At 75.6% G+C, this 57671-nt stretch carries 48 protein-coding genes and 2 pseudogenes (2 of these 50 only partly in view); 31 read left to right on the forward strand and 19 right to left on the reverse strand.

Annotated features, from left to right (window positions below):
- On the forward strand, nt 1-51 hold the 3' end of the coding sequence (locus ACL02T_RS05860; RefSeq protein ID WP_412829626.1) for a RecB family exonuclease. The gene continues 867 nt to the left of window position 1, outside the view; the window shows 51 of its 918 coding nt (coding positions 868-918); its start codon lies off the left edge, out of view; the stop codon is at nt 49-51.
- Entirely contained in the window at nt 48-353 is a 306-nt protein-coding gene (locus ACL02T_RS05865; RefSeq protein ID WP_412829627.1) for a hypothetical protein, read from the forward strand. The genes ACL02T_RS05860 and ACL02T_RS05865 overlap by 4 nt, the downstream gene beginning before the upstream one ends.
- Nucleotides 354-421: 68 nt before the next feature.
- On the opposite strand, the gene ACL02T_RS05870 is transcribed toward ACL02T_RS05865, so the two are convergent.
- Both ACL02T_RS05870 and ACL02T_RS05875 read right to left on the reverse strand, forming a co-directional pair.
- Entirely contained in the window at nt 422-1660 is a 1239-nt protein-coding gene (locus ACL02T_RS05870) for an Rv3212 family protein (RefSeq protein WP_503129081.1), read from the reverse strand.
- A gap of 21 nt (nt 1661-1681) precedes the next feature.
- Nucleotides 1682-3460, reverse strand: coding sequence for a DEAD/DEAH box helicase (locus ACL02T_RS05875; protein ID WP_412829629.1), 1779 nt, complete (start codon nt 3458-3460; stop codon nt 1682-1684).
- Between the two features lie 282 nt (nt 3461-3742).
- Between ACL02T_RS05875 and ACL02T_RS05880 the strand changes: the two genes are divergently transcribed.
- Together ACL02T_RS05880 and ACL02T_RS05885 are read left to right on the forward strand one after the other, a co-directional pair.
- Nucleotides 3743-4483 carry a ferritin-like fold-containing protein gene (locus ACL02T_RS05880; protein ID WP_412829630.1) on the forward strand — a complete coding sequence of 247 codons (741 nt, stop codon included), beginning with the start codon at nt 3743-3745 and terminating at the stop codon, nt 4481-4483.
- 136 nt (nt 4484-4619) lie between these two features.
- Nucleotides 4620-4844: a DUF3107 domain-containing protein gene (locus tag ACL02T_RS05885; RefSeq protein WP_345380907.1), complete on the forward strand. Its 225-nt coding sequence runs from the start codon at nt 4620-4622 to the stop codon at nt 4842-4844.
- Between the two features lie 60 nt (nt 4845-4904).
- On the opposite strand, the gene ACL02T_RS05890 is transcribed toward ACL02T_RS05885, so the two are convergent.
- A complete protein-coding gene (locus tag ACL02T_RS05890; protein WP_412829631.1) occupies nt 4905-5276 on the reverse strand; it encodes a DUF4873 domain-containing protein in 372 nt (123 codons plus the stop codon).
- Nucleotides 5266-5955, reverse strand: a complete 690-nt coding sequence (locus ACL02T_RS05895) for a TetR family transcriptional regulator (RefSeq protein WP_412829632.1) — start codon at nt 5953-5955, stop codon at nt 5266-5268. The genes ACL02T_RS05890 and ACL02T_RS05895 overlap by 11 nt, the downstream gene beginning before the upstream one ends.
- A 62-nt stretch (nt 5956-6017) precedes the next feature.
- Between ACL02T_RS05895 and ACL02T_RS05900 the strand changes: the two genes are divergently transcribed.
- The 3 genes from ACL02T_RS05900 to ACL02T_RS05910 are packed head-to-tail and all read left to right on the forward strand — an operon-like array spanning nt 6018 to nt 8775.
- Entirely contained in the window at nt 6018-6986 is a 969-nt protein-coding gene (locus ACL02T_RS05900; RefSeq protein ID WP_412829633.1) for an SDR family NAD(P)-dependent oxidoreductase, read from the forward strand.
- The gene (locus tag ACL02T_RS05905; protein ID WP_412829634.1) at nt 6983-7888 is read left to right on the forward strand and encodes an AurF N-oxygenase family protein; all 906 of its coding nucleotides are present in this window, start codon (nt 6983-6985) and stop codon (nt 7886-7888) included. The genes ACL02T_RS05900 and ACL02T_RS05905 overlap by 4 nt, the downstream gene beginning before the upstream one ends.
- Nucleotides 7885-8775 (forward strand): alpha/beta fold hydrolase, encoded by an 891-nt coding sequence (locus ACL02T_RS05910; RefSeq protein ID WP_412829635.1) that lies wholly within the window; start codon nt 7885-7887, stop codon nt 8773-8775. The genes ACL02T_RS05905 and ACL02T_RS05910 overlap by 4 nt, the downstream gene beginning before the upstream one ends.
- 105 nt (nt 8776-8880) lie before the next feature.
- On the opposite strand, the gene ACL02T_RS05915 is transcribed toward ACL02T_RS05910, so the two are convergent.
- From ACL02T_RS05915 to ACL02T_RS05925, 3 genes are all read right to left on the reverse strand, one after another.
- A complete protein-coding gene (locus ACL02T_RS05915) occupies nt 8881-9552 on the reverse strand; it encodes a TetR/AcrR family transcriptional regulator (protein WP_412829636.1) in 672 nt (223 codons plus the stop codon).
- Nucleotides 9553-9646: 94 nt separating this feature from the next.
- Nucleotides 9647-11506 carry a heavy metal translocating P-type ATPase gene (locus tag ACL02T_RS05920; RefSeq protein WP_412829769.1) on the reverse strand — a complete coding sequence of 620 codons (1860 nt, stop codon included), beginning with the start codon at nt 11504-11506 and terminating at the stop codon, nt 9647-9649.
- 38 nt (nt 11507-11544) lie between these two features.
- Nucleotides 11545-12483: a DUF8832 domain-containing protein gene (locus ACL02T_RS05925; RefSeq protein WP_412829637.1), complete on the reverse strand. Its 939-nt coding sequence runs from the start codon at nt 12481-12483 to the stop codon at nt 11545-11547.
- 233 nt (nt 12484-12716) lie between these two features.
- Between ACL02T_RS05925 and ACL02T_RS05930 the strand changes: the two genes are divergently transcribed.
- The 9 genes from ACL02T_RS05930 (at nt 12717) to ACL02T_RS05970 (ending at nt 25625) form a co-directional block, all read left to right on the forward strand.
- Nucleotides 12717-13682 carry an alpha/beta fold hydrolase gene (locus ACL02T_RS05930; protein WP_412829638.1) on the forward strand — a complete coding sequence of 322 codons (966 nt, stop codon included), beginning with the start codon at nt 12717-12719 and terminating at the stop codon, nt 13680-13682.
- A 23-nt stretch (nt 13683-13705) separates the two neighbouring features.
- Nucleotides 13706-14878, forward strand: coding sequence for an adenylyltransferase/sulfurtransferase MoeZ (gene moeZ, locus ACL02T_RS05935; protein WP_412829639.1), 1173 nt, complete (start codon nt 13706-13708; stop codon nt 14876-14878).
- A 327-nt stretch (nt 14879-15205) separates the two neighbouring features.
- Nucleotides 15206-17914, forward strand: a complete 2709-nt coding sequence (locus ACL02T_RS05940) for a hypothetical protein (RefSeq protein ID WP_412829640.1) — start codon at nt 15206-15208, stop codon at nt 17912-17914.
- A gap of 330 nt (nt 17915-18244) precedes the next feature.
- Entirely contained in the window at nt 18245-19060 is an 816-nt protein-coding gene (locus ACL02T_RS05945; RefSeq protein ID WP_412829641.1) for a TIGR02569 family protein, read from the forward strand.
- A 217-nt stretch (nt 19061-19277) separates the two neighbouring features.
- A complete protein-coding gene (locus tag ACL02T_RS05950; protein ID WP_412829642.1) occupies nt 19278-20636 on the forward strand; it encodes an MFS transporter in 1359 nt (452 codons plus the stop codon).
- 67 nt (nt 20637-20703) lie between these two features.
- Complete coding sequence (gene nirB / locus ACL02T_RS05955) at nt 20704-23259, forward strand: nitrite reductase large subunit NirB (protein ID WP_412829643.1); 2556 nt, start codon at nt 20704-20706, stop codon at nt 23257-23259.
- The gene (nirD, locus tag ACL02T_RS05960; protein ID WP_412829644.1) at nt 23259-23621 is read left to right on the forward strand and encodes a nitrite reductase small subunit NirD; all 363 of its coding nucleotides are present in this window, start codon (nt 23259-23261) and stop codon (nt 23619-23621) included. The genes nirB and nirD overlap by 1 nt, the downstream gene beginning before the upstream one ends.
- A gap of 47 nt (nt 23622-23668) precedes the next feature.
- Nucleotides 23669-24847, forward strand: a complete 1179-nt coding sequence (locus ACL02T_RS05965) for a uroporphyrinogen-III synthase (protein ID WP_412829645.1) — start codon at nt 23669-23671, stop codon at nt 24845-24847.
- Nucleotides 24848-24860: 13 nt separating this feature from the next.
- A complete protein-coding gene (locus ACL02T_RS05970) occupies nt 24861-25625 on the forward strand; it encodes a sirohydrochlorin chelatase (RefSeq protein ID WP_412829646.1) in 765 nt (254 codons plus the stop codon).
- A gap of 651 nt (nt 25626-26276) precedes the next feature.
- Here ACL02T_RS05970 and ACL02T_RS05975 read toward each other — a convergent pair.
- Nucleotides 26277-26555, reverse strand: coding sequence for an MGMT family protein (locus ACL02T_RS05975; protein ID WP_412829647.1), 279 nt, complete (start codon nt 26553-26555; stop codon nt 26277-26279).
- A gap of 84 nt (nt 26556-26639) precedes the next feature.
- Nucleotides 26640-27413 carry an alpha/beta fold hydrolase gene (locus ACL02T_RS05980; RefSeq protein ID WP_412829648.1) on the reverse strand — a complete coding sequence of 258 codons (774 nt, stop codon included), beginning with the start codon at nt 27411-27413 and terminating at the stop codon, nt 26640-26642.
- 315 nt (nt 27414-27728) lie between these two features.
- Here ACL02T_RS05980 and ACL02T_RS05985 point away from each other — a divergent pair, with 315 nt between their 5' ends.
- From ACL02T_RS05985 to ACL02T_RS05995, 3 genes are all read left to right on the forward strand, one after another.
- Nucleotides 27729-31166, forward strand: a complete 3438-nt coding sequence (locus ACL02T_RS05985; RefSeq protein ID WP_412829649.1) for an ATP-dependent helicase — start codon at nt 27729-27731, stop codon at nt 31164-31166.
- A 201-nt stretch (nt 31167-31367) separates the two neighbouring features.
- Nucleotides 31368-32315, forward strand: coding sequence for a glycoside hydrolase family 16 protein (locus ACL02T_RS05990; RefSeq protein WP_412829650.1), 948 nt, complete (start codon nt 31368-31370; stop codon nt 32313-32315).
- A 76-nt stretch (nt 32316-32391) separates the two neighbouring features.
- Nucleotides 32392-35724: an ATP-dependent helicase gene (locus tag ACL02T_RS05995; protein WP_412829651.1), complete on the forward strand. Its 3333-nt coding sequence runs from the start codon at nt 32392-32394 to the stop codon at nt 35722-35724.
- Nucleotides 35725-35811: 87 nt separating this feature from the next.
- On the opposite strand, the gene ACL02T_RS06000 is transcribed toward ACL02T_RS05995, so the two are convergent.
- From ACL02T_RS06000 to ACL02T_RS06035, 8 genes and pseudogenes are all read right to left on the reverse strand, one after another.
- Complete coding sequence (locus ACL02T_RS06000) at nt 35812-37455, reverse strand: monocarboxylic acid transporter (protein ID WP_412829652.1); 1644 nt, start codon at nt 37453-37455, stop codon at nt 35812-35814.
- Nucleotides 37452-37820, reverse strand: coding sequence for a DUF485 domain-containing protein (locus ACL02T_RS06005; RefSeq protein WP_412829653.1), 369 nt, complete (start codon nt 37818-37820; stop codon nt 37452-37454). The genes ACL02T_RS06000 and ACL02T_RS06005 overlap by 4 nt, the downstream gene beginning before the upstream one ends.
- 172 nt (nt 37821-37992) lie before the next feature.
- Nucleotides 37993-39650, reverse strand: a pseudogene (locus ACL02T_RS06010) (sodium/solute symporter).
- Nucleotides 39647-40195 carry a hypothetical protein gene (locus ACL02T_RS06015; RefSeq protein WP_412829776.1) on the reverse strand — a complete coding sequence of 183 codons (549 nt, stop codon included), beginning with the start codon at nt 40193-40195 and terminating at the stop codon, nt 39647-39649. The pseudogene ACL02T_RS06010 and the gene ACL02T_RS06015 overlap by 4 nt, the downstream one beginning before the upstream one ends.
- On the reverse strand, nt 40192-40356 hold the full coding sequence (locus ACL02T_RS06020) for a pentapeptide repeat-containing protein (protein WP_412829770.1): 165 nt from the start codon (nt 40354-40356) through the stop codon (nt 40192-40194). The genes ACL02T_RS06015 and ACL02T_RS06020 overlap by 4 nt, the downstream gene beginning before the upstream one ends.
- Nucleotides 40307-40465 (reverse strand): annotated as a pseudogene (locus tag ACL02T_RS06025) (hypothetical protein); the annotation flags it as partial. The pseudogene ACL02T_RS06025 and the gene ACL02T_RS06020, both read right to left, overlap by 50 nt.
- On the reverse strand, nt 40398-41198 hold the full coding sequence (locus ACL02T_RS06030) for a LytR/AlgR family response regulator transcription factor (protein WP_412829654.1): 801 nt from the start codon (nt 41196-41198) through the stop codon (nt 40398-40400). The pseudogene ACL02T_RS06025 and the gene ACL02T_RS06030, both read right to left, overlap by 68 nt.
- Complete coding sequence (locus ACL02T_RS06035) at nt 41195-42289, reverse strand: sensor histidine kinase (protein WP_412829771.1); 1095 nt, start codon at nt 42287-42289, stop codon at nt 41195-41197. Before ACL02T_RS06035 ends, ACL02T_RS06030 begins: the two co-directional genes overlap by 4 nt.
- Nucleotides 42290-42389: 100 nt before the next feature.
- Here ACL02T_RS06035 and ACL02T_RS06040 point away from each other — a divergent pair, with 100 nt between their 5' ends.
- Complete coding sequence (locus ACL02T_RS06040; protein ID WP_412829655.1) at nt 42390-43463, forward strand: saccharopine dehydrogenase family protein; 1074 nt, start codon at nt 42390-42392, stop codon at nt 43461-43463.
- Between the two features lie 3 nt (nt 43464-43466).
- On the opposite strand, the gene ACL02T_RS06045 is transcribed toward ACL02T_RS06040, so the two are convergent.
- Entirely contained in the window at nt 43467-43823 is a 357-nt protein-coding gene (locus ACL02T_RS06045) for a DoxX-related protein (RefSeq protein WP_412829656.1), read from the reverse strand.
- A gap of 75 nt (nt 43824-43898) precedes the next feature.
- Here ACL02T_RS06045 and ACL02T_RS06050 point away from each other — a divergent pair, with 75 nt between their 5' ends.
- From ACL02T_RS06050 to nudC, 9 genes are all read left to right on the forward strand, one after another.
- Nucleotides 43899-44954 (forward strand): potassium channel family protein, encoded by a 1056-nt coding sequence (locus ACL02T_RS06050; protein ID WP_412829657.1) that lies wholly within the window; start codon nt 43899-43901, stop codon nt 44952-44954.
- 55 nt (nt 44955-45009) lie between these two features.
- Entirely contained in the window at nt 45010-45861 is an 852-nt protein-coding gene (locus ACL02T_RS06055) for an exodeoxyribonuclease III (RefSeq protein ID WP_412829658.1), read from the forward strand.
- Between the two features lie 339 nt (nt 45862-46200).
- Nucleotides 46201-47580 carry an aldehyde dehydrogenase family protein gene (locus ACL02T_RS06060; RefSeq protein ID WP_412829659.1) on the forward strand — a complete coding sequence of 460 codons (1380 nt, stop codon included), beginning with the start codon at nt 46201-46203 and terminating at the stop codon, nt 47578-47580.
- A gap of 109 nt (nt 47581-47689) precedes the next feature.
- Nucleotides 47690-48469 (forward strand): DUF4142 domain-containing protein, encoded by a 780-nt coding sequence (locus tag ACL02T_RS06065; protein ID WP_412829660.1) that lies wholly within the window; start codon nt 47690-47692, stop codon nt 48467-48469.
- Nucleotides 48470-48527: 58 nt separating this feature from the next.
- On the forward strand, nt 48528-49193 hold the full coding sequence (locus ACL02T_RS06070; protein ID WP_412829661.1) for a class F sortase: 666 nt from the start codon (nt 48528-48530) through the stop codon (nt 49191-49193).
- A gap of 130 nt (nt 49194-49323) precedes the next feature.
- Nucleotides 49324-50574 carry an aldehyde dehydrogenase family protein gene (locus ACL02T_RS06075; RefSeq protein ID WP_412829662.1) on the forward strand — a complete coding sequence of 417 codons (1251 nt, stop codon included), beginning with the start codon at nt 49324-49326 and terminating at the stop codon, nt 50572-50574.
- Between the two features lie 107 nt (nt 50575-50681).
- Entirely contained in the window at nt 50682-52028 is a 1347-nt protein-coding gene (locus ACL02T_RS06080) for a M16 family metallopeptidase (protein WP_412829663.1), read from the forward strand.
- Entirely contained in the window at nt 52025-53404 is a 1380-nt protein-coding gene (locus ACL02T_RS06085; protein WP_412829664.1) for a M16 family metallopeptidase, read from the forward strand. The genes ACL02T_RS06080 and ACL02T_RS06085 overlap by 4 nt, the downstream gene beginning before the upstream one ends.
- On the forward strand, nt 53401-54396 hold the full coding sequence (nudC, locus tag ACL02T_RS06090; RefSeq protein ID WP_412829665.1) for an NAD(+) diphosphatase: 996 nt from the start codon (nt 53401-53403) through the stop codon (nt 54394-54396). The genes ACL02T_RS06085 and nudC overlap by 4 nt, the downstream gene beginning before the upstream one ends.
- A 61-nt stretch (nt 54397-54457) precedes the next feature.
- Here nudC and ACL02T_RS06095 read toward each other — a convergent pair whose 3' ends face one another.
- Complete coding sequence (locus ACL02T_RS06095) at nt 54458-54700, reverse strand: mycoredoxin (protein WP_412829666.1); 243 nt, start codon at nt 54698-54700, stop codon at nt 54458-54460.
- Between the two features lie 108 nt (nt 54701-54808).
- Here ACL02T_RS06095 and ACL02T_RS06100 point away from each other — a divergent pair, with 108 nt between their 5' ends.
- Nucleotides 54809-56884 carry an ATP-dependent DNA helicase UvrD2 gene (locus tag ACL02T_RS06100; RefSeq protein WP_412829667.1) on the forward strand — a complete coding sequence of 692 codons (2076 nt, stop codon included), beginning with the start codon at nt 54809-54811 and terminating at the stop codon, nt 56882-56884.
- 579 nt (nt 56885-57463) lie between these two features.
- Nucleotides 57464-57671, forward strand: partial view of a WhiB family transcriptional regulator gene (locus ACL02T_RS06105; RefSeq protein ID WP_412829668.1) — the 5' end (the start) only. It continues 221 nt past the right edge of the window; the window shows 208 of its 429 coding nt (coding positions 1-208); the start codon lies at nt 57464-57466; its stop codon lies off the right edge, out of view.

Raw genomic sequence — 57671 nt, forward strand, 5'->3', positions numbered from 1 at the left:
GGGCAGGCGGTGGGGCCGCCCGCGGCGCCCTGGGACGACCTGGTCCCGTGAGGGCGTCGCGGGCCCGCCGGGGGCGGGGCCTGGCCGGGCGGGGGCTGCGCGGGACGTCGGGGGTCATGGCCGCCGGCCTCGTGGGGCTGTTCGTGGTGCTGCTCGGGGGCTGGGTTTTCACCACCCGCACGGGGTCGGCGGGACCGGGGACGGGGATGCTCGTGGGTCACGGCCTGGCCGCGGCCGCCGCCGTCGTCGCACAGGTCGTCGCGGACCGGCGGGACGGACGCGGGGGTGCGCTCGCCGCCTGGCTGGTGCTCGCGATCGCCGTCGCCGTGCTCGCGGGTTACTGGTTGTTCTGACGCGGGAGCCGTTCCGCCGACCAGGACCCGGAGACCGACGGGGAGTTCCGAGCGGGACCCCGGGGCCGCTACATCGGCCGCAGCGCCACGAGCTCGGCGCCGCGCTGCTCGTAGAGCATCCCACCCTGCGCCGCGAGGAGGACCTTCCCGGTGTACCCGCCGCGGTCCACCGGGATCGTCCGCTCGACCGTGCCCCGCAGCGGGTCGACGACCGCGATCCCCGCCTCGACCGGGACCACCCAGCCGCCCGCGTAGGCGGTGCCCGGGCCCAGCGTGCCGCCCAGCGTCCAGACGGGGGCGAGGCCGGTCCGGTCCAGCGCGATCGTGCGCGAGCCGCTCCACCAGTAGGTGCGGGCGCCGTCGGCCGCCGTGGCCCCGACCCGGTCGGCGGGCGGGGCGACCTCGGACTCGGGCACGTCGAGCCCGATCAACCCCACCTGGTTGCCGCTGCGGTCGAGGATCTGCAGTTCCGGCGGGCCGGGGAGCAGGACGGCCTCGCGGTCGGCCGAGACCGCCAGCAGTTGCACGCCGCGGGCGGAGAGCTGGGTGGAGAGCTCGACGTTCGGGGTGTCGGCGTCCCCGGAGCCGTCCGGGCGCAGCACGGTGAGGCGGTCCCCGGTGTCCGGGGCGCAGTTCTCGATCACCCCGAGCCGCCCGCCGCCCAGCGCGAGCGAGGTGTAGCTGCACCCGGGGCGGGGCTGGCGGCCCGGCTGGGCGGGCGCGACGACGTCGCCGTACTGCGCGGTCGTCACCAGGTCCGACCGCATCGTCTCCAGGTACCGGTCGCCGGCGGCGGCCACCACACCGCCGGCGGCGAGCAACCGCGCCCCGGGCCGGACGTCGAGGTTCGCGGTCGGTCCGCGGGTGCCGAGGTCCGGATCGAGCGCGGTCAGCTCGCTGCACCACTCGCCGGATCCGTCCTGGTAGAGGGCGAGTGCCCGGCCGAAGCCCTCGGCGACCGTGCACAGGGGGCGGTCCCGGGAGTACCGCCAGCGCTCGGCCCCCGTGATCGCGTCCCGGCCGACGACGGTGCGGCCGTCGGCCGTCACGACCCCCGGACCGGCGACGACGGGGACGGGTGCGGCGCCGCTGGGGGCGCGCCACGCCTCCGCGAACGCGGCGGGCGCGGCGGCCGCCGGGGCGGGGGCCGTCCCCGGTGACGTGGCCGGCACGGACTCGGTCTCGGCCGCGGGGCTGCGCACGCCGTAGACGACGGCCACCGCGACCAGCGCCAGGACGAGGAACGCCGCCGCCACGAGATCCCCGCGACGGCGGCGTACCGGAACGTCTCGTCGGGCGCGCAGCACCCGACCGAACCTACCGGCGGTTCAGCTGGCCGCGGCGTCCGGTTCGGCGCGCTCGGCGCCGGCCTCGGTGGTGGTGCCGCCCTCACCGCCCGAGCGGCGCCGGCCGCCGCGACGACGGCGGCGGCGCGGCTTGGCCGGGCCCTCGCCGTCCGTGCCCGCGGCCGCCTCGGTGACCTCGGCGGCTGCGTCGTCGGGCTCGGCGCCCTCCCCGGCCGCCGGGCGGGCCCCGGCGGGACCCGCGACCGGGACGCCGTTGCGCCGCCGGGTGCGCTGGCGCTCGCGGCGCGGCTTCGCGGTCCGCTCCTCGCGGCCCTTGCGCTTGCGGGCGCCGTGGTCGCCCTCGGTGTCGACGTACTCCGCGTCGAGGCCCGCCCGGGTGCGCTTGCTCAGCGGCAGCCGGCCGGTCACGCCCGTCGGGACGTCGAGGTCGGAGTAGAGGTGGTCCGAGGTGGAGTAGGTCTCGACCGGCTCGTCGATCCCCAGGCTCAGCTCCTCGGAGACGAGCTTCCAGCGCGGGATCTCGTCCCAGTCGACGAGGGTGACCGCCACGCCCTCCTTGCCGGCGCGGCCGGTGCGGCCGATCCGGTGGACGTAGGTCTTGGTGTCCTCGGGGCACTGGTAGTTGATGACGTGGGTGACGTCGGTCACGTCGATGCCGCGGGCGGCGACGTCCGTGGCGACCAGCACGTCCACCTTGCCGGAGCGGAACGCGCGCAGCGCCTGCTCGCGGGCGCCCTGGCCCAGGTCGCCGTGCACGGCAGCGGCGGCGAACCCGCGCTCGGCCAGGTCGTCGGCGACGCGCTGCACGGTGCGCTTGGTCCGGGCGAAGATCATCGTGAGGCCGCGCTCGCGGGCCTGCAGCACCCGGGTGACCAGCTCGACCTTGTCCATCGCGTGCGCGCGGTAGACGAACTGCTTCGTGCGCTCGTGGACCGAGCCCTGGTCCGCCTCCTCCGCGCGGATGTGCGTGGGGCGGGTGAGGAACGTGCGGGACAGCTGGATGATCGGGCCCGGCATGGTGGCCGAGAAGAGCATCGTGTGCCGCTCGTCCGGCAGCATCCGCATGATCCGCTCGACGTCGGGCAGGAAGCCCAGGTCGAGCATCTCGTCGGCCTCGTCGAGGACCAGCGCCTTGACCCGGCCGAGCACGAGGTGGCGCTGCTCGGCGAGGTCGAGCAGCCGGCCGGGTGTGCCGACGACCACGTCGACGCCCTTGCGCAGGGCGGCGAGCTGCGGCTCGTAGGCCCGCCCGCCGTAGATGGCGGTGACCCGGATGCCGAGGTGCTTGCCGGCGTCGGCCAGGTCCTGCGCGACCTGCACGCACAGCTCACGCGTCGGGACGACGACGAGGGCCTGCGGGACGTCCTTCTCCCGGTCCGCGGCCTCGCCCTCGGCGGTGGCGGCGGGCTGCTCGGACGGCGGCGTGACGCGCTGCAGCAGGGGGACGCCGAAGCCCAGCGTCTTGCCCATGCCGGTGCGGGCCTGGCCGATCACGTCCTCGCCGGCGAGCGCCAGCGGGAGGGTGAGCTCCTGGATCGCGAAGGTGCGCTCGATGCCGGCCTCGGCGAGCGCCCGCACGATCTCGGGCCGGACACCCAGCTCGGCGAAGGTGGGGGCCTCGGGTTTGACCGGGGCGCCCGCCTGCAGCGGGTGCGCCTCGTCGGTGGCGGCGGGGTCGGCCGTCTCGGCCGGCCCGCCGGGCGCGTGGGTCGGTTCGGTGTTCTCGGGGGTCTCGTTCTGGACGGACAGGGAAATCGCCTCTCTCCGCGTACAGGAGCCCTGCACCGGCTCGTCGACCACGCGCTCGGGGAGCGGCGTGGGAGAGCCGTCGAGGCGCTGTACGCACCAGGTCGTGTTGCGCGCCGGTGAGTCGGGCGCCCGGTGGCGCCGACCCGTTACCCGGCGGGTGTCGCAGTCGGTCCGCGCCGCGCATCGACCGCTTCTGGACGCGGGTCGATCTGCTGCGCGCACGTGCAGCATACCCCGGGCAGGGCTTCCGGGGCAGCGTCGGCGCCGTCACGCCGGGGTGATGTGCACCGCCGGCGGGCGGGCGGCCCGTCCGGCCGACTAGGCTCGACGACCATGACGGGCGATGCCGCGGAGGGCACCGGGAGCACGGTCGGGACCGGTGGGGCCACCGCGGACACCGCCGGTGTCGACGCAGGTCACACGCGTCTCGACGGGGCCTCGCACGCGGCCGTCGTCGACCTGCTGGGCGCGCTGGCCTACGGCGAGCTCTCCGCCTTCGACCGGCTCGCCGAGGACGCCCGCAGCGCCCCCACGCTCACCGGGCGCGCCGCGCTCTCGGCGATGGCGGCGGCCGAGATGGGCCACTTCCGTCTGCTGGAGGACCACCTGCGCGGGCTGGGCACGGCCGTCGAGGAGGCGATGGCGCCGTTCGTCGCGGGGGTCGACGCCTACCACGCCACCACCCGCCCGCGGACCTGGCTGGAGTCCCTGGTCAAGGCCTACGTGGGCGACGGGCTGGCGGCGGACTTCTACCGGGAGGTCGCCGGCTGGGTCGACCCGGCGACCTCGGAGCTGGTGCGCACCGTGCTCGCCGACACCGGGCACAGCGCCTTCGCCGAGCGCGAGGTGCACGCCGCCTGCGCGGCGAACCGGCAGGTCCGCGACCGGCTGGCGCTGTGGGGCCGGCGGCTGCTCGGCGAGGCGGTCACCCAGGCCCAGCACATCGTGGCCGAGCGGGACGAGCTGGCGGACTTCATCGTGCGCGGGTCCGGCGACATCGCGGGCATCGGGGCGCTGATCAAGCGGCTGCAGAGCAACCACGGCAAGCGGATGTCGGCCCTCGGGCTGTCGTGACGGGCGTTCGCCCCTGGCGGACTCGGCCGAGCCGGCGCGCGCCGCTCGACTAGCCTGGGCCGCGCCGGTGGGTTCGACGCCCGCCGGGAAGGCAGAGAGTGCCCATCCACCCCCGTACGTCACCTGGAGGTCCCCGGTGGAGGTCAAGATCGGCATCGCGGAGAGCCCGCGGGAGCTCGTGGTGTCCAGCGACCAGACGTCGGACGAGGTCGAGAAGCTCGTCGGCGAGGCGCTCAAGTCCGGCGACGGCACGCTGACGCTCGTCGACGACAAGGGGCGCAAGTACGTGGTCCCCTCCGCCCGGATCTCCTACGTCGAGATCGCCCCGTCCTCGGCGACCAGGGTCGGCTTCGGCGCCTGATCCGCGCCCGTCGGACGGCACTCCCGCGCCGCCGGGGGTGCCGTTCGTGCGTCCGGGGGGTCAGTCCGCGTCCGCCGTGGGCGGCTCGTCGAGCGGGAAGGGCGGGGGGCCGACCCCGGTGAGCCGGTAGCGGTCCCAGAGGTCGACGTCGCCGGCCCGGCCCGCCGCCCACCCCCGCGGGGTGCGGACGCCGACGTCGGCGGCCTTCCCGCCCAGCAGGGCCGAGAGCTCCTCGTTCCGGTCGACGCGCCCGAACCAGTGCACCCGCCCGTCGTGCGGCTCGGTGTGCGCGAGGAGCCGGACCCGGACCTCGACGGAGGCGCCGCCGACGGTCAGCGTGGCGGGGCCGGTGTAGCCCTCCTGGTCCTGGTCCTGGTCCTGGTCCTGGTCGTCGGGCCCGGCCGTGGGGCGGAGCTGCTGCTCAGGCGCCATCGCCGGCCTCCCTCGGAACCATCTGCAGCACGGGCGCGGTCTCGTCGGGGGTCTCCTGCGGGGCGTCGCCGAGGACCCCGGCGGCCCCGTCCCAGATCAGCGCGGTGAGGTAGCGCGTGAGGTCCTCGCGGCTCATCGTGCGGCGCTCGAGCCACCAGTCGCCGGCGCTCTGCACCATGCCGACCAGGCCGAACGCCCACGCCTCCGCGGCCCCGGAGTCGCGCCCGGCCTCCCGCAGCCGCGCGCCGACGAGCTGGGCCAGCAGCCGCGCGATCTGCTCGCGGACGTCCTCGACGATCTCCGTGCCCGCCTGCCGTTCGGCGGGGTTGTGCACCACGAACCGCCAGAGCTCGGGTTCCTCCTCGATACCGGCGAGGAAGGCGTCGATGATCGCCGCGATCTGGCGCTGCGGCCCGGTGTCCGCGGCGAGCGCGGGCGCCATCCGCTCCATCAGCCACTCCGCCCCGCGCAGCCCGACGGCGCGTTGCAGGTCGGCGCGGTCGTCGAAGTAGCGGTAGAGCACCGGTTTGGTGATCCCGGCGCTCGCGGCCATCTCCGCCACCGACACGGCCGCGCCGTGCTCGCGGACCGCCGCGATGGCCGCCTCGACCATCGCGGCGCGGCGTTCGGCGCGGCGCTCCCGGGCGTTCCTCTTGACAGGTCCGTCGTTCTGCGGCACGTTACCAGTGGTAACAGTTACCGGCGGTAACAGCAAGCGTCTCGACGGAGAGGAGCGGACGGGTGTCGCTCAGGAGGACCCGGGGCACGGTCCCGGCGGGGACCCGGGTGCTGGTCACCGGTGCCGCGGGCGGGTTCGGCGCCCCGACGGTCGCGCGACTACGGGAGCAGGGCGCGCGGGTGGTCGGCCTCGACCGGCGGGCGGGCGGGGACGACCCGACGGGCCTGCTCGCCTGCGACATCACCGACCCGCAGTCGGTGGAGCGGACCGTGGCGGAGGCGGTCCGCACCCTCGGCGGCCTCGACGCCGTCGTCCACTACGCGGGCATCGGCATCCCGAACGACGCCGGCGGCCCCCTCGAGCCCGACGCGCTGAAGGTCATCGACACGAACCTGCTCGGCGCGTGGCGGGTCACCGCCGCGGCTCTGCCCGCGCTGCTCGACGGGCCGGGCACGGGCCGGGTGGTGTTCGTGGCCAGCGAGCTCGCCTACGTCACGCTGCCCTTCCTCTCGGCCTACAGCGTCGCGAAGCGCGGGATGTCCGCCTACGCCGACGCGCTGCGACTCGAGTACGGCACCGCCGTCGACGGCACGGGTCTGCACGTCACGACCGTCTACCCCGGCTACGTGCGCACCCCGATCCATAAGGCGGGGGCCGAGGTCGGGCTCTCGCTCGAGGGTCAGGTCCGCCGCGAGGAGGTCGAGGACGTCGTGCGCACGGTCGTCGGGGCGATCGCCGCGCCGCGCCCACCGCGCGACACCGCCGGCACCCTCGCCGGCCAGTCCGAGCTGTGGGTCGCCCGGCACGCGCCCGGCCTGCTGGGCCGCGGCGTCGTCCGTCGGATCCGGCAGCAGGCCGCCGCCGGACGCTTCGACTCCTCGCCGGTCGCTGCCGGTCTGGTCCGCCGGTTCACCGGCCGGGCCGTCCCCGCTGCCGTCCCCGCTGCCGTCCCCGCTGCCGTCCCCGCTGCCGTCCCCGCTGCCGTTCCCGCGCCGACCACCGACCCCGCCCACGAGAGGAGCGCGTCATGACCGCCCCGGCCGCGCGAAAGCCGGTGCAGGACCGCGAGGCCACGGCCGAGCGGCTGCTGAGGTCCTCGGTGGAGAAGTCCTACGAGCCACACCTGGACATCGACTGGGAGGCCCCGCTGGTCGACGGGCTGTGGGGCATCCCGCCGCACCGGTCGTCGCTCTACGGCACCGCGCTGTGGGACGGGCTGACCGAGGAACACCGCCGCACGCTGACGATCCACGAGGTCTGCAGCGTGGCGCGCATCGGGCTGTGGTTCGAGATCATCCTGATGCAGATGCTGCTGCGCTACGCCTACGACCGCGACCCGCGCCGCGCGCACATCCAGTACGCGCTCACCGAGATCGCCGACGAGTGCCGGCACTCGATCATGTTCGCGAAGATGACCGAGCGGTACGGCGTGCCGGACTACGCGCCGTCGGGGCTCACCCACAATCTCGGCCGCCTCTTCAAGACGGTCGGTCAGGGCCCGGCGATGTTCGGCGGCACCCTGTTCGTCGAGGAGATCCTGGACCGCTTCCAGCGCGAGTCCATGCGCGACGAGACGGTGCAGCCGCTGACCCGGATGGTCAACCGGATCCACGTGACCGAGGAGGCCCGGCACGTCCGCTACGCCCGCGAGGAGCTGCAGCGGATCATGCCGAGGACGACCCGGACGCAGCGCGGGATCGGGCGCTACCTGCTGGCCCGCATCGCGTTCGTCGTGGCGCGGAACCTGATCCACCCGGACGTCTACGCGTCCGTCGGGATCGACCCCGAGGTGGGCCGGAAGGCCGCGCTCGCGAACCCGCACTGGCAGGAGTCGCTGCGCTGGTCGGCGGCCAAGTGCGTGGAGTTCCTGCGCGAGCAGGGCCTGATCGGCGGCCCGACGGAGCTGCTGTGGAAGAAGGCGCATCTCGTATGACGACCGCTCAGGGCGCCGACGGCACGCCGCTGCACGTCGTCGAGTCCGGCCGGGCCGACGCCCCGGTGACGGTGGTGCTCGCGCACGGCTGGACGCTCGACGAGCGCTGCTGGGCACCCGTTGCGGAGTTGCTGGCGGCCGGCGACGTCCGCGTCGTCCGCTACGACCACCGCGGGCACGGGCGCTCCGGCGCCGTGGACCCCGCGACGATGACGCTCGACCAGCTGGCCGACGACCTGGCCGCGTTGATCTGGCAGGTCGCGCCGCGGGGACCGCTGGTGCTCGCCGGGCACTCGATGGGCGGGATGACCACGATGGCACTCGCCGAGCGACATCCCGACCTGGCGCGGGGGCGAGTGGCGGCACTGGCGCTGGTCGCGACGGCCAGCGGCGGGCTCGGCGGGCAGACCTTCGGGCTGCCGTCGCCGGCGTTCGAGCTGGTGCGCGCGGCGGAGAAGAAGCTCTACGCCTCGAAGGGCTGGTCCACCCGGCGCGCACTGAGCCGGCACCCGACACTGCTCTCGCCGGCCATGCGCTGGCTGCTCCTCGGGCCCGCCGCCGGGAAGCAGGCGCTGCGGATCACCACCGCCTCGGTGTCGCAGTGCCGGCCGCTGACCGTGTCCGGCTTCCGGCCGACGCTGGAAGCGCACGAGCGCGACGCCGCCCTGGCCCTGTACTCGCAGGTCCCGACCCACATCATGGTCGGGACCCGGGACCGGCTCACCCCGCCGCGCTACTCGCGACGGATCCGGGAGGGGCTGCCCTCGGCCCAGCTGACGGTGTTCCCCGATGCCGGGCACATGCTGCCGGTCGAGCGCACCGCGGGCGTGGCCGGCCGGATCGCGGCCCTGGCGCGCACCGCGGCCGGGACCAGGGCCGGAACCTGACCCCGGGCGGAGCCGCCCAGGACCCTCGCCGGCGTCCGGTGCTGGCTGCCGGGGCGGCCTGCACCGGCTGATCTGCCACCGGCTGATCAGCCACCGGGCGATCTGCTACCGGGTGGCCTGCTCCTGAGCGGCCGGTTCGTGGATCAGCGGGAAGCCGGCGAGGCCCTTCCACGCGAGGGCGGACATCAGCGCGACCGCCTCGTCCCGCGGGATCGTCTGCTCCGAGTCCAGCCAGTACTGGGCGGTGACCTGGCTCAGCCCGACGAGGCCGACGGCCAGCAGCCGGGCCCGCTCGCCCTCGAGCCCCGCGTCCTCGGTCACCACCGCGGCGACGGCGTCGATGCACCTGGTCAGCGCGCCGTCGACCAGCGCGGCCGCCTCGGGCTCGCCGCGCAGGTCCGACTCGAACACCAGCCGGTAGGCGTGGCCCTCGCCGGCCACGAAGTCGAAGTAGGCCGCGACCGCGGCGTGCACGCGTTCGCGGTTCTCCTGGGTGTGGTCGATGGCCTCGCGCACCCGGTCGACCAGCTCGTCCGCGTAGGTGGTGAGCAGCGCCCGGTACAGCTCCAGCTTCCCGGGGAAGTGCTGGTAGAGGACCGGCTTGCTCACCCCGGCCTTCTCGGCGATGTCGTCCATCGCCGCCGCGTGGTAGCCCTGGGCCGCGAACACGTCCCGCGCGGCCACGAGGAGCTGGGCCCGGCGGGCGCTCCGCGAGAGCCGGGTTCCGCGCGCAGGCATGTGGGTCGGTCCGGACGCCGCCGTTGCCGCCTCGCTCATCGTGCTCCCCTTCGGTACCGCTGTCGTGCCCGGTCACCTTACCCGTGGGTAGCCCCGAACGGTGGATGGCGCGACACGCGCGGCGGGCGTGGCGTCATCGCCGGACGGAGACCTCACGTGGTGCGTGCCCGGGGTGGACGCCGCGGAAACGGCGCAGCCGGAGACCGTTCAGCACCACGAACACCGAGCTGGACGCCGTGGTGACGCCCACGACCATCGGGTTCAGCAGGCCGAGCGCGGCCGGCGGCAGGGCGGCGACGGTGAAGGCGAACGCCCAGAACAGGTTGCCGCGGAGGATCCCGCGGGTGCGCCGGGCCAGCCGGATCGCGTCGACGGCCGTGAGCAGGTCGCCGCGGCCCAGGGTCAGGTGCCTCGCCCCCACGGCCACGTCCGTCCCGGTCCCCCTGACCAGCCCGAGATCGGCGGCGGCGAGCGCGGCGTCGTCGCGGCCGTCGCCGACCACCGCGACGGTGCGGCCGTCCGCCCGCAGCCGGCGCACGGCCGCCACCTCGTCCTCGGGCAGCACCTCGGCGATCACGTCGGCCGGATCGATGCCCGCCTCGGCGGCGACGGCACGGGCCGTGGCCGCGTCGTCCCCGCTCAGCAGGACCGGGGTGAGCCCGAGCTCGCGCAGCCGGCGCACGGCCTCGGCGCCGGCCGGGGTGAGCGAGTCGGCCACGACGAGCACCCCGCGCGCCCGGCCGTCCCAGCTCACGCAGACCGCGGTCCGCCCGGCCGCCTCGGCCCGCTCGCGGACCTCGGCCAGCTCGGCGGGCAGCTCGATGTCGTACTCGGCGAGCAGCGCGGGCCGCCCGACCACGACGGCGTGCGCGACGATCCGGCCGGTGCCGCCGGCCGGGGTGATCGGCGAGGTGCCGGTGGCGGCGCGGACCGGGGCCGGAAGGCCGGGCAGCTGGGCGAGCTCCGCGACCACGCCCTGCACCCCCAGTCCGGGCCGGTGCTCGAAGTCGGAGACGCCGGGGAGAGCGCCGAACCGCTCCCGGCCGGCCGCCGCGACCGCCCGGGCGAGGGGGTGTTCCGAGCCGTTCTCGACCGCCGCTGCGAGGCGCAGCACGTCGTCGGCGGGCTCCCGGCCGGTGGTGTGCACCTCGAGCAGGCGCATCCTCCCGCTGGTCAGCGTGCCGGTCCTGCCCAGCACGACCGTGTCGACGCGGTGGGCGGCGTCCAGGGCCTCGGGCCCCGCGAGGAGCACGCCGAGCTCGGCGCCCCGCCGCGTGCCGACCAGCAGGGCGGTCGGCGTGGCCAGGCCGACCGCGCACGGACAGGCGACGATCAGCACGGTGACCGCCGCGGTGACCGCGACCGCCGCGCCGGCGCCGCTGCCCAGCCGGAATCCGAGGGTCCCGACGGCCAGGGCGATCACGATCGGCACGAACACCCCCGAGATCCGGTCGGCGGGCCGCTGCCCGGCCGCCTCGCCGCGCTGTGTCCCCGCGCCGGACGCGGCCCCGGCCGTCCGCCGTGCCCGGGCCGCGACGTACCGGCCGGCGAGGAGGACCGTGGTGAGGCCGGCGGCGGCCCCGAGGGGGAGCGTGTCCGTGGCGCCGTCGCCGGTGGTCGTCAGCGCGAAGGGGTGGCGCGTGCCCGGCACGCCCGCGCCGTCCCACAGCAGTGCGTACAGCGACCAGGCCAGTGCGGCGAGCGTGCCCAGCGAGACCAGGGTGTCGATGGTCGCGGCCCCGTGCCGCAGGTTCCGCCAGGCCGCGCGGTGGAAGGGCAGCGCCCCCCAGCCGACGACGGGCGCGGCGAGGGTCAGCGAGATCCACTGCCAGTAGGTGAACTGCAGCGCGGGGACGACGGTCAGCACGATCACCGGCACGGCGAGCACCGCGCCGACCAGCAGCCGGTCCCGCAGGTCGCGGTCGTGCCGGTCGCCGGGGTCCACCCGCTCCTGGCGGTCCTGGTCCGAGGCGGGCGGCGCCGCCGGCTCGATCCGCCGGACGGTCCCGGTTCCCGACCTCGCCGGGGCGCTCACCGCGGACCCCCGACCGGGGCGACGCCGGTCGTCGGGACGGTGAAGTCCACCGTGTGGATCGCGCCGGCGTGCCGGAACCGCAGGAAGAGACGGTAGGTGCCCTCCGTGGGCACGGTGGCGGCGAAGGCGATGCCCGGGCCGGCCCGCTCCCCGGGCTGCGCGTGGACCTGGGCCCGCACCGCGGCGTAGGCCAGGTCGCCTGCGCGCAGCGCGACGAGGTCGCCGAACGCGCCGCGCTCGGGAACGAGGTCGGTGACGGCCCGGCCGCCCAGACTGACCGTCGCGAAGATCGCGGACTCGGTGCCCGCGTGCAGGTCGCCGTCGATCCGGACCTGGTAGTCGCCCAGCCGGGCGGCCCGGGCGGTGGGGAACTGCAGCGGTGCGAACTCGCCGGGCGCGAAGACGTCCGTCCCCAGCACGGTGGGTCCGTCCCCGGCCGGGGTGAACTCGGCGAGGACCCGCCAGGTCCCGGCGGTGGGCAGCCGTAGCGGGGCGCGCCAGGTGCCGTCGACGGCCATCTGCGGGTGGACGACCTGCAGGCCCGCACCGTCCCGGCGGACGACGAGCAGGCGCAGCGCCGAGCCGTCCGCGCAGGGGGTGAAGGCGGTGACCGCCCGGCCGTCCGGTCCGGTGACGACGAACGTGAACTCCGTGGCGCGCCCGGCGGTCAGGGCCCTGGTGGCCGGGGCCAGCGTGTAGCCGTTCGCCGTGGTGGCGAGGCCGTCCGTGCCCGCCCGGTCGACGGCCGCTTCGGACGCCGCCGGATTCGTCCCGGCGTGCGGGTGAGCAGGGGCCTCGACGGCGGAGGTCGCCGCGGGCGGGGCCGGGGTGGCGGGGGCGAGCGCCGGCCGGGCGAGTGCGCCCGCACCCCACGCCGCGCCGAAGACCACGCCGAGGACCCCGACGTAGGCGCCGAGACGTACCGCCGTGAGCATTCCCGCTTCCTCCCGCCGACCCCGTGCCGGCGGGCCGAACATACCAACGGGGGGTATCCGTCCACGGAGCCGGGTGCGGGCGCGGGTGGTGAGGCGGCCCGGCTGACCAGCGGCGACGGGCGCTGCGGCAGCCGGAGTGGCCGGACGGGAGCCGTTCTTGCCATCCTCGAACCGTCGTCTCTCTCTCGCTGCCGCTCGTTCATCCGCGGTTCGCCCCGTCGCCGCCCGCGCCGGTGGGGGACCCGGGCGACCTCGGCGCGCTGCCGCCGTTGCCCGAGCACCAGCCGGCCTGGCCGGGCCGGCACGTCCGGGCCGGCGGCGTGACGCTGCACGTCCGCGAGACCGAGGGACCCGACGTCGAGGCGGTCTACGTGCACGGGCTGTCGGGCTCCGCCACGAACTGGACCGACCTGGCCGGTCTGCTGGCGCCCCGGGCGTCGGGCACCGCCGTCGACCTGCCCGGCTTCGGCCACACCGAGCCCCTGCCGGCCTGCGACTACACGCCCGCGGCGCACGCAGATGCGCTGCTGTGCTGGTTGGCGGGGCGGGGGCGGCCGGTGCACCTGCTCGGCAACTCGCTCGGCGGCATCGTCGCGATGCTGGTCGCCGCCCGCCGACCGGAGCTGGTGCGCACCCTCACCCTCGTCTCGCCCGCCATGCCCGACCGGCGTCCCGACCCCCGGCGGATGTCGGACCCGCGGATGGCGCTGGCGTGGATCCCCGGCCTGGGCAGCCGGGCCCGCGCGCAGCTGGCCGCCATGACGCCGCGGGCGCGCGCCGAGGCGACGATGAGGCTGTGCTTCGGCGATCCGGCCCGGGCCACGGACCTCCGGCTGGACGAGACCGCTCAGGAGATCGCCGCCCGGGGCCGGCAGCCGTGGGCGGGGCAGGCGATCGACCGGTCGGCGTTCGGGATGTTCCGCAGCTGGATGGGACCCGGCCTCTGGCGCGTCGCCGCCCGCGTCCCCGTCCCCACACTGGTCGTGTGGGGCGACCGGGACCGCCTGGTCAACCCGCGGTTGGCCGCCCGCACCGCCCGCGCCTTCCCCGACGGGCGCCTCGTGATGCTCGACGGCGTGGGGCACATCGCGCAGATCGAGACACCGGACCGGGTCGCCGCCGCCGTCGGGGCGTTCTGGGACGCCGCGGCGGATGGGAACATGTCCGGTGACGAACGTGTTGCGGCAAGGGACCGCTGAAGACGCGCAGGGAGTTGTGGGACATGGCGCTACCGCCGCTCGTGGAGCCGGCCGCCGAACTGACCAAGGACGAGGTGGAGCGGTACAGCCGCCACCTGATCATCCCGGACGTCGGGATGGAGGGCCAGAAGCGGCTGAAGAACGCGAAGGTGCTGGTCGTGGGTGCCGGCGGGCTCGGGTCGCCCGCGCTGCTGTACCTCGCCGCCGCGGGCGTGGGCACGCTCGGCATCGTCGAGTTCGACGAGGTCGACGCGTCGAACCTGCAGCGGCAGATCATCCACGGCCAGTCGGACGTCGGGCGCCCGAAGGCCGAGTCGGCGCGGGACTCCGTCAAGGAGGTCAACCCCTACGTCGAGGTGCGGCTGCACCAGACGCGGCTGGACTCGTCCAACGTGCTGGACATCTTCGCCGACTACGACCTGATCCTGGACGGCACGGACAACTTCGCCACGCGGTACCTGGTGAACGACGCCGCGGTGCTGTCCGGCAAGCCGTACGTGTGGGGTTCGATCTTCCGGTTCGAGGGTCAGGCCTCGGTGTTCTGGGAGGACGCCCCGAACGGGCAGGGCCTCAACTACCGCGACCTCTACCCCGAGCCGCCGCCGCCCGGCATGGTGCCGTCGTGCGCCGAGGGCGGCGTGCTGGGCGTGCTGTGCGCGTCGATCGGCTCGATCATGGTCAACGAGGCCATCAAGCTGATCACGGGCATCGGTGAGCCGATCCTCGGCCGGCTGGTCATCTACGACGCCCTGGAGATGACCTACCGCCAGGTCAAGGTGCGCAAGGACCCGGACACCCCGAAGATCACCGAGCTGATCGACTACGAGGCGTTCTGCGGGACCGTGTCCGACGACGCGCAGCAGGCCGCGGCCGGCAACACGATCACCGCGCTCGAGCTCAAGGAGATGATGGACGCGGGCAAGGACTTCGCGCTCGTCGACGTCCGCGAGCAGAACGAGTGGGACATCGTCAACATCCCGGGTGCATCGCTGATCCCGAAGGGCCGGATCATCTCCGGTGAGGCGCTGTCCGAGCTGCCGCAGGACAAGCCGATCGTGCTGCACTGCAAGTCGGGGGCCCGGTCGGCCGAGGCGCTCGCCGTCCTGCACAAGGCCGGGTTCGCCGACGCCGTGCACGTCGGCGGCGGGGTGCTGGCCTGGGTGAAGCAGGTCGAGCCGGACAAGCCGACCTACTGACCCGTCCTTCGCATACGTCCCGCACCGCCCGGCCCGGTTTTCACCGGACCGGGCGGTGTGGTGTGTCCCGGGCTCTCCGGTGCGTCCGCGGGCGTCGCGGACCGTGATCGACTGGTGGCGACCGGGTGCCGGTGGCGAGCGGAACGGAGCAGCGCCGCGGCCGCATGGCTGACCGGCCGTGAGCAGCTGCGCTCCGATGAGGACGGTCGTCGGACCCGGCGCCGTAGCATCTCGTTCCCCGGCGGCGGATGATCATCCGCCGGGGCGAGGGGGTGCCGGGTGGTGGGTCCGGGGGCGGACGGTGACGCAGGTCGACACCCGTCCGATGTGGTCTGCGCGCTGCCCGGCTGCGGGGCGGCGATCGAACCCGTCGTCGGCCGGCCGGACCGCAGGTACTGCTCGACCGCGCACCGGGCGGCGATGCGCCGGCTGCGCCGCGCGGCCGCCCACGCCGCGCAGGACCCGCGGGTGGTGGAGACCCTGCCGTGGTTGCGCGAACCGGAGTCGCCGTCCCCGCAGGTGTCGTTGCCGCGGGAGGCCGCGGCGGGGGTGCGTCGGCGCCCCGGGCCCGGCACGCCGTCCGGCCGCTCCGGGTGGGCGCGGTCCGTGACCCACCGGCGTGCGGTGGCGGTGCTCGGCGCCACCGCGGTCCTCCTCGGCGCGTACGTGCTGAGCGTCGCCTCCGCGCCGGTGCCCGCGCCGCGCGGGGTCGTGGCGGGGCCGACGTCGACCGAGCAGTGGGCGAGCCGCGCCGAGCTGCTGCTGGTCGGGGTGAACCGGCAGCTCGACGTCCTGGCGCGGGCCGAGCAGACGTGGAACGCCAGTGAGGCGGCACGCACCGGCACCCCGCCCTCCGCGGTGCGGCGCCTGCAGCAGCGCCGCCAGCTCCTCGAACGGCAACGCGCCACGCTGCAGGACCAGCTCGAGAGCTACCGCGAGCTCGAACGCAGCGCCGACGAGCTCGAGCGCGCCGAGGCCCGGCTCGCGGCGATCGAGAAGCTGCTGGCCGAGGACCCGGCCGGCGACCGGGCCTGGTCCGCGGCACTCGCGGTGCAGCGGGACCTGCGGATCCGGCACCGCGACGGGCTCCGGCGGCAGGTGCAGGCGCTGCGCACCGGCGTCGACGCCGCGTCCCGCACCCCGTTGCCCGACCCGGCGGTCGAGGACGCGCGGACGGCGCGCGTCTCTGCCGAGGTGCTCGACACCGCCGCGGGGCGGCCCGTGGCGCCGCCGCCGTCGCGGCTGCACACCTCGCCCCCGATCGCCCAGGTCCGGGACGAGGAGGAGGACCGGCCGGCCGTCGTCGTCGGGACGAGCGGGCCGCCCGACCCGCGGGGGCCGATCGACGAGACCGCCGAGCGGGACCGCGACGGGCGGCGTGCCGGAGGCGCCGTGCGCGCCGCCGGTCGGGAGGGCGGGCGGGCCGTCGGGTCGGGTGGGCGCGCCGCCGGTCGGGCCGTCGGCGCGGCCGGGCGCGGAGCCGGTGACGGTGTCGGCCGGGTCGGCGAGGACGCCGGCCGGACCGTGGGTGCGGTGGGCCGGGCCGCCGGCGCCGGGCCTGCGGGGGAGGGTGCCGGGCGGGCCGTGGGATCCGGTGCGCGCGGTGCCGGTGAGGCCGTCGGCGCGGTCGGGGAGGGCGGTGGTGAGGCGGTCGGCTCCACCGCGGAGGGGGTCGGTCGCGCGACCACCGCGACCACCACGGCTGCCGGGACCGCGCTCGACGAGGCCGGGCAGGGCCGGGTCGGCGCTGCCGTCGGCGCGCTGTCGGAGGGGGTCGGTGACGGTGTCGGCCCGGTGGCCTCCGGGGCCGCGGGCGGGGTCGCCGCGCTCGGGGCGGCCGCGGGTCGCGGTGGGGGAGCGCTGGGCGGTGCCGGCAGCGACGTGGTCCGCGAACTCGGGGGAGTCGCGGGCGTGGGGACACGGTCCGCCGCAGGTGGGGCCGCGCCCGGGCCGGGTGCTCCGGACGAGGTCGCCCCTGCGTCGTCCGGTGGCGGCACCCCCGCGGGGGTGGAGGGCAGCCCGGATGCGGTCCCGGTCGTGGCGGTGCCCGCTGCGGCCGCTGCGGTCGGCGGTGGGGTGGGGGGAGCGCTCGGGCGAGCGGCGGCGGTCGAGGCGTCCGCGACCGGGGTGCCGGCTCGCGCGGCAGTTGATCCGACCGCGGCCGCCGTGCAGGCGATGGCCGCCTCGGCCGCACCGACGAGCCGGTCGGCCCCCGCCGGTCTCCCCGACCCCGCCGCGGCAGGGGTGCACGCCCGGTCGCGGTCGGCGGCCGACGGGCCGGCGTCTGCCCGCCGCGCTGCCGAAGCCCTGGTCACGGAACGGGTGGAACGGGTGTCGCAGCAGGCCGGCGGGTCGGCGGCGGCGATGCGCGAGGCCGTCGCCCGGGAGATCGCGGGTGATCGGGGAGGGGAGGCCTCGGACCCCCACTTCCCCCGCGCCGACCGGCAGAGCGACTCGGACGGCCCCCACGCCTCGGGCGGCACCGGCAGTGCGGTCCGGAGCGGCTCCTCCCGGCCGGACCGCGACGACGCGGCCGGCCTGGCCCGCGCCGCGTGGGACCGGGCGACCGCGGCTGCCGGGTCGTACCGCTCCGGCTCGTACCGCTCCGACCCCGACCGCTCGGATCTCGTCCGCTCGGACCGCGACCGCTGGGACCGCGACCGCTCGGACCGCGACCGCTCGGACCGCGACCGCTCGGATCACGACCGCAGGGATCGCGACCGCTCGGATCACGACCGCTCGGATCGCGACCGCTCGGATCACGACCGCAGGGATCGCGACCGCTCGGATCACGACCGCTGGGACCGCGACCGCTCGGACTACGACGGCTCGGAGCGCCGCGGTGGGGACCGGCACCGTTCCAGCTACGGCGGGTCGGATCGTGAGCGCTCCGGAGGGGACCGCTCCGACCGCCACGGGCCCGCCGGGAGCTCCGGGGACGCCGATCCGGAGAGCGGATCGAACCGGCACTCGCACCACGCCGACCGGCGCTCGCACGAGCGCCATCACCACGGTGATCACGGCGACGGCACGTGACCGGCGCACGCCCGGCGACACGTGACCCGCGCACGCCCGCGACCCGCGCACGCCAGGCGACACGCCCGGTGACCCGCGAGCGCCGGCGACAGGTCACCCGCGCACGTCCCCGCGACAGGTGACCCGCGCCCACGACCGGCCGCCCCCTCGACCCATCGACGATCACCAGCTGTGGACGCCCACGGACGGATTTCGACACTCCACGTCCAGGACCGACGATCACGACCGCCGCGGAGGGTGCGCGCCCGCGCCGCGACGCGGGCCCGACCCCGCACGATTCTCCGCGTGGCACACCTGATCCGGGGGGCGGCGCAGGTAGCGTTGCGCCCCGTGACAGCACCGACGGTCCCGCAGGCGAGCGCGCTCCCCGAGCACGTCCGCGTCGCCTTCGGCGTGAAGGACGCGACGCCCCGCCCCGTGGTCTGGGCCGGGCAGCGGGCCTGGCACTGTGGCGAGGTCCTGCTGCGCCCGGTCGCCGACAACGCGATGGCGGCGTGGTCCGCGGGCGTCCTCGAGGCCCTCGACGTCGAGGCGGTCCGGTTGGCCCGCCCCGTCCGCTCCTCGGACGGTCGGTGGGTCGTCGCGGGCTGGGCCGCGTCCCGCTTCCTGGCCGGCGCCTCGGAACCCCGCCACGACGACGTCGTCTCGGCGAGCCTGCGCCTGCACGCCGCGACCGCCACCGTGCAACGTCCCCGCCTGCTCGACAACCGGGACGACCTGCTCGCCCGCTCCGCCGCCGCGGCGTTCGGCGAGCGTCGCTTCGCCCTCGACGAGGCCTCCGGTGGCCGCCTGTTCGCCGAGCTCGCGGCGCACCGGCGGCCGATGAAGTCGCCGCCGCAGGTCGTGCACGGCGAGCTGTTCGGCGCCGTGCTGTTCGACGGCGACGGTGTCCCCGTCGTCCTGGACCTGGTGCCGTTCTGGCGGCCGCCGGAGTGGGCGGCGGCGGTCGTCGTCGTCGACGCGATCGCCTGGGGCGGGGGCGACGAGGGCCTCATGGACCGGTGGGCGCACCTCGACGAATGGCCGCAGGCGCTGCTGCGCGCCGCCCTGTACCGGCTGGCCCTGCACGCCCAGCACCCCGATGCCTCGGCCCGCAGCGTGGCCGGGCTGGAGCGGGTCGCGGGCCTCGTCAGCGCCCGGCTGTAGAACCACCTCACGGCCCTGACCTGGGCGTCGTGACCTCACACCGCGCCCGTCGACAGGTTGAGCGGGCCTTTGCGCCGGTGTCACACGGCGCCATTCCGGGGTAATCCCCGCTGCCTACCGTCCTGTGCATCCGAGAGACGTGAGCCCCACGGATGCCACCAGGAGGACGGGCGTGACAGCCACCGCAGAAGGACCTATCGACACGGACACCCGGACCGTGTCCCACGGCATCGTCGGAGGGCGGTGGATCCAGCACTGGGAACCGGAGGACGCCCGCTTCTGGGAGCGCACCGGTAAGGCGATCGCGAACCGGAACCTCTGGGCGTCGATCTTCGTCGAGCACGTCGGGTTCTCGGTCTGGACCCTGTGGTCGGTCTTCGTCCTGTTCATGGGCCCGGAGTACGGCGTCGACGCGGCCGGGAAGTTCTTCCTCGGCGCGACCGCCACCCTCGTCGGTGCGATCCTGCGGGTGCCCTACACCTTCGCCGTCGCCCGCTTCGGCGGCCGCAACTGGACGGTGATCAGCGGCGGGATGCTGCTGATCCCCACGATCGCGGCGGCGTTCGTGCTCCAGCCCGGCACCCCGTACGGCGTGTTCGTGCTGATGGCGGCCCTGGCCGGCGTCGGCGGCGGCAACTTCGCCTCGTCGATGACGAACATCAACTCCTTCTTCCCCGAGGGCCGCAAGGGCACCGCCCTGGGCCTCAACGCCGGCGGCGGGAACCTGGGTGTCGCGGTCATCCAGCTCTTCGCGCTGCTGATCATCGCGACGGCGGGTGCGAGCCAGCCGAAGATCCTCCTGGCCGTGTACATCCCGCTGGTCGTGATCTGCTCGATCGTGGCGGCCTTCTCGATGGACAACATCGCGTCCGTCAGCAACGACAAGGGCGCTTTCTCGCTGGCGATGAAGGAACGCGACACCGGCATCATGTCGGTGCTCTACATCGGTACCTTCGGCTCGTTCATCGGGTACAGCTTCGCCTTCGGCCTGGTCCTGCAGACCCAGTTCGGGCGGACCCCGCTGCAGGCCGCGGCCGTCACCTTCATCGGCCCGCTGCTCGGCTCGCTCATCCGGCCCGTCGGCGGCTGGATGGCCGACAAGCTGGGTGGCGCCAGGGTCAGCGCGGTCAACTTCGTGCTGATGGCGGTGTCGGCGCTGATCTGCATCCTCGCGTCGGGCACGGAGTCGCTTGCCCTGTTCACGCTCGGCTTCATCCTGCTGTTCGTCTTCTCCGGGATCGGCAACGGCTCGACCTACAAGATGATCCCGGCGATCTTCCGGCGGCAGGCGCTCGAGCGGATCGGGCAGGGGACCGACCGGGCCGCGGCGTTGCTGCACGCCCGCCGCGTCTCGGGCGCCGCGATCGGCCTGATCTCGGCGGTGGGCGCGCTCGGCGGCCTGCTGATCAACCTCGCCTTCCGGCAGTCCTTCGCGGCCACCAAGTCTGGCGTCCCGGCGTTCTGGGCCTTCCTGGCCTTCTACGTCGTCTGCGCCGGCATCACCTGGGCCGTCTACCAGCGCCAGGCGGCGTCGGTGCGCAGCGGCGACAGCCAGGCCGCCTTCGCCCGCGTCTGAGCAGCACCCCGCACGAGCAGCACGAGCAGCACGAACCCGCACCCGGGTGCGGACAGGGAGGAGCGGCGTGACGGACACACGGCAGCTCGTGGTGATCGGCAACGGGATGGTCGGGCACCGGCTCGTCTCGGCGCTGCGCGACCGCGACGCCCGCGGCGAGTGGCGGATCACCGTCCTCGGCGAGGAGACCCGGCAGGCGTACGACAGGGTCGCCCTGTCGTCGTACGTCGACGGGAAGAGCGAGGAGGAGCTGCGGCTCGCCGAGCTCGTGGATCCGCTGGTGGACCTGCGGCTCGGCGACCCGGCCGTCACGGTCGACCGGGAGCGGCGCACCGTCCGCACCGCCTCCGGCGCCGAGCTCACCTACGACGCCCTGGTCCTCGCCACCGGGTCCGTGCCGTTCGTGCCGCCGGTTCCCGGCCGCGACCTGCCGAACTGCTTCGTCTACCGCACGCTCGACGACCTCGACGCGATCAAGGCGGCCGCCGCGGCCGCCGTCGACCGGACCGGCCCCGGGCGGCGCTCCGCGGTCGTCGTCGGCGGCGGGCTGCTCGGCCTGGAGGCGGCGCGGGCCATGCGCCTGCTCGGACTCTCCCCGCAGGTCGTCGAGATCGCGCCGCGGCTCATGCCGGTCCAGGTCGACGAGGGCGGCGGTGCGCTGCTGAAGGACCTGGTCACGAGCCAGGACATCGCCGTACGGACCGGGGTCGCGGTCAGCGGCATCCGCGAGGAGCGGGACCGGTTGGTCGCCACGCTGTCCGACGAGGTCGAGCTCGACGCCGACGTCGTCGTCTTCTCGGCGGGCATCCGGGCCGCCGACACGCTGGCCCGCGCGTCCGGGCTGCGCCTCGGCGAGCGCGGCGGAGTCTGGGTGGACGCGACCTGCCGCACCGACGACGAGAACGTGTGGGCCATCGGCGAGGTCGCGGCCCTCGAGGGCCGCACCTACGGCCTGGTCGCGCCGGGGTACGCGATGGCGGAGGTCGTCGCGGACCGGCTGCTCGGCGGCCAGGCCCGGATGACCCCCGAAGAGCTCGACATGTCCACCAAGCTCAAGCTGCTGGGCGTCGAGGTGGCGAGCTTCGGGGACGCGCACGCGGCCACCGAGGGTGCGCTCGAGGTCGTCGTCAACGACCCGGTGGCGGGGACCTACTCGAAGCTCGTGGTGTCCGACGACGCGCAGACCCTGCTCGGCGGGGTGCTGGTCGGCGACGCGTCGAAGTACTCCACGCTCCGCCCGATGGTCGGCATGAAGCTCCCGGCCGACCCGGTCGCGATGATCGCGCCGGGTGGCGTCGAGCTGGGCGCGGACGCGTTGCCGGACTCCGCGCAGATCTGCTCCTGCAACGCCGTGACCAAGGGCGCGCTGAAAGAGGCGATCCACTCCGAGGGGTGCGCGACCGTCCCCGACCTCAAGACCTGCACCAAGGCCGGGACGAGCTGCGGCTCGTGTGTCCCGCTGCTGAAGAAGCTGCTGGTCGACGAGGGTGTCGAGGTCTCGAAGGCGATCTGCGAGCACTTCGACTTCTCCCGCGCCGAGCTGTTCCAGATCATCGCGAGCACCGGGATCCGGACGTTCACCGAGGTCGTCGAGAAGCACGGCCGCGGGCGGGGCTGCGACCTCTGCAAGCCCGCCGTGGCGTCGATCCTGGCCTCGCTCGGCGGCGGCCACATCCACGAGGGCGAGCAGGCCGCCCTGCAGGACACCAACGACCACTTCCTCGCCAACATGCAGCGCAACGGCACCTACTCGGTGGTGCCGCGGATCGCCGGCGGTGAGATCACGCCCGAGGGCCTGATTGTGATCGGCGAGGTGGCGCGGGACTTCGGGCTCTACACGAAGATCACCGGCGGCCAGCGGATCGACATGTTCGGCGCCCGCGTCGAACAGCTGCCCGCGATCTGGAAGCGCCTGGTCGACGCCGGGTTCGAGTCCGGGCACGCGTACGGCAAGTCGCTGCGCACGGTGAAGTCCTGCGTCGGGTCGAGCTGGTGCCGCTACGGCGTGCAGGACTCGGTCGGCATGGCCGTGCTGCTGGAGCTGCGCTACCGCGGGCTGCGCAGCCCGCACAAGCTCAAGTCCGGCGTCTCGGGCTGCGCGCGCGAGTGCGCCGAGGCGCGGTCCAAGGACTTCGGCGTGATCGCCACGGAGAAGGGCTGGAACCTCTACGTCGGCGGCAACGGCGGCGCGACCCCCCGGCACGCGCAGCTCATCGTGCAGGACGTGGACCAGGAGACCCTGATCCGCACCATCGACCGCTTCCTCATGTTCTACATCCGCACCGCGGACCGGCTACAGCGCACGGCGCCGTGGCTCGAGGAGCTCGAGGGCGGCCTCGACCACCTGCGCGAGGTGATCGTCGACGACAAGCTGGGCATCGGCGCCGAGCTCGACGCGGCGATGGCCCGCCACGTCGAGAACTACGCCGACGAGTGGCGCGGGGTCCTCGAGGACCCGAAGAAGCTGGAGCGCTACGTCTCCTTCGTCAACGAGCCGGGGACGCCCGACCCGACCATCTCGTTCGTGACCGAGCGGGGCCAGCCCGTCCCGACGCCGCGGGCGGGTGATCCCGAGCCCGTCCTCATCGGGGTGCCCGCGTTCGGCCGCCAGGAGGTTCAGTGATGACCACGACCGACGAGCGTCCGGCCACCGAGAGGGCGCTGCGCTGGGAGACCGCCTGCCCGCTGGAGCGCCTGCAGCCCGAGCGCGGCGTCGCGGCCCTGTTCGGCGAGGAGCAGGTCGCGATCTTCCGGACCCACGACGGCCGGCTGTACGCCCTCGGCAACGTCGACCCGAAGTCCGGGGCGGCCGTGCTGTCCCGCGGGATCGTCGGCGACCGGCGCGGCGAGCCCGTCGTCGCGTCGCCCGTCTACAAGGAGTCGTTCAGCCTGGTCGACGGCCGGTGCCTCGACGCCGCGGGGGTCTGCGTGCCGGTCTACGCGGTCCGGGTGCACGACGGTCTCGTGCAGATCGGGTTACGGTGACCACTCCGGCGTTCAACATCGACCCCGACGTAGCGGAGAATGCCCTGATGAGCGCCCCCACCACCACCGAGGCGCAGGTCGCCCCGCTCGCGGGCTTCACCGTCGGCGTCACGGCCGCCCGCCGGGCCGAGGAGCTGGGCACGATGCTCGAACGGCGCGGGGCGTGCGTGCAGCACGGGCCCGCGTTGCGCATCGTCCCCCTCGCCGACGACGCCGAGCTGGAGGCCCGCACCCGCGACCTCATCGAGCGGCCGCCGGACGTGACCGTCGCCACCACCGGCATCGGCTTCCGCGGGTGGATCGAGGCGGCCGACGGCTGGGGCGTGGGCGAGGACCTGCTGGCCGCCCTCTCCCGGGGCGAGCTCTTGGCCCGCGGCCCGAAGGCGCGCGGGCAGATCCGGGCGTCCGGACTCACGGAGGTGTGGTCGCCGCCGTCGGAGTCCTCGGCCGAGGTGCTCGACCATCTGCTCGAGGAGGGGGTCGACGGCCGGCGCATCGCGGTCCAGCTGCACGGCGAGCCCCTGCCCGACGTCGTCGAGGCGCTCGAGATGGCCGGCGCCGAGGTCGTCGAGGTGCCCGTCTACCGCTGGGTGCCGCCCGCCGACCTCGCCCCGATGGACCGGCTGACCGACGCCGTGCTGGCCGGCGGCGTCGACATGCTGACCTTCACCAGCGCCCCGGCCGCCGCCAGCCTGCTGGCCCGGGCCGCCGAGCGCGGGCTGCGCGAGGAGCTGATCGCGGCGCTGCGTGGGCCGGTACTGGTCGTCTGCGTCGGGCCGGTCACCGCGGCGCCGCTGGAGGCCGTCGACGTCCCGACGCTGCAGCCCTCGCGCTCGCGGCTGGGGGCCATGGTCCGGGCGCTGGAGGCCGAGGCCCCGGCCCGCGCCCGCCAACTGCCCGTCGGCGGGCACCGGCTGGAGCTGCGGGGCCACGCCGCCCTGGTCGACGGTGAGCTCAAGGCGGTGCCGCCGACCGGGATGGCACTGCTGAGGGTGCTCACCCGGCGGCCGGGGAGGGTGGTGTCGCGCGCCGAGCTGCTGCGCGCGCTGCCGGGCGGGGGCGACGACGAGCACGCCGTCGAGACGGCGGTGGCCCGGCTCCGCTCGGCGCTGGGCACGCCCAAGCTGATCCAGACCGTGGTGAAGCGGGGCTACCGGCTCGCGCTCGACCCGAACGCGGGCCCCTCGCCGGTGGGCGGGCACTGCGTGTCCGGGGACAAGCGGTGAGGGGGGACGAGCGGTGAGAGCCGTTCCGCCGGGCGACCTGTCCGTTCCGATGCCGGCGTCGTCGTCGGCGTGGTCCGCGGCGCGGCCGCCGTTGGTCCTGGTCGCCCACGGGAGCCGCTCCGACGCCGCGGCCGCGGTCGTCCAGGAGATCGCGGCCGGGGCGCGGGCCGCGCTGCCCGGCGTAAAGGTGCGGGTCGGGTACGTCGACGTCCGCCGGCCGGCCGTCGCCGACGCGGTCCGGGGTCTCGACGGCGCCGTGGTCCTCCCTGCCTTCCTGGCCTCCGGCTACCACGTGCGCACCGACCTCCCCGCGCAGCTCGCCGAGGCCGGCGCGGACCCCGCCCGGTTCGTGGTCACGCCCGCGCTGGGCCCCGACCCGTTGCTCGCCCGCGCCGCGCTGGCCCGCCTGGCCGCCGCCGGACACCAGGTCGGCGACACGGTCGTGCTGGCGGCGGCCGGGTCCTCCGACGCGGCGGCGGTGGCCGAGGTCCGGATCGCGGGGAAGATGTTCGCCGACGCCCTCGGCCGCGGTGTGCGGGTCGGGTTCGCCGCCACGGCCACCCCCCGGATCGCCGCGCTGGTCGACGGCCTGCGCCGGGCCGGCTCCGAGCGGATCTCCGTGGTCTCCTGGCTACTCGCGCCGGGGGTCTTCCACACCCGCATCCGTGACTCCGGCGCGGACGTGGTGGGCGACCCGCTCGGCGCGCACCCGGACGTCGTGGCCGCCGTGGTCGCGCGCTACCACGCCGGCGTCGAGACCAGGACTGTCGCGGCATAACGACCCCTGTGAGGGGCGATAGCCGCTATGGCGACCATCGCCACTCACGACGAAGGGGGCGGGGTGCGATCGTGCTCGCGCGGCGAGGTGATCGTCGAGTGCGTGCAGCAACGGCTCGCTGAGGGACCGTGGTAGCACGCGGCTGCTGATCATGGTCGGGGCCGTCGCAGAGGCGCGGCTCGGTTCCTGATCGTCGGTGGGTGCGCCAGGGGCCGGTGCGCAGACCCTCGACGCACTCACACCGCGATCATCCCGACCTGCGCCGTCCGTGATCGTTGTGCGCCTGCACCCATGGCTCGCCGGGAGGCCGTCACTGCACCCGGCTGCTGATCATGGTCGGCCGGTGGAAGCCCTCCGCGCACCGGGTCCGCGGTCGTCCGCAAGCGCGCCGCACGCAGCTCGTGCGGCGTTTCATGATCGCCAGTTGGGTGCGCCGGGGGCTGGAGTGAGGGCCGTCTGCGCACGTGGTCGGCGATCGTCAGGGGATGCGGTGCCTGTGATCGCGGGGTGCGTGCACTCACGGCTCGCAGGGGTGCCGTCGCTGCACCCGGCTGCCGATCGTGGTGGAGGTCGTCGGGGAGTTGCGTCTTCCGTGATCGTCGGGGGTGGGCCGGATGAAGGCCCTCGACCTCGACTGCACGGGATCGCTGATCAGCGCCGGTCGCGGGGGAGTCGGCCGTCGACGAGGAGCACACCCTCGGCCCGCAGCCGCGCAGACTGCTCCTGCGCGATGTGCGGGGCGCAGGTGCCGTCGGCGCGCAGGACGCGGTGCCAGGGCAGGTCGTGCCCGTCCTCCGCGAGGATCCGCCCCACCAGCCGGGCCCGGCCGGGGATACCGGCCTCGGCGGCGACCCGCCCGTACGTGCTCGTCGCGCCCGGCGGGATCCCCGCGACGACGGCCCGCACCCGCTCGAGCGTCTCCTCGTCCATGACCCTCCAGATCCCCTCGGCCCTCCAGCTCCGTCGGCCCTCCAGTTCCGTCGGCCCTCCAGTTCCGTCGGCCCTCGAGATCCCTCAGCCCTCGAGGAATCCCCGCAGATGCGCCGCGACCTCGGCGGTCCGCTCGAGGTACAGCATGTGCCCGGTGTTCACGGGGGTGACCGTGAGCTGCTCGCCCAGCTCGGCCCGGCAGGCCTCGAGCCACTTCTCCGAGACGAAGTCGGCGCCGGTGGCAGGCATGATCAGCGTCGGCAGGCCCGCCGGCGGCACCACCGCCTCGCGCGCCATCTCGCTCCATGCCGCGACGAGCGCCGCCCGCGAGTAGCGCCAGCGCCAGGCGCCGTCGCGCTCCTCGAGGTGGGCCTCGACCTCGGCGTCGACCAGCGCCGCCGGCACCCCGGCCCAGCCCTCCGCCTTGGCCGCGCGTGCGGCCGCCCGATCGGGGAAGGACTCGTCCGCCCGGGACTCCTCGGCGGTCTCGAGCATGTCCTGCGGGTCGAGCCCGAGCGCCGGGTCGAGCAGCGCCAGCCTCGTGACCCGCTCCGGCGCGGTGCGCGCGAGGTGCGCCGCGATCGCCCCGCCGAACGAGTGCCCGACGACCGCGGCCCGCTCGATCCGGTACGCGTCGAGCATCCCGAGCGCGTCGGCCACGTGCTGCTCCAGGTGCCACGGCGGCACCCACGGCGACCGCCCGTGCCCGCGGAGGTCGACCCCGAGCCAGCGCAGCGCCGGCAGCGCCTCGGTCAGTGGCCGGAAACGGAGGCCGTGCCCGGTGACGCCGTGCAGGGCGAGCACCGGCGCACCGGCGGGGTCGCCGGCGAGGTGGACGTGGAGGGGAGCTTCGGGCATGGGGCGATCGTGCCACCCCGCCCCGACGGAATCGGCCGTGATCCACAGCCGGGCCGCGAGCGCCACAGGAGTTCTGCTGGCGCGACAGTGAGGTGCCGCTCGGAACGATTACCGGACGGGAGAGCGCGCGGGCGTCACGCGAGCGTCGTCGGGAGGACGTTCCTGTCACTCTCGGAAGGATCATCCCCGCGGCGACCTCCCGACCTCGCGACCTCGCGACCTCGCGACCCGCGACCCTGGCCACCCGCGACTGAAGATCGCGCGACACGCGACCCCGCTCGAAACTGTCGGTGGGGCGTGGTCGAATCTCGGACCGTGACCCCCGATCCCGCCCGCCGTGCCGCGGTCGACGGCCTGCCCGTCGGCGGTGGTCGCGCGAGCGCGGCCGAGGGGCCGCTGCTGGTCCGCCCGCCCCGGCCCGCGGCCCCGGAGCCGGAGTGGGAGGCGGCGGCGCGGCGCGCGCTCGACCACGGGACCGGTCCGCTGCGGATGATCGGCGGGCCGGGCACCGGCAAGACCACGGTCCTGCTGGAGAGCGTGGCGCGCCGCGTCCGGGCCGGGGTCGACCCGGGCCGGATCCTGCTGCTCGTCGGCAGCCGCCGGGCGGCGGCGGACCTGCGCGACCGACTCGTCGGCCGGATCCACCCGGACGATCCGGCCGCCACCGCCGTCCAGGCCCGCACCTCGCGCGAGATGCTCGTGCGCACGGTGCACTCGTACGCGTTCGGGATCATTCGGCTGTACGCCGCGCGGGCGGGCGACCCGCCGCCCCGGCTCCTCGCCGGCGCGGAGCAGGACGCGGTGGTCCGCGACCTCCTGGCCGGGGAGATCGCGAACTGGAACGGAAGCGTCCCGGGCTCGGGCTGGCCCGAGCGGCTCCGGCCGGCGCTGGGCATTCCGGCGTTCGCCGCCGAGCTGCGCGAGCTGCTGCTGCGCGCCGAGGAGCGCGGCCTCGGCCCCGAGGAGCTCCTGGCCCTCGGCGAGCGGCACGGTGTGCCGGAGTGGGCGGCCGCCGGCCGCTTCTTCCGGACCTACGAGCAGGTGATCCTGCTACGTGGGGCCGCGGGGCGGGCCGCGCCGCAGGCCACCGCGCCGGCCCTCGACTCGGCCGAGCTGGTCGCCGCGGCGCTCGACGCGCTGGCCTCCGATCCCGAACTGCTCCACGCCGAGCGGGAGCGCATCCGGCACCTCCTGGTCGACGACGCGCAGGACCTCGACCCGCAGCAGCTCGAGCTGGTGCGGGTGCTGGCCCGCACCGCGAGCAGCACCCTGATCGCGGGTGATCCCGACCAGGCCGTCCTCGGGTTCCGCGGCGCCGACCCGGACGGCCTGCGCGCGGTCGCGGCGCCCACCGCGGTGCTGACCGTCGACCACCGGCAGCGGGACGCGGTGCGCGCGGCGGGGGCCCGACTGGCGTCGCGGCTGTCCGGGTCGGGCGAGGGCCGGCTGCGCGTCGCGCCCGCGGCGCCGTCCCCGGAGGTCCCGGATCCCGGCTCGGTCCTGGTCCGCACGTTCTCGTCGGCGGCCACGGAGGCGGCCTGGATCGCCGACCGGTTGCGCCGCGCGCACCTCGTCGAGGGCGTGCCGTGGTCGGAGATGGCCGTGCTGTCGCGATCGGCGCGGCGGACCCTGCCCGCGCTGCGCCGCGCGTTGGTGGCCGCGGGCGTCCCGATCGCGGCACCGCCCGAGGAGCTGCCGCTCGCCCGCCAGCCCGCGGTCCTGCCGTTCCTGCTGATCCTGCGCGCCGCCACCCGTCCGGAGACGATCGACGCCGACGCGGCCACCGCCCTGCTCACCTCGGCGCTCGGCTCCGGCGACCCGATGCGCATGCGCCGGCTGCGCCGCGGCCTCCTGCGCCTCCACGCCGCGGGGGCGGAGGGCCGGCGCCGTCCGGCGGACCTCGACCCACCCCGTGGGGACGTCGATCCGCACGACCTCTCCGCGGAGGACGTGGAACGGGTGGGCAGCGACCCGCTGCTGGTCGAGGCCCTGCGCGACGCCGCGGCAGGCCGGCCGGACCCGCTCACCGCTCTCCCGCCCGGCGACAGCGCCCCACTGCGTGCGGTGTCGACCCTGCTCGCCACGGCCGCGCAGGCCGCCGGCGAGGGCCGCACGGTCGAGGAGGTGCTCTGGCGGGTCTGGCAGCGCAGCGGGCTCGCCCGTCGCTGGGCCGCCGCCAGCGCTCGGGGCGGCCCCGTCGGCGCGGCCGCGGACCGGGACCTCGACGCCGTGCTCGCGCTGTTCGACGCCGCCGCCCGGTACACGGACCGGCTGCCGGGCGCCGACGTCGCGGGCTTCGCCGACTACCTCGGTGACCAGCACCTGCCCGGGGACACCCAGACCGCAGGCGCCCCGCGGGAGGACGCGGTCGCGCTGCTCACCGCGCACGCCGCCCGGGGGCGCGAGTGGGAGGTCGTCGCCGTGCCGGGTGTCCAGGAGGGCAGCTGGCCCGACCTGCGGCTGTGCGGCAGCCTGCTGGGCAACGAGCGGTTGGTCGACGTCGTCGCCGGCGTCGCCGAACCGACCGGTCCCGGTGCGGTGGTCTCGCGGGTGGCCCCGTTGCTCGCCGAGGAGCGGCGACTGTTCTACGTCGCGTGCACCCGGGCCCGGCGCACGCTGCTGGTCAGCGCCGTGCACGCCGAGGACGAGCAGCCCTCCCGCTTCCTCGACGAGCTCGACCCGCTGCCGGCCGACGCGACCGAGGGTCGGCCCACCTTCCGGCCCGGCCGCGCGCTCGTGCTGGCCGAGCTGGTCGGCGAGCTGCGCCGCGCCGTCACCGAGCCGGACCACGGCGACCCGGCGCGGGCGGCCCGGCGGCGCCGCGCGGCTGCGCAGCTGGCCCGGCTGGCCGCGCAGAAGGTGCCCGGCGCCCACCCCGACGACTGGTACGGCCTGCCCGAGCCGTCCGCCGACACCCCGCTGCGCCCGGCGGGCGAGATCGTGCCCGTGTCGCCGTCGGACATCGAGCGGATCCTGTCCTGTCCGCTGCGGTGGGTGCTGGAGCGGCACGGCGGCAACGAGACCGGCGCGCTCTCGGCCGTCACCGGATCGCTCGTCCACGCCCTCGTGCAGGCGGAGGCTGCGGGCGCGGATCCGGCCGAGCTCGATGCCGCACTGCGCACCGCCTGGGCCCGGCTCGACGCCGGCGCGCCCTGGTACGGCCGCCGCGAGCTGGCCCGGGTCCGCGGCATGCTCGCCGGCTACGCACAGTGGCTCCGGGAGAGCCGGGAGCAGGGCCTGCGGCTGGTGGCCGTCGAGCACCCCGTGCAGCTCGACATCGCCGGAGACGACCCGGAGGCGATCGAGGTCGGCACGCCGCGCCCCACGGTGCGTCTGCGCGGCCGTGTCGACCGGCTGGAGGTCGACGCGGAGGGCCGCCCGGTCGTCGTCGACGTCAAGACGGGGCGGACCGCGGTCAGCGCCGCCTCGGCGGTCGAGCACCCGCAGCTGGCGGTCTACCAGCTCGCCGCGACCCTCGGTGCCTTCTCGGACCTGGTGGGCGCGGGCGCCTCCCCGGGCGGCGCCCGGCTGGTGTTCGTGGCCGACCGCAAGTCGACGGGCTCGCCGAAGGAACCCGTCCAACCCCCGCTCGACGCCGGCGCGGCCGAGCAGTGGCGCGAGGTGGTCTGGGAGGCGGCGCGGCAGACGGCCGGCCCGGCCTACGTCGCACGTGTCGGACCGGACTGCGACCGTTGCCCCGTTCGGGTGAGTTGTCCCGCGGTCGAGTCCGGTCGGTCGGTGGTCGAGGAGTGAGCCGGGCGGGCCCGCCCACCCGTCACGACCGCCCACCCGACCTGCGACGACCGCGCAGCGCGCCCCCTCGGCCGCTCGGAGCGTGACGAGTCACCCGGGCGGGTGGTCGCGCTAGGTTCGGACGCGTCCCGCATGCGCTTCTCCCGCCGCGCCGCAGCTCCCTGCCCGGCGACGCGACGGTCCCGGTTCCTGGAGGCTCCCGTGTTCCGCCAACGTGCCCGTGCCGTCGGCGTCGCCGGCCTGCTGGCCCTCGTGCTCAGCGCGTGCGGCTCCGCGGTCGAGCCCGAGCTGGGCACCGCCGCCGACTCCTCGCGGGGGGCGGTGCTCGCCGCGCCCACCACGACCGCGACGACCCCGCCGACGACCCCGCCGACGACCTCGGCCACCCCCACGCCGGCGCCGACCACCACGTCGTCGCCGAGGCCGAGCACCACGAGGAAGGCCGCCCCGAACGGGGTCAACCAGGCCGCGGTCGCGTCCTCCGGCGTCGCCTGGGTGCGCGTCGGGGGCGACGAGTTCACCGGCGGCTCCCTCGACGAGGGCTCCTGGGGCACCTACGACTCGGTCGGCGCCTTCGGCAACGGCCGGCGCAGTCCCGACGCGGTGTCGGTGGTCGACGGTGCGCTCACGATCACCGCCCGCCCGGGGGACGGCGGCGTCTCGGGTGGTGTCGCCCATGCCACGGGACAGCTGTACGGGCGCTGGGAGTTCCGCGCCCGCACCGACAAGGGCCGCGGCTTCGGCTCGGCGATCCTGCTCTGGCCGGACTCGGAGAGGTGGCCGGACGACGGCGAGCTGGACATGATGGAGGTTCCCGGGGAGAACCGGGACCTGGCGCACACGATCATCCACTACGGGGGATCGGCCAACAAGACGTTCGGCGACGCCACCGCGGGCGACTTCTCGCAGTGGCACACGTTCGCGTTCGAGTGGCTGCCGGACCGGCTGACCGCCTACGTCGACGGCAGGAAGACGTTCGAGACCACCGACAAGGCGATGATCCCGACCACCCCGATGCACGCCACCATCCAGCTGGACCAGGGTCCGGCGAAGGACTGGCTCGCGGCGCCGGACGACACCACCCCGACGGAGACCCGGCTGCAGGTCGACTACCTGCGGGTCTCGGCACTGCCCGGCCAGGCCGCCTGAGCCCCGTCCGCACTCTCGTCCCCACTGCCGCACCCGGCCGGCCGGATCTGTCGGTGCCGTCGGGTAGACAGGTGCCGTGACGCTCGCCGCCGCTCCCGCCACGGGTCTCGCGCCCACGGTGCTGGCGCACGCCCTGGGGGTGCCGCCGCCGACCGAGGAGCAGGCCGCGGTGATCGCCGCGCCGCCGGAGTCCGCCCTGGTCGTGGCCGGAGCGGGCGCGGGCAAGACGGAGACGATGGCGGCCCGCGTCGTCTGGCTCGTGGCGACCGGGCAGGTGTTGCCCGAGCAGGTCCTCGGGCTCACCTTCACCCGCAAGGCCGCGCAGCAGCTCGGCACGCGCGTCCGGGCGCGGCTGCGCCGTCTCGCCGGCTCCCCGCTGCTCGACGAGCTGGACCCCGGCGGCGGGCGGCGCGCCGCCCTGCTCGCCGGGGAGCCGACCGTCGCGACCTACCACGCCTACGCCGGCCGGCTCGTCGCCGAGCACGCGCTGCGGCTGCCCGCCGAGCCGGCGTCGCGGCTGCTCGGCGAGACGGCGGCGTGGCAGCTCGCGCACCGCGTCGTCTCGTCGTGGGCGGCGGACCTTGAGGTCGACCGCGTGCCGGCCACGGTGACCGGCTACCTCCTGGCGCTGGCGGGGGAGCTGGGGGAGCACCTCGTCGAGCCGGAGCGGTTGCGCTCCTTCACCGCCGGCCTGCTCGCGGTGCTGGAGAACGCACCGCCGGGCAAGCGCCAGCGGGCCGAGCCGTCGCAGAAGTACCGGGACCGGATGGGGGCGCAGCGGCTGCGGACGGAGCTCCTGCCGCTGGTCGAGGAGTACGCGCGGCGCAAGTCGGCCGAGCGCGCCATGGACTTCTCCGACCAGCTCGCGATCGCCGCCCGGGTCGCGGAGGCCCGGCCCGAGGTCGGCGCGATCGAGCGGGCGCAGTACCGGGCCGTGCTGCTCGACGAGTACCAGGACACCGGGCACGCCCAGCGCGTCCTGCTCCGCGCGCTCTTCGGCCGGATCCCCGGCGAGCCCACGCGCGAGGAGCCGCTGGCGGTGACCGCGGTCGGCGACCCGTGCCAATCCATCTACGGCTGGCGCGGGGCGAGCGCGGGGAACCTCACCCGGTTCCGCACCGACTTCCCGCGGCCCGGCGGCGAGCCCGCCCGTGAGTACGGGCTGCTCACCAGCTTCCGCAATCCTGCGGAGGTGCTGGACCTGGCCAACGCGGTGTCCGAGCCGTTGCGCACCGCACCCGACTCCGTGGCCGTCGGTGCGCTGCGACCGGGCCCGAAGGCAGTGCCCGGCGAGGTGCGGGTGGCGCTGCACCCCGATGTCGTCGCCGAGGTCGCGTGGGTGGCCGACGGCGTCGCCGGGCAGTGGCGCGCCCGGGACGCGGCCGGCGAGGCCCCGCCCACCTCCGCGGTCCTGGTCCGCCGCCGCGGCGACATGGACGCGCTCGCCGCGGCCCTGCGGGACCGGGGGCTGCCGGTGGAGGTCGTCGGGCTCGGTGGGCTCCTCGACACCCCGGAGGTCCGGGACCTGGTCAGCGCCCTGCGGATCGTGGCGGATCCGCTGGCGGGGCCGGCGGCGGTCCGGCTGCTGACCGGCGCCCGCTGGCGGCTCGGCGTGAGCGACCTGGCCGCGCTGTGGGCGCGGGCGCGCGAGCTGGTGCCGCCGCTGCCCCCGCGTCCGGGCCCGCTGCCCCCGGAGGAGCTCGCGCTCGGCGCGCTGCCCGGGGAGCAGGCCGAGCAGGCGGGCCTGGTCGACGCGCTCGACGACCCGGGCGAGCCGGAGCGGTACTCCCCGGCCGGATACGCGCGGATCACCCGGCTCGCGCGCGAGCTGTCCTGGCTGCGGTCGCGGGCCTCGGCGCCGCTCACGGACCTGGTGGCCGACGTCGAGCGGGTGCTGCTGCTCGACGTCGAGACCGCGGCCCGGCCCGGTCCGGCCGGTCGTGCGCACCTCGACGCGTTCGCCGACGTCGTCGCCGACTTCGCGGCCGGGGCCGAGGTGGCGAGCCTGCCCGCCCTGCTCGACTACCTGGAGACCGCAGAGAAGGCCGAGGACGGGCTGTCCCCGGGCGAGGTCGAGGTGGCCGAGGACCGGGTGCAGATCCTCACCGTCCACGCCGCGAAGGGCCTGGAGTGGGACGTCGTGGCGGTGCCCCACCTGGTCACCCAGGTCTTCCCGGGCCGGCGGATGTCCGGCACCTGGCTCACCGGGGTGGCCGAGCTGCCGGTCCCGCTGCGGGGCGACGCCGACGACCTGCCCGGCCTGTACCTGCCGCCGGAGCCGGACCGCAAGCAGGTGGAGCTGGCGCTCGACGAGCACGACGCAGCGCTGGAGGAGCGCCGGAAGACCGAGGAGCGGCGGCTGTTCTACGTCGCGCTCACCCGCTCCGAGCACGTCCTGCTCTGCTCGGGTCACCACTGGGGCGCCACCGGCGCGAAGCCGCGCGGCCCGTCGCCGTTCCTCGAGGAGCTCCGCGCCGTCGTGGAGCCCGAGGTGTGGGCGGAGCCTCCCGAGGAGGGCGCCGAGAACCCGGTGCTGGCCGAGCAGGTCACGGCGGAGTGGCCGGCCGACCCGCTCGGTCCGCGCGCGGGAGCGGTGCACGAGGGCGCCGAGCTGGTCCGGGAGGCGGTCCGTACGCAGGAGCGGGCGCGGCGGGCCGAGCGGCGCCGGGCCCGCGAGACCGACCAGCTGAGCCTCGACATCGAGCCGGAGCCCGTGGAGGAACCGGACCCGGAGGGCTGGGCGGCCGACGTCGACGTGCTGCTGGCCGAGCGGGCTGCCGGGATCGCGCGCCCGTCCGTCGCGCTGCCGGGTCACGTGTCGGTGAGCCAGCTCGTGGAGCTCGCGGCCGACGCCGACGCGTTCGCCGCGGGCCTGCGCCGCCCGCTGCCGTTGCCGCCGAACCCGCACGCGCGGCGCGGCACCGCGTTCCACGCCTGGCTGGAGCAACGGTTCGGGGCGGAGCGGCTGCTCGACATCGACGAGCTGCCGGGCGCGGCGGACGAGGGGGCCGGCGAGGCGTCCGACGCCGAGCTGGCCGAGCTGCAGGAGGCCTTCCTCGCCTCGGAGTGGGCCGACCGGGTGCCGGTCGAGGCGGAGGTGTCCTTCGAGACGGTGCTGGCGGGCGTCGCGGTGCGCGGCCGGATGGACGCGGTGTTCGTCGACCCGGACGGCGGCTTCACCGTCGTCGACTGGAAGACGGGTGCGGTGCCGGACGAGTCGCGCCGCCACGCCGTCGGGGTCCAGCTCGCGGTGTACCGGCTGGCCTGGGCGGCGCTGGCCGAGGTGCCGCCGGACCGGGTGCGGGCGGCGTTCCACTACGTGCGCGAGGGCGTCACGCTCCGCCCCGCCGACCTGGAGACGGCCGAGGAACTGCACGCCATGGTCCGCGGCATCCCCGAACACCCCTGAGCGAAAAGCGGCCCCCGAAAAGCACTATGGAACCATAATGCGCTCCCAGGTACCCCCGGAATCGCATTATGGTTCCATTGTGCGTGCCTAGTGCGCGACCGCCTTCTCGGCCCCGGCACCCGTGAGGGAGCGGACCTCCATCTCCGCGTACTTGTCCGTGTTCGCCTTCTCCTTCGCCAGCACCGTGCCGAGGTAGCCGAGCAGGAAGGAGGCTGGGATCGAGATCAGGCCGGGGTTGTCGAGCGGGAACCAGTGGAAGTCCACGCCCTGCAGCATCGACGGGCTCCGCCCGGTCACCGGATCGACCGGCTTCCCGGACACCACCGGCGAGAAGATGATCAGCACCAGGGTGATGGTCAGACCGCCGTAGATGCTCCACAGCGCACCGTTGGTGTTGAACCTCTTCCAGAACAGCGAGTAGAGGATCGTCGGCAGGTTCGCCGAGGCCGCGACGGCGAAGGCGAGCGCCACGAGGAACGCGATGTTCTGGCCGTTGGCCAGGATCCCGCCAGCGATGGCGACGATGCCGATCACGACCGCCGTGCGCCGGGCGATCTTGACCTCGGTGTGCTGCTCGTCCTGCACCTGGCCGTGCTTGATCACGTTGATGTAGATGTCGTGCGCGAACGACGCCGACGCCGTGATCGTGAGACCGGCGACCACCGCGAGGATCGTCGCGAACGCGACGGCCGCGATCAGCCCCAGCAGGACCGTACCGCCCAGTTCGTAGGCCAGCAGCGGGGCCGCCGAGTTGGCCGCGCCCGGAGCCTGCTTGATCGTCTCCGGTCCGACCAGCGCGCCCGCGCCGTACCCGAGGACCAGCGTGAACAGGTAGAAGATGCCGATCAGCCAGATCGCCCAGACGACCGAGCGGCGGGCCTCCTTGGCCGTCGGGACGGTGTAGAAGCGCATCAGGATGTGCGGCAGACCCGCGGTGCCGAGCACCAGGGCCAGGCCGAGCGAGATGAAGTCGAGCCGCGTGGTCCCGCTCTTGCCGTACTGGGCGCCCGGGTTGAGCAGCTTCTCGCCGGCCGCGCCGGCCCGCTCGACGGCGTCGCCGAGCAGCGCGGACAGGTTGAAGCCGACGAGCGAGAGCACCCAGAGCGTCATCACGCCGGCGCCGACGATCAGCAGCACCGCCTTGATGATCTGCACCCAGGTCGTGCCGCGCATGCCGCCGATGAGCACGTAGGCGATCATGAGCGCGCCGACGATCGCGATGACGATCGACTGGCCCGTCTTGGAGGTGACGTCGAGCAGCAGCGCGACGAGCCCGCCCGCGCCGGCCATCTGGGCCAGCAGGTAGAAGAACGAGACCGCGAGCGTCGAGGTCGCCGCCGCGGCGCGGACCGGACGCTGGCGCATCCGGAAGGCCAGGACGTCGCCCATGGTGTACCGGCCGGTGTTGCGCAGCAGCTCGGCGACGAGCAGCAGCGCCACCAACCAGGCGACGAGGAAGCCGACCGAGTAGAGGAAGCCGTCGTAGCCGTTGAGGGCGATGGCACCCGCGATGCCGAGGAACGAGGCCGCCGACAGGTAGTCGCCGGAGATCGCGATGCCGTTCTGCGGGCCGGAGAAGCCTCCGCCCGCGGTGTAGAAGTCGCTCGCGCCGCTCGACGCCTTCTTGCTCACGCGGATCACGATCGCCAGCGTGATGATCACGAAGGCGGCGAAGATGCTGATGTTGAGCAGCGGGCTGGAACCCTCCACCCCTTGCGCCAGGAGCCTCACTTGCGGACCCCCTCGATCTCCTCGCGGATCGCCTCCGCGTGCGGGTCGAACTTCTTGTCCGCCCACTTCACGTACCAGGTCGTGATGGCGAACGTGGACACGAACTGCAGCAGCCCGAAGACCAGGCCGACGTTGATGTTGCCGACGAGCTTGATCGACATGAAGCCGGCCGCGTAGCTCGCCAGTACCACGTACAGCAGGTACCAGGCGAGGAACGCCGCGGTGAGCGGGAAGATGAACCGCCGCAACCTGCTGCGGAGCGCCTGGAACTCGGGGCTCTGCTGGACCGTTGTCCAGTCGGGCCGCTCCGTGGTGCCTCCCGCCGGGTTCTCGCCGGCAGGGGGCCCGGACTCGGTGGTGCTCACGGTGCCTCCTCGCATCGTGGGATCAACGGGCAGCGGACCCGGACGGACCGGGTCGTTCCGGGCACAGCACATCCGGACCACCCCGCGAGGGGAAGTAACGCACGACACACCGCAAGCGCCGACGACGAACGGCCGACGAACGGTCGGATCCTGCGACGAGCGGTGCGGTCGATCAGGTCCGCTCGTCGAGGTGCAGGCGCAGCATCGCGGCCTCGCCGCCGGGCGGTGGTCGGTCGCGGCGGGAGAACACGATCATCGTGAGGAAGGCGAGCGGGACGGAGAAGAGGGCCGGCTGGCCGAGCAGGAGCGCCACCAGGCCCGGCTCCGGTCGCGCGAGCAGGCCCAGCGCCATCACCCCGGCCGACGACAGCAGCCCCACGGCCATGCCCACGAACGCGCCGCGCGCCGTCAGCCCCCGCCACCAGATCCCGAGCACCAGCATTGGGCAGAAGGTCGACGCGGCCACGGCGAAGGCCGAGGTGACGACCGCGCCGACGTCGATCCGCCCGGCGGGCAGGGCGAACAGCACGATCACCCCGGCGGCGAGCAGGGCGGTCAGCCGCAGCCGGCGCAGCGAGCCGGGTAGGAGGTCGTGCGCGAGCGCCCCGGCCAGCGCGAGCAGCAGGCCGAGCGAGGTGGCGAGGAACGCGGCGAAGGCGCCCGCGGTGAGCAGCGCGGTGAACACGGCACCGGTCGTCCCGCCGTCGACGCGCGACGGCAGCGCGACCACGGCGGTGTCCGTCGCCCCGGACAGGTACAGCTCCGGCAGCAGCACGCCGCCGAGCAGCCCGTAGACGACGGTGAACACGTAGAAGGACCCGAGCAGGCCGACCGTGATCGCGGCCGTCCGGCGGGCGGCGCGGCCGTCCGGGCTGGTGTGGAACCGGACGATGACGTGCGGGAGCCCCATCGTGCCCAGGGCCGTGGCGACCAGGATCGACCAGGTGGCGAGCAGCGGGTGCCCGTCCCCGCCGTCGAGCAGGGGTGCTGCCAGGTGTCGCTGCCCGGCAGCGCCGCACCCGCGATCTCCGGCACCGCCGCGCCCTCGGGGAAGACCCAGGTCGCGTCGCCCGGTGCGACGTGCTCGCCCGGTTCCAGCCGCACGGGCGCCCCGTCGGCGAGGACGGTGACCGGCTCGCGGACCTGCAGTCGGGTGTCCAGCCGGAACGTGACCTCGGTGGGCCGAGGGAAGGCGTTGTACTCGGCGGGCCGCAGTGCCTCCGCGCGGGTCCCGGCACCCGCCGAGACCGCCAGCCAGATCGCCGGGACGATGAACAGCAGCAGCTTGAGCACGAACTGGAAGGCCTGCACGTAGGTGGCGGCGCGCATTCCGCCGAGCGCGAGCGTCACGCTCACGGCCGCGCCGGCGACCACGATCCCGACCCAGTGCGGGGTTCCGCCGACCAGGGTGAGGACCTGGCCCGCGGCGGTGAACTGCGGCACCAGGTAGAGCCCGGCGATCACGAGCACGACGACGGCGCTGAACCGGCGCAGGCCCGGCGAGCCGAGCCGGGCCTCGGCGAAGTCCGGCACGGTCAGCGCGCCGGTGCGCCGCATCGGGGCCGCGACCAGCACGAGCATCAGCAGGTAGCCCGCGGTGAAGCCGACCGGGTACCAGAGCGCCCCCACCCCGTTCTTGACGACGAGCCCCGCGATACCGAGGAACGACGCCGCCGACAGGTACTCCCCGGAGACGGCGGCGGCGTTGAGCGTGGGGGAGACGCGCCGGGACGCGACGAGGAAGTCCGAGGTGGATCGCAGGGCAGCGACGCCGCGCGCCCCGATCAGCAGGGTCGCCAGGACGACCGGGACGACGGCGAACGCGATCACCGGGCGCGGTCCCGCGGCTCCGCGTCCGCCCCGCCCCGGTCCGCCCCGCCCCGGTCCGCCCCGCCCCGGTCCGCCCCGCCCCGGTCCGCCCTGCCCCGGTCCGCCCTGCCCCGGTCCGCCCTGCCCCGGTCCGCCCTGCCCCGGTCCGCCCTGCCCCGGTCCGCCCTGCCCCGGTCCGCCCTGCCCCGGTCCGCCCTGCCCCGGTCCGCCCCGCGCTCGGTCCGCTCCGCCCGCACGAGCTGCCAGTGCGCCAGCCCGGCGAGCACGGGGTAGGGCAGCAGCGCGACCGCAGCCCACACGACGGGCACGGGCCCGACCCGCACGGCCACCGGCACCACGTCGAGCAGCACGGGCAGCCCGACCAGCAGCAGCGCGGCGGCGGCGAGCGTGCTCGCGGCGATCCGCAGCTGGCGGCGCCGGATCCGCGCCGCGGTGTGCAACTCGTCGCCGGTCAGCGTGCGCGGCACGGCGGACACGCCCCGGCGGGCGGCCAGCGCCACCCGGGTCTGGGGGCTGGTCACCGCGACCCGCCGCTGCCGGCTCATCCCGCCACCCCGGCCACCTCCGGGCCGAGCACCCCGGACACCCGCACCCCGGACACCCGCACCCCGGACATCCGCACCCCGGACATCCGCACCCCGGACATCCGCACCCCGGACATCCGCACCCCGGACATCCGCACCCCGGACATCCGCACCCCGGACATCCGCACGCGGGTCACCCGCACGCCGGGCACCGTCGTGCCGCTCACCGCGGCCGGCCGGGTGAGAAGTCGCCGCGGGTGGCGGCCTCGAGCAGGCGTTCCCGCAGCTCACGGGCGTGTCGACGGCTCACCGGGACGTCGCCGGCGTCCGTGTGGGCGAGCAGCCCGCCGCTGGTGTCGCTGCGCAGCTCCTGCACCGCGTGCACGGCCAGCAGGAAGCTGCGGTGCACCCGCACGTACCCGACGCCCGACCAGTGCTCCTCCAGCCGCGAGATCGGCATCCGGACGAGGTGCGAGCCGTTGCGGGTGTGCAACCGCACGTAGTCGCCCTGGGCCTCGACGAACCGGACGTCGTCGCGGCGCACGTAACGGGTCCGGCCACCGAGCTCGACCGACACCGCGGCCAGCTCGTCGACGGCCGGGGCGGCCGGCGCGGGATCCGCCGCCCGCGCGACCCGCAGCACCCGGGCGAGGGTGGCGTCGAGCCGCTCCGCGGCGACCGGCTTGAGCAGGTAGTCCAGCGCGCCCACGCCGTAGGCCGACACGGCGTGCTCCTCGAACGCCGTCACGAAGACGATCTCCGGCGGGTCGGTCATCCGGGACAGCAGCGAGGCGAGCTCCAGGCCGTCCATCCCCGGCATGGAGATGTCGAGGAAGGCGGCGTCGAACCGGCGGGCCTGCAGCAGCTTGAGGGCGGTGAGCGCGTCGGCCGCCGGCACGACCTCCTCGACCGACGACGACGCGGCCAGCAGCCGGGTCAGCTCGGCGAGGGCGGGGGCGACGTCGTCGACCGCCAGGACCCGCAGCCGGGCCCCGTTCGGCCCGCCCGCCGCTGCGCCGTTCACGAGGCCACCACCCCGGGCTGGAAGCGCGGCACCCGCATCACCACGCGGGTGCCGGCACCGACCGCGGTCTCGATCACGAGCCCGTACTGCGGGCCGTAGACCGCGCGCAGCCGCCGGTCCACGTTGGTCAGGGCCAGCCCGTCGCCCGGGCCCGCTCCGGCGAGGACCGCGCGGGCGGCCTCGGGGTCCATGCCGGGCCCGTCGTCCTCGATCGCGATCACGCACTCCGATCCCTGGGCCTCGCCGCTGACCTGCACCGACCCGCCCTCGTTGCGACGTTCGACGCCGTGCTGCACGGCGTTCTCCACCAGCGGCTGCAGCGCGAGGAACGGCAGCGCGACCGGCAGCACCTCCGGCGCGATCCGCACCTGCACCCGCAGCCGGTCGCCGAGTACCGCCCGGGCCAGGGCGAGGTAGGCCTCGACGGCGCGGAACTCGCCGGCGAGCGTGGTGTAGTCGCCGCGGCGGGCCACGGAGTGCCGGATGTACTCGGCGAAGTCGAGGATCAGGTCGCGGGCGCGGTCCGGGTCGCTGTCGACGAACGAGCCGATCGTGGTGAGCGCGTTGTAGACGAAGTGCGGGGAGATCTCCGCCCGCAGCGCCCGCAGCTCCGCCTCCTGTGCGGCGGTCGCCGAGGCCTCGAGCCGGCCGCGCTCGAGCGCCTCCGCGACCCAGTCCGCGGCCCGGCGCGCCGTCGCACGGGGGACGTCGCCGCACACCACCAGCACCCCGGCGGGCTCCCCGCGGACCTGCAGGGGCAGCACCACGGTCGTTCCGCGCGCGGCCCGGTGCCCGTCCTTGCGGGACTGTTCGACGAGCTCGTCGGCCTGCGGGTCGGGGTGCCCCGCCCAGGCGGGCTCCCCGTGCAGGTCCGCGAGCCCGACGGCGTCGGCCCGGAGGAGGGCCCGCAGCCGACGGGCGGCGCGCGCCACCGGGTCGGGGCCGAGGTCGCCGGGCCGCGCGGCGAGCCCGCCGCGCAGGTCCGCGGCGATCGCCGAGCCCGCCGCAAGGACCTCCGTGGCGTCCGTGGCCCGGCCGCCGGCCCGGCGGAACAGCCGTCGCCGGCGTGCGACGGGCGTGTCCTCGGTCACCACGCGCACAGCCTAAGGTGCCGCCCCGGCGAGGGCACGGTTGCGGATCGGGTCGGTCCGTCCGGTGTCCGGCGCGATCACCGCACTACCGTGTGCCGGCGTGAGCGGACGCATCGTGCTGTTCGGCGCCACCGGCTACACGGGCGGGCGCACCGCGGAGGCCCTGGTGGCCCGGGGGGTGCGGCCCGTGCTGGCGGGGCGCGACGCCGGCCGGCTCGCGGCCCTCGGCGAGCGCCTCGGCTGCCCGACGGCGACGGCCGAGGTCACCGACACCGGATCCGTCGCCGCCCTCGTCGGGCCGGACGACGTGCTGGTCACGACCGTCGGGCCGTTCGCCCGGCTCGGCGGGGCCGCGCTCGCCGCGGCGGTGTCGGCCGGCGCGACCTACCTGGACTCGACCGGCGAGCCGCCGTTCCTCCGCGAGGTGTTCGAGCTGCAGGGCCCGGCCGCCGAGCGCTCCGGTGCGCGGCTGCTCACCGCGTTCGGCCACGACTACGTGCCCGGTGTGCTGGCCGGGGCGCTCGCGCTGCGCGAGGCGGGGGAGCGCGCCGCGCGCGTCGACGTCGGCTACTTCCTGTCCGGCCGCGGCCGGTTGTTCTCCCGCGGCACGGTGCGGTCGCTCGTCGGGATCGCGGGCACCCCCGGACACACGTTCCGGCACGGCGCGCTCCGGACGGAGGGCGCGGGTGCGCGGCTGCGCACCTACGAGGTCGACGGCCGGCCGCGGCCCGGGATCTCGATCGGCGGCGTCGAGCAGTTCGCGCTGCCGCGGCTGCATCCCGGCCTGCGGACCGTCGACGTCCACCTCGGCTGGTTCGGTGCGCTCTCCGGAGCCGTGCACGCCACCAGCCGGCTGCCCGGGCCGCCCGCACCTCTGCTCGCGGGCCTCGGCGTGCTCGCCGACCGGCTGCCGCGCGCCCCCTCTGCCGAGGCGCTGGCGCGCTGCCGCTCGCACGTCGTCGCCGAGGTGTTCGACGAGTACGGCACGCTCGTCGCCCGCACCCGGCTGGCCGCCCCGGACCCCTACGCGCTCACCGCCGACCTGCTCGCGTGGGGCGCCGCGCGTGCCCTCGAGCGCGGCGTCACCGGCGCCGGTGCCCTGGACCCCGTGAGTGCCTTCGGGCTCGACGCGCTGGTCGACGGCGCGGCCTCCGCCGGTCTGCGGGCCGGCTGACCGTCAGGCGCCCCGCGCCACCCGCAGCGCCCACAGCACCAGCGGCGCCTGCAGCGGCAGCCGCCCGTACGCGACCGCGCGCGGCGCCGGCGACCGGTCCGACCAGTCCCGCGCCATCTGCACAGTGGCCGGGAACACGGCCACGAACAGCGCCGCGGCGGCATACCCGCCGATCCGCCGGGTCCGCGGCAGCGCCACGGCCGCCGCGACGGCGCCCTCGGCGACACCCGAGACGGAGGTCCAGAACCGGCGGGTCCCGGGCAACGCGGCCGGGACGATCGCGTCGAGGTACCGGGGGACGACGGCGTGCGCCACGGCCGTCGTGCCGAGCAGCGCCGCCAGGGGCCGGGAGGGGGTCATGCCGGCATGATCGCAAGCGGATCGTGACCCCCGCCCGTCCCCGCGCCCGACACGCGGGACGCTAGTCTCCCCGCGATGCGTGATCGGCCCCGCCGCCTGCCCGTCGATCAGCTGGTGATCGGCGCCCTCCGGATGCCCGACAATCCCCAGGGCCCCTTCGTCGCGCTCCTCAAACGGGTGGCCGTCGCCCTCGGGGCGCTCTTCGCCGCCGCCTTGATCGTCTACTTCAACCGCGACGGCTACATCGACAACAACGGCGAGGGGCCGATCTCGTTCAACGACGCCGTCTACTACGCCACGGTGTCGCTGTCGACGACGGGCTACGGCGACATCGTCCCCTACACCGCGATGTCGCGGCTGCTCACCACGCTGGTGATCACTCCGCTGCGGCTGCTGTTCCTCATCGTGCTCGTCGGGACCACCGTCGAGCTGCTCACCGAACGTTCCCGGCAGTCGATCCGGATCCAGCGCTGGAGGTCACGCGTGCGCGACCACACCGTCATCATCGGGTACGGGACGAAGGGCCGGGCCGCCGTCGAGACCCTCCTCGGCGACGGGGAGGAGCCGGAGCGGATCGTCGTGGTCGACACCGAGCGCGCCCAGCTCGACGCGGCTTCCGCGCTCGGTCTCGTCACGGTGACGGGAAACGCGACCCGGTCGGCCGTGCTCCGGATCGCCGGCGCCCACCAGGCGAAGGCCATCGTGGTGGCGACGAACCGGGATGACACCGCCGTCCTCGTCACCCTGACCGCTCGGGAGATGGCACCCAAGACGCGCATCGTCTGCGCGGTGCGGGAGTCGGAGAACGTGCACCTGCTGCGCCAGTCCGGCGCGGACTCGGTGATCGTCTCGGCGGAGACGGCCGGCCGGCTGCTCGGCGTGGCGACCCGGACCCCGAGCGTCGTCGAGGTCGTCGAGGACCTGCTCACCCCCGAGGCCGGGTTCGCGATCAGCGAGCGCGAGGTCGAGTCCGACGAGGTGGGCGGCTCCCCGCGGCACCTCGCCGACATCGTGCTGGGCGTGGTGCGCGGCGACGAGCTGTACCGGGTCGACGCGGCGGCGGTCGATGCGCTCGAGCGGGGCGACCGGCTCCTCTACGTCCGGAAGGCCACCGCGCCCGACGAGGACTGACCCGGGCCGGATCCGGCGCGCGGCGCGGCGGCCCCGGGTCGTAGGGTCGCCGTTCGTGCGCCTCGCCACCTGGAACGTGAACTCCGCGAAGTCCCGGCTGCCGCGGCTGCTGCCCTGGCTGGACGAGCGGGCCCCGGACGTCGTCTGCCTGCAGGAGACCAAGCTGTCCGACGCCGACTGGGCCGCCGAGTTCGACAGCCCGCTGGCCGAGCGGGGCTACGAGGTCGCCCACCACGGGCAGGGCCGCTGGAACGGGGTGGCGCTGCTGTCGCGCGTGGGGCTGTCCGACGTGGTGCGCGGGCTGCCCGAGGAACCCACCTTCGACTCGGACGCCCCGGACGCCCGTGCGATCACCGCCACCTGCGGGGGCCTGCGCGTCACCTCGGTCTACGTCCCGAACGGCCGCACCCCGGACGACCCCCACTACGGCTACAAGCTGCGCTGGCTGGAGGCGTTGCGGCACATGGTGTCCGCGGGCGACACCGCGCACACCGTGGTCGCCGGCGACATGAACATCGCACCGACGGACGCCGACGTCTGGGACCCCGACCTGTTCGTCGGGTCCACGCACGTGACCCCGCCGGAGCGGGAGGCGCTGAGCGCGCTGCAGGCGACCGGGCTGAGCGACGTCGTGCGGGACCGGTGGCCGGGCGAGCGCGTGTTCTCCTACTGGGACTACCGCGCCGGCCGCTTCCACAAGGACATGGGGATGCGGATCGACCTCGTGCTGTGCGGCACCGACCCGGCGGGCCGCACCCGGGCGGCGTGGATCGACCGCAAGGCGCGCAAGGGCTCTGGACCCAGCGACCACGCCCCGGTGATGGTCGACCTCGACGAGGCACCGGACGGGGACATCGGCCCGGTCGTGCCGCCGCCCTCGACCCCGGCGAAGCTCAAGCACCACTGAGCGGAGCGAGCCCTCGGTACTGAGCGGAGCGAGCCCTCGGTACTGAGCGGAGCGAGCCCTCGGTACTGAGCGGAGCGAGCCCTCGGTACTGAGCGGAGCGAGCCCTCGGTACTGAGCGGAGCGAACCCTCGGTACTGAGCGGAGCGAGCCCTCGGTACTGAGCGGAGCGAGCCCTCGGTACTGAGCGGAGCGAGCCCTCGGTACTGAGCGGGGCGAACGTCGGCGCCGAGCGGAGCGTGCGGAGCGGACGTCGGCACGGAACGTGCACTGAGGACACCGCGAGACACCGCGAGACACCGCGCCGCGCGTACTTCTCCTCGGCGTGGGTAGCCGCTGCGCATGACGGCTGTCCTGGAACCGACCCGCACCCTGACCCTCACCGACCCGCGCACCGGCGAGACCCTCGAGCCGGTGCCCGTCGCCGGCGGGCAGGAGGTCCGGGCCGCGCTCGCCGCGGCCCGGGCGGCCGCGCCGGGCTGGGCGCGCACCGCCCCCGCCGAGCGGGCCGCGGCCGTCCGGGCCGCCGCCGACGCCGTCCGCGCGGCCGCCGACGAGCTCGCCGAGCTGAACACCCGGGAGACCGGCAAGACCCCGGACGACTCCCGCGGCGGGGTCGAGGCCGGCATCGGCACCGTGGAGCAGTACGCGCAGCTGGGGCCGTTGCACCGCGGCCGCAGCCTGCAGGGCGGGTGGGGCGCGACGGACCTGATGGTGCACGCGCCGCGGGGAGTCGTCGCCGTGCTGACCCCGTGGAACGACCCGGTCGCGGTGGCCGCGGGCCTGCTCGGCGCCGCGCTCGTCACCGGGAACACCGTGGTGCACAAGCCGAGCGAGCGCTGCCCGCGCACCGGGCGGCGGTTCGCCGAGCTGCTCGCGGCGCACCTGCCCGAGGGCGTCCTGCAGATCCTCGACGGCGACGGGCCGGTCGGCGAGGCGCTCGCGGGGGCGGAGGAGGTCGACGTCGTCGCCCACGTGGGCAGTTCCGCGACCGGTCGCGCGATCGCCGCGGCGTGCGCGCGGACCGGGGCGAAGGCGCTGCTGGAGAACGGCGGCAACGACCCCCTGATCGTCGACGCGGGCGTCGACCCGGCGTGGGCCGCCGAGCAGGCGGCGCTCGGCTCCTTCGCCAACGCCGGGCAGATCTGCGTGTCCGTGGAGCGGATCTACGTGCACACCGAGGTCGCCGAGCCCTTCTGCGAGGCACTCGTGGCCGAGGCCGGGAAGTGGGCCGAGCGGATCGGCCCACTCGTCGACGAGCGCCAGCGGGAGCACGTGCACGCGCACGTCCGCGGGGCGATCGAGGACGGCGCGCGCCTCCTCGCGGGCGGCGAACCGGCCGCCGGTCCGGGCTCGTTCTACCCGCCGACCGTGCTGAGGGGCTGCACGCCGGGCATGGCGGTGCTGTCGGAGGAGACGTTCGGGCCGGTCGCCCCGGTGCGCGAGGTGCCGGACCTCGACACCGCGTTGCGCGAGGCGGCCGCGGACCGGTACGGACTGGCCGCGACCGTGCTCACCCCGGACATGGAGCACGCCCAGCGGGCCTGGCGAGAGTTGCCGGTCGGGACGGTGAAGGTGAACGCCGTGTTCGGCGGCGCGCCGGGCGGTGCGGCCGAGCCGCGCGGGGCCAGCGGGCAGGGCTTCGGCTACGGGCCGGAGCTGCTCGACGAGATGACGACGACGACCGTGGTGCACCTCGCGTCCCCGCCGAAGAGCGGCTGACTACCCGCACCGGGCCTGCGTCAACCGGCGGTGCCGGGGACCGGCCGACGGATCACCCGATCGAGCTGCGCGCGGTTGCGGTCGGGCACCGCGACCCGATACTCGGCCCGTGACCAGCACATACCGGGGGAACGTCATGACCACTCGCCTCACCCGCGCGGCGGCCGGGACCGCCCTCGCGGCGATCGCACTGACCGGCGCGGCCGCCTGCGGGTCGGGCTCGGAGCAGGAGCCGCCCGGACCCACCGGGAGCGTCGCGCCGCCGACCCCGGGCGGGGACACGGGCGGGAACACGGGCGGGGGCCAGGCCCCCGACGCCACACAGCAGGCGTTCGGGCAGGCCAACCAGGGCGCACTCGGGCTCGTCGCGCTCGGCGGGCTCGGCACGGACAAGGGTGTCGGTGACCAGGTCACGGGGCTCGCCGCGGACCTGACCTCGCAGGGTCAGGCGTTGCTCGACCGGGTCACGCAGGAGGCCTCGGCGCAGGGTGTGGTGCTCGGCGACCAGCTCGACGCCCAGCAGCAGGCGCTGATGGCCGACCTCCGGGCCCGCAGCGGGCAGCCCTTCGACGTCGCGTGGCTGCAGGCCGCGCAGTCGACGCTCCAGCAGGCCCGTGCGGCGGCCGAGGCGGTGCTCGACGACCCGGACGCGTCGCCCGACGCCAAGGCCGCCGCGCGGGACGCGCTGGCGCAGCTCGACGCCCTCGCCGCCAGGGTCTCGGAGGCGTCGACCGCCGCGGGTGCCTCGACGCCGGGCTCGGTGGACGCCGGCACCGGTGGCCGGGCGGCCGACTCCGACGACCTGCTCCCGATCGTCCTCGCCGGCTCCGGGCTGGTGCTGCTCGGTGCGGGCGGCCACACCGCGGCCCGCTCGCGCCGCCGCGCCTAGAACCGTGGCCGCAGACCGCGCTTCCGCTCCCGACGAGCGGCGCCGTCGCTCAGCAGGGGTGGGCGGACGTGCCGTTCGTCCGCGGCGGTGGCGGGGGATCGCGGCCGCGGCCGTCGGGCTGCTGCTGATCGGGTTCGCCGGGGCGCTGTACCTGGGGCGCGAGCCGGCGGTCACCGCGGCCGCCGTCGGGACGGTTCCGGCGCTCGCCCCGGGTGTCGTCGGCGTGCCGGTCGAGCCCGGGGACCTGCGGCCGGGCGCGCCGCTCCACGTCCGGGCGCCGGGGATCGTGCCGACCGCGCTGGAGCTGCCCGCCCGCGGGATCGGCGCACCGGTCGTCCCGGTCGGCACCGCGCCCGACGGCGCCCTCGTCGTCCCCGACCCGCCGCGGACCGTCGGCTGGTGGGCGCCGGGGGCGCTCGCGGGATCCGGGACCGGCACGGTCGTCGTCGCGGGGCACGTGGACTCGCGGGTCGCGGGGATCGGGACCCTCGCCGTCCTGCCCGAGCTCACGGTCGGGGAGCCGGTGGTCCTCACCGGTGCCGACGGCCGCGCGGTCCGCTACCGGGTCGTCGCGCGGCGGGAGTTCGCCAAGGCCGCCCTGCCCGCGGACACCTTCGCCCGCACCGGCCCGCCGCGGCTGGTGCTCGTGACCTGCGGCGGGCGGTTCGATCCGGGCACCCGGTCCTACGAGGACAACATCGTCGTCTACGCCGAGCCGGTCTGACCGCCTCCGTCGCCCGGGCCCGCCGGACGCTCACCGGTCCGGCCACGGACCGGTGTTCGGGTCCCTCGCGCCGGTCGGACCACGCCGGTGGAGCGGGACCGTCCGGACGGGCGTGTCGTACCGTTGTCGCGTGAGCGCAGCCGTCGAAGCCCCCGAGTTCGCCGCCGTCCGGACCGCCGCCGGGCGTGCGGCCGCGGCCGCCCCCGGGGTGCGCGCGGCGGGCGGCGCCGCGGTCGACGCCGCCCTGCGCACCGCCGCCGGGCTGCTTCGCGAGCAGGCCGCGGAGGTGCTCGCGGCGAACGCGCGGGACGTCGAGACCGCCACCGCGGGCGGGATGGCGGGCGGCCTGCTCGACCGGCTCCGGCTCACCCCGGAACGGCTCGCGGACATGGCGACGCAGCTCGAGGTGCTGGCCGCTACCCCGGAGCCGCCGGTGGAGCGGTTCGTCCGGAACCTGCCCTCGGGTGAGCGCGTGTTCGAGCGCAGCATTCCGGTCGGGGTGATCGGCGCGGTGTTCGAGGCCCGCCCGAACGTGACGATCGACGTCGCGTCACAGGTCCTGAAGGCCCGCAGCGCCGCCGTCCTCCGCACCGGCGCCGCGGCGCTGGGCAGCGCGACCGCCCTGCTCGAGCGGGTGATCGCGCCGGCGCTCACCGCCCACGGCATCCCGGCCGACGCGGTGCAGCTCGTCCCGCTGCCCGGGCACGCGGGCGCCGAGGCGCTCGTCGGGCTGCCGGACCTGGTACCCCTCGTCGTGGTGCGCGGGAGCGGCGAGGTCACCCGCAAGCTCTCGATGCTCGGCGCCGCCGCGGGTACCCGCGTGCTCGCCCACGCCGACGGCGGCGGGGTGCTCTACCTGGACGCCTCGGCCGAGGAGGCCGTCGTCGAGCGGCTCGTGCGCGAGTCGACGGACCGGCTCGGCGTGTGCAACCGGCTGAACCTGCTGCTCGTCGACCGGCCGGTGTACTCGACGCTGCTGCCGGTCGCCGAGAAGGTCCTGCGCGACCGCGGGATCGCGCTCAGCCTGCCGCCGCACGCGCACGCCCTCGGCCACGAGTGGGCGCTCGACTCCGGCAACGAGGCCCACGTGACGGTCGCGCCCGTCGACGGGGCGGTCGACGCCGCGCTCACCGCGGCCCGCGAGACCTCGGGGCTGGCCGCATGCGTGTGCGCCGCGGACGAGGCGGTCGCCCACCGGTTCATCGACGCCTACACGGGCACGGGCGTGTTCTGGAACAGCCCGACCCGCCTGCTCGACGGGTACAAGCTGCTCGGCCTCCCCGAGACGGGCATCAACGTCGACCACACCCCCGGCCCCCGCGGCCCGGTCACCTACCCCGACCTCGCCCTCCGCCAGTTCGTGGTGCTCCCCCCGGCGTGACCACACCCGCCGCCGCGCCACGTCCCCCGACCCGCCCGTCCGCACCCGGAGGCCGGCCCCGCGTCATCGCCCGGCGGAGTGTCGGTGTGCGGGGATAGGGTCGGGACGTGTCAGCTCCCGAACTCCACCGGGCCACGCTCCCCAACGGCCTGCGTGTGCTCCTCGCGCCCGACCCGGCCACCCCGGTCGTCGGGGTCGCGGTGCACGTCGACGTCGGCTTCCGGTCCGAGCCCGAGGGGCGGACCGGCTTCGCGCACCTGTTCGAGCACCTGATGTTCCAGGGCAGCGAGAGCCTGGCCAAGCTGGAGCACTTCCGGCAGGTCCAGGGGGCCGGCGGGGTCTTCAACGGCTCGACCCACCAGGACTACACGGACTACTTCGAGGTGCTGCCGGGCGCCGCGCTCGAGCGCGCGCTGTTCCTCGAGGCGGACCGGCTGCGGGCCCCGAAGCTCACCGAGGAGAACCTCCGCAACCAGGTGGACGTGGTCAAGGAGGAGATCCGGCTCAACGTCCTGAACCGGCCCTACGGCGGGTTCCCGTGGATCCTGCTGCCGCCGGTGCTCTACGACACCTTCCCCAACGCGCACAACGGCTACGGCGACTTCAGCGAGCTCGAGCAGGCCACGCTGGACGACGCCGCCTCCTTCTTCGACACCTACTACGCCCCGGGCAACGCGCAGGTCACCGTGCACGGCGACTTCGCGGCCGCCGGCGGGGTGGACGAGGTGCTGGCGCTCGTCGAGAAGCACTTCGGTGACATCCCGGCCCGGCCGACCCCGCAGCGGCCCTCGTTCGGCGAGCCGATCCCGGGCTCCGAGCGCCGCGACCACGTGGCCGACGCGCACGCCCCCATGCCGGCCCTCGCCGTCGGCTTCCGGGTGCCGGACCCGTCGACCGCGCTCGACGACTACCTGGGCCACGCGCTGCTGGCCTCCGTCCTCGGCGACGGCGAGGCGGCCCGGCTGCAGCGCCGGCTCGTGCACGCGGACGGTGTGGTCACGGACGTCGGTGCGAGCAACGGTCTGATGGGCGGCCCGCTCGACGCGCGGGACCCCGACACCTTCACGATCACCGCGGTGCACCCCGGCTCGGTCGACCCGGACCGGGTGCTCGGCGCGATCGACGAGGAGCTGGACAAGCTGGCGGCCGAGGGCCCGAGCGCCGAGGAACTGGCGCGTCAGTCCGCGCGGTGGGCCGCCTCGCTGCACCACGAGGACGACCGGGTGATGTACCGGATGCTCGGCCTCGGTGCCCGGGAGCTGCTCTACGGGCGCGCCGAGATCGCGCAGGAGCTGCCGGCGCGGATCGCCGCCGTCACCCCGGAGCAGGTGCGGTCGGCCGCCGAGTCCCTGCGCTCGGCCGGTCGCGCCGTGCTGCTGGTCGAGCCGACGGCGGGCGGCCCGGACGGCGAGGACCCCACCGAGCCGGCGAACCCCGAGGAGGCCGGCGCATGAGCGCGCCCACCATGCACCGCACCGCCGAGGAGATCGGCCGCACCCCGGCCGGCCCGCGGGTGCTGCCCCCGTTGGGCGCGACGCGCGAGGTCCCGCTGCCCGAGGTCGTCACCGAGACGCTGCCGTCCGGGCTGCGCGTGCTGGCCGTGCACCGGCCGGGCGTGCCGATGGTCGAGCTCCGGCTCCGCGTGCCGTTCGCCGCGTCCGGCGCGGTGGCGGACCCGGGGTACTCCGCGCGGGCCGAGCTGCTGTCCTCGGCCATGCTGACCGGAACCGCCACCCACGACCGGATCGGGCTCGACGACGAGCTGGCCGGGGTCGGTGCCGAGCTCGGTGTGGCCGTGGACCCGGAGCGGTTGCTGGTGCACGGGTCCGGGCTGGCGGCGGGGTTGTCGACGATGCTCGGCGTCCTGGCCGACGTGCTGACCGGCGCGACCTACCCGGAGCCGGAGCTGCTGCGCGAGCGCGCGCGGCTCGTCGAGCGGATCGCCGTCGCCCGCGCCCAGCCCCGGACAGTGGCCCGGGAGGCGTTGCAGCGCAAGCGGTTCGGCGCCCACCCGATCGCGCTCGAGATGCCGTCCGGCGAGGCGGTCGCGGCTGTCGACCCCGATGCGGTCCGGGCGCTGCACGTGGCGGGGGTCGTGCCGCGCGGCGCCACCCTCGTGCTGGTCGGCGAGATCGACCCCGACGAGGCGATCGCCGCGGTCGGTTCCGTGCTCGGCGGCTGGACGTCCGAGGCCCGGGCCCGCGAGCTGGGCACACCGCCGCTCACCGCGGGCGGGCCGCTGGAGCTGGTGCACCGGCCCGGGTCGGTGCAGTCGCAGCTGCGGCTCACCGCGCCCGCGCTGCGGCGGGACGAGGAGGGCTACGCGGCCTTCCAGCTCGCCAACCTGGTGTTCGGCGGCTACTTCTCCTCGCGCTGGATGGAGAACGTCCGCGAGGACAAGGGCTACACCTACGGCGCCCACTCCGGAACCGAGTTCGTGCCGGGTGCGGCCGTGCTCGGCGTGGAGACGGACGTGGCCAGCGAGGTGACCGCGGCGGCGCTGCTCGAGACCCGCTACGAACTCGGCCGCATGGTCGCCGTGCCGCCGAGCGCGGAGGAGATCGAGGCCGCCCGCCGCTACGCCATCGGCTCGCTGCTCATCTCGCTGGACAGCCAGGGCGGGCTCGCGTCGACCCTCGCGTCGCTCGACGCGGTCGGCCTGTCGGTCGACTGGCTGCGCGAGCGCCCGGTGCGGCTGGAGGCGGTCCGGCCGGAGGAGGTGGCCGAGGCGGCCCTGCGGTACTTCGCGCCGGAGCGGTTCACCGGCGTCGTCGTGGGCGACGCCGAGGTGATCGGCCCGCGGCTGCGCGCCCTGGGAGGTGTCGAGTGAGCTTCGAGCTGGTGACCCCGCCCGTCCTCTCCCGGGGGACGGTGGTGCGCGACGAGCCGCTGCGCCTCGACGCGGACCGGCAGAAGGCGGCGTGGCCCACCGCGCGGGTCGTCCTGGTGGACGAGAAGGGACGCACGCCGGTCTCCTGGGAGTCGGCGCCCGGGGCACGCTTCCGGGAGGGGGACGCCGCCGCCTGGGACGCGGCCGCCGGCTCCGGCGCCGTGCTGCGCACCCGGCCCGCGGAGGAGATCGCCCCGGCCCCACCGGGCGACGCCGTGCTGCTCGGCGAGGCGGAGGGCGTCGCCTACTGGGCGGCCCGCGGCCGGCCGGACCCGGTGGCCCGCGACGATCCGGCGGAGTGGGCGGACCTGCGGGCCGTGGGCGCGGAGCTCGACGCTCTCGGCGCGGGCCTGTTCACCGGCGCCGTCGCGGCCCTGAACTGGCACGACAGCGCGCGCTTCTGCTCCCGGGACGGATCGCCCACCCACCCGCACAACGCCGGGTGGGCCCGGCGCTGCGAGGCCCACCAGCACGAGGAGTACCCGCGGACCGACCCGGCGGTGATCTGCCTGGTGCACGACGGCGCCGACCGCGTCCTGCTGGCCCGCCAGCCGGTGTGGCCGCCCGGGCGGTACTCGGTCCTCGCGGGCTTCGTCGAGGCGGGGGAATCGCTCGAGGCCTGCGTCGTGCGCGAGATCCACGAGGAGGTGGGGGTCGACGTCTCGAAGGTCACCTATCTCGGCAGCCAGTCCTGGCCGTTCCCGCGCTCGCTGATGATCGGGTTCCAGGCCGTGGCGGACCCGGACCAGCCGCTGCGCCCTGCGGACGGCGAGATCGAGGAGGCCATCTGGGTCACCCGCGCGGAGCTGCGGGCGGCCATGGCGAAGGGCGACTGGGCCGCCCGCGAGGAGCCGGACGGCAGGCTGGTCCTCTTGCCGGGCCGGGTCTCGATCGCGCGCTCGATGCTCGATTCCTGGGCGGCACGCGGCTGAGCGCCCCCGAGAACCTCAGGACCCCGGCCGGGCGGTGCCGGTCGGGGTCGCGTGGTGCGGGTCAGGCCGCGGCGAGCCGCTTCGTCACCTCGACGAAGCTCGGGTTCGTCGCGGTGGTCTCGTCCGGGAAGAGGATCGTGGGCACCGTCTGGTTCCCGCCGTTGACGCCCTCGACGAACCGCGCCGCGTCCGGGTTCCGCTCGATGTCGATCTCGCGGTACTCGATGCCCGCCTCGTCGAGCTGGAGCTTGAGGCGGCGGCAGAAGCCGCACCACGTGGTCGAGTACATCGTCAGCTGCGCCATGCGTCCTTCAACAGCCGCGGTGGCCCGGCCGTTCCGCACCGGACCGTGCGGTGGATCACGTCGCGAGGGCGCCTCGGAACCGTCGGTGGGGTTTGTCAGGATGGGGCGGTGACGGCTTCCGTGACGGCTCCGGCCGACCCCGACCGGCTCGACGAGGAACAGCGGGCCGCCGTCACCGCGCCGCGCGGGCCGGTCTGTGTGCTGGCCGGTGCGGGAACCGGGAAGACGCGCACGATCACGCACCGGATCGCCCACCTGGTGCGCCACGGGCACGTGGCCCCCGGACAGGTCCTCTCCGTCACCTTCACGGCGCGGGCGGCGGGGGAGCTGCGCACCCGGCTCCGCGCACTCGACGCCTCCGGCGTCCAGGCCCGCACCTTCCACGCGGCGGCGCTGCGCCAGCTGCGCTACTTCTGGCCGCGGGTCGTCGGCGAGCGGCCGTGGCAGCTGCTCGACGGCAAGCTCCGGCTCATCGGCCAGGCCGCGGCGCGTGCCCGAGCGGGTACGGACTCCGACGCGCTGCGCGACCTGGCCACCGAGATCGAATGGGCCAAGTCCAGCCTGATCACCCCCGAGCGCTACCCGGCCGAGGTCGCCCGGCTGCGGCGGGACGTGCCGGGGCCGGTCGAGCAGGTCGCCCAGGTCTACGCGGGGTACGAGGCGCTCAAGAACCACGCCGAGGCCCTCGACTTCGACGATCTGCTGCTGCACGTGGCCGCCGCGCTGGAGGAGCACCGCGCGGTCGCCGAGGAGTTCCGGGAGCGGTACCGGTGCTTCGTCGTGGACGAGTACCAGGACGTCACCCCGCTGCAGCAGCGGGTGCTCGACGCGTGGCTCGGCGAGCGGGACGACCTCACCGTCGTCGGCGACGCCAACCAGACGATCTACACCTTCGCCGGGGCGTCGCCGCGCTACCTGCTGGACTTCCCGCGCCGCTTCCCCGACGCCACCGTCGTGCGGCTCACCCGGGACTACCGCTCGACACCGCAGATCGTGTCCTGCGCGAACTCGGTGATCGGCGCCGCGCGCGGGCGGGTGGCCGGCAGCCGGCTGCGGCTCGTCGGGCAGCTGCCACCGGGGCCGGACCCGGACTTCGCCGAGTACGAGGACGAGCCCGCCGAGGCCGTCGCCGTCGCCGCGAAGATCCGCCGGCTGGTCGCCGACGGCACCCCGCCCGCCGAGATCGCGGTGCTGTTCCGGATCAACGCGCAGTCGGAGAGCTACGAGCAGGCCCTCACCGAGGCCGACGTGCCGTACCAGGTGCGCGGCGGCGAGCGCTTCTTCACCCGCGCCGAGGTACGCCGGGCCATGGTCGCGCTGCGCACCGCGCCGCCGCGGCCGGAGGGAACGGACCTGGTCACCGCGGTACGCCGGGTGCTCGCCACGGTCGGGCTCACGGACGAGCCGCCCGCCGGTACCGCCCTGCGTGCGCAGTGGGAGTCGCTGCTCGCGCTGGTGGGGCTGGCCGAGGAGCTGGCGGCGGTCGAACCGCAGGCCGACCTGCGCCGGTTCTCGGCCGAGCTGGAGACCCGGGCGGACGCGTCGCACCCGCCGGTGGTCCAGGGCGTCACGCTGGCCTCGCTGCACGCGGCGAAGGGCCTGGAGTGGGACGTCGTGTTCCTCGTCGGGCTCGTCGACGGCACGCTCCCGATCCAGCACGCCGAGGGCGACGAGGCCGCGATCGAGGAGGAGCGCCGGCTGCTCTACGTCGGGGTCACCCGGGCCCGGCGGGTGCTGCGGATGTCGTGGGCGGTGGCCCGGGCCGCGGGCCGCGGCCGGCAGCGCCGCCGCAGCCGGTTCCTCTACGGGCTGATCCCGGAGGAGCACCCGGCCTCCCGCGTCGCGCAGGGCGAGCGCCGCCGGCCCGGCGGGCCGAAACCGCGCTGCCGGGTGTGCGGCGAACCGCTGATCGGCACGACGGCGTCGAAGCTGCAGCGCTGCGGTGCCTGTCCGTCCGACGTCGACACCGAGCTGCTCGAGCGGCTGCGCGACTGGCGCGGCCAGGTGGCCAAGCGGCAGGGCGTGCCGTCGTACGTGATCTTCACCGACGCGACCCTCACCGCCATCGCCGAGCAGCGCCCGGCCGACGCCGCGGCGCTCGTCGGGATCCCCGGGATCGGGGCCCGCAAGCTGGACCGGTACGGCCCCGAGGTGCTCGCGCTGGTCAGCGACTCGGGGGGCTGAGCACCCGCCGCATCGGCCCGTGACCCGCGCCGGCCGCGGGGTGAGCTCCGGGTGACGCGCGGGTGAAGCGGGAACTGGTTCTCGAATCAACGGATTAATTCTGTTGTGCGCGTCCGGGGCGCCCTTCTACTCTCGCATGCACGGACGGAGCAACGCCCCGTCCTTCCGCACGGACCCGCGCCGAGCTGCCGGAGAGGAGGCGCCGCCATGGAGATCTTCGCGATGACGACCGGGACGACCGGGACGCCGCGTGCGATCGCGCCCCTCGGTGCCTGCGCCCGCCTCGGCGACGCGCCGTCCCTCCGCCGTCCGCGCGGTGGCTGGCCGTTCTCCGCGCTCCGTGCCGTCCGCACCGAGAAGCAGGTGCGGCCGACCGCGGTCGCCACCGATCACAACTGGACAGGTGTGTCCGTTCCGAGGCTGTCCCGACGAAGGTCGTAACAGCCGGCAGGCCGAGTTCGAGGGCCGTGGAACCCACACCAGGGATCCACGGCCCTTTTTCGTGTCCCGATCGGGGCACGTCGTCCACCCATCCACCACCGCAGGAAGAGAACACCCACCACACCAGGAGGTAGTGCGGTGCTAGTCAGATCCACCCCGTGCGACGGCGGGGCGATCAGGCACGAGTACGGCGGCGGCGACACCGCTCCCGGCCTCGGCGGCCTGCTCGGGGACGAGCCGGAGTCCGGCCTGGACCTGCCCTGCCGGCGGGGCGAGGCGGACCTGTGGTTCGCCGAGTCGCCGGCCGAGCTGGAACGGGCCAAGGCGCTGTGCGAGGGCTGCCCCA

This window comes from Pseudonocardia oceanicola (assembly GCF_047200735.1).
In the GTDB taxonomy this organism is placed as follows: domain Bacteria; phylum Actinomycetota; class Actinomycetes; order Mycobacteriales; family Pseudonocardiaceae; genus Pseudonocardia.

Excerpts from the sequence above, each read along its gene's own strand:
- ACL02T_RS05965 (WP_412829645.1), top strand. The coding sequence starts at position 23,669 with ATGAGCGCCCCCACCACCACCGAGGCGCAGGTCGCCCCGCTCGCGGGC.
- moeZ (WP_412829639.1), top strand. The coding sequence starts at position 13,706 with ATGGCGCTACCGCCGCTCGTGGAGCCGGCCGCCGAACTGACCAAGGAC.
- ACL02T_RS05975 (WP_412829647.1), bottom strand. The coding sequence starts at position 26,555 with ATGGACGAGGAGACGCTCGAGCGGGTGCGGGCCGTCGTCGCGGGGATC.
- ACL02T_RS05980 (WP_412829648.1), bottom strand. The coding sequence starts at position 27,413 with ATGCCCGAAGCTCCCCTCCACGTCCACCTCGCCGGCGACCCCGCCGGT.
- ACL02T_RS06085 (WP_412829664.1), top strand. The coding sequence starts at position 52,025 with ATGAGCGCGCCCACCATGCACCGCACCGCCGAGGAGATCGGCCGCACC.
- ACL02T_RS05915 (WP_412829636.1), bottom strand. The coding sequence starts at position 9,552 with ATGAGCGAGGCGGCAACGGCGGCGTCCGGACCGACCCACATGCCTGCG.
- ACL02T_RS06045 (WP_412829656.1), bottom strand. The coding sequence starts at position 43,823 with ATGACCCCCTCCCGGCCCCTGGCGGCGCTGCTCGGCACGACGGCCGTG.
- ACL02T_RS05890 (WP_412829631.1), bottom strand. The coding sequence starts at position 5,276 with ATGGCGCCTGAGCAGCAGCTCCGCCCCACGGCCGGGCCCGACGACCAG.
- ACL02T_RS05925 (WP_412829637.1), bottom strand. The coding sequence starts at position 12,483 with ATGCTCACGGCGGTACGTCTCGGCGCCTACGTCGGGGTCCTCGGCGTG.
- ACL02T_RS06015 (WP_412829776.1), bottom strand. The coding sequence starts at position 40,195 with ATGAGCCGGCAGCGGCGGGTCGCGGTGACCAGCCCCCAGACCCGGGTG.
- ACL02T_RS06020 (WP_412829770.1), bottom strand. The coding sequence starts at position 40,356 with ATGTCCGGGGTGCGGATGTCCGGGGTGCGGATGTCCGGGGTGCGGATG.
- ACL02T_RS05905 (WP_412829634.1), top strand. The coding sequence starts at position 6,983 with ATGACCGCCCCGGCCGCGCGAAAGCCGGTGCAGGACCGCGAGGCCACG.
- ACL02T_RS06050 (WP_412829657.1), top strand. The coding sequence starts at position 43,899 with ATGCGTGATCGGCCCCGCCGCCTGCCCGTCGATCAGCTGGTGATCGGC.
- ACL02T_RS05880 (WP_412829630.1), top strand. The coding sequence starts at position 3,743 with ATGACGGGCGATGCCGCGGAGGGCACCGGGAGCACGGTCGGGACCGGT.
- ACL02T_RS05910 (WP_412829635.1), top strand. The coding sequence starts at position 7,885 with ATGACGACCGCTCAGGGCGCCGACGGCACGCCGCTGCACGTCGTCGAG.
- nirD (WP_412829644.1), top strand. The coding sequence starts at position 23,259 with ATGACCACGACCGACGAGCGTCCGGCCACCGAGAGGGCGCTGCGCTGG.
- ACL02T_RS06060 (WP_412829659.1), top strand. The coding sequence starts at position 46,201 with ATGACGGCTGTCCTGGAACCGACCCGCACCCTGACCCTCACCGACCCG.
- ACL02T_RS06095 (WP_412829666.1), bottom strand. The coding sequence starts at position 54,700 with ATGGCGCAGCTGACGATGTACTCGACCACGTGGTGCGGCTTCTGCCGC.